This window comes from Marinobacter flavimaris (assembly GCF_002933295.1).
GTDB lineage: Bacteria > Pseudomonadota > Gammaproteobacteria > Pseudomonadales > Oleiphilaceae > Marinobacter > Marinobacter flavimaris.
In genome coordinates this window covers 170,568-223,823 of record NZ_PSSW01000009.1, presented here as the reverse complement: position 1 = coordinate 223,823, position 53,256 = coordinate 170,568, and the positions used below count along the sequence as shown (strand labels likewise).

Below are 53,256 nucleotides of genomic sequence, written 5' to 3'. Positions count from 1 at the left end.
ACTCAGAAGTGAAACAGACCAGCGCCGATGGTAGTGTGGCGTTGCCCATGTGAGAGTAGGTCATCGTCAGGCTCCTAATACCAAAAACCCCAGCATCCTCGATGCTGGGGTTTTTTATTGCCTTCAGAAAAGACCTGGATCAGGGCAGCCAGATCTCAAACACACCACCACCGAGGCTTCCACCGTTGTGGAGTTTTATCGACCCACTTCGCTTTCCCTCACTGTGCAGTCTGGCAACGGATGAGGCGAAGAACAGCCCGAGGCTGGTACTGCCACTCTTGAAATCAAGGGATTTGAAGTTGAGTGTTCCCGTGTGCTGCATGCTGTCGGGATAGCCCTTGCCATCGTCTTCAACACCGATCACCAGATAACCGTCTCTCTCACCAGCGGTAAGCCGGATTCTGCTGCGGGTATAGCGGATGGCATTGTTGATGGTGTTATTGAGTACACCGGTCAACAGATCCTCGTCGAAAAAGCCGTTTATGTCCTCAGCGTCCACGGAAACATCAATGCCGAGCCCTTGCAGAAGAGGGTTGTGTCTGGCCAGGTGTTCCGAGAGGAAATCCGGCACAAAGTGCTCCTCAATGTGTGCCGAGAGGTTGTTCTCGCCAAGCCGGTAGATACCAAGGAGTTGCACCAGATCGTTGTGCATCCGTTCGGCTTCGTACTGCAAGGTATTGAAGCGGGAAGATTCCCCGAGGCTTTCCTCGTGCTCGCTGCGAAGCTCGTCGAGGGAATTAAGGAGCATGCCAAGCGAGTTCTTCATATCGTGAACGGCTGAGGCAAGCACCATGGAAAAATCGATATTCTGGTCTTTCATACCATCAGCCCCTTCAGTTTTCGTTGTAAGGCGATATAGCGCCGATGTTGGCGGTGTTGCTCCGGCAGTCCTGCAAGGCGATCCAGGCAAGTCTGGCAGCGTTTGAGGAGCTCAGCGTTACCGGGACTGTTGTCATTCTCCTTCATCAGCACCTGAACCAGGTTAAGGTTCAGGGCGGCGTGGTCCGGGACGATTTCCAGAGCCTTTGAAAAGATCTCCACGGCTTCTTGCAGGTTCCCGGCCTCGAACGCTTTTATGCCGTCTCGGTTGAGAGTTCGGGCTTTGATTTTCTGCCGGAACCCTACGGGCTCATCAAGGAGGCTTTCAATCTTCTGAAGTATGTCAGGCTCGTTGCTGAACCGCTCTGACATCTCTCGTAACAGCGCTTTGGCGTCGCTTTCATGTCCGAGTCGAAACAGGGTCTTGGCGTAATCAAGACCCGTTGGGGCATCCAGGGCTGCGGCATTGTCGAGTTCCGGTCTGATTCTCTCGAGGATTTTGGTCGCCTCTTTGTCCTGACCCTGTCCCGCATAAACCCGGCACTGGACGATCTGGCTCCGCAGACTGATACCTTCCTCAGCCTCGAATCGTTTTTCCATCTTCTTGAGAACGGTCAGTGCTTCCCTGGCTTTTTCTTTGCCTTCTTCTTCAAGATTGCCCTCGCTGAGGTCGGAAAGTGCCTGGCCCAAGGCGAGGTAATGCTCTGAATTGTCGTGAATCGAGTGGGTGCCAAGCTCTACTGTGCGCTGCCAGGCCTCGGATGATGTTTCGAGATCCTGGTTGGAGCCGGCCAGCTGTGCAAGATGCTTTTGCCGAAGTAGGGCATTGGGGGAATGCTCTATGGCTTTCTCCAGTACCTGCTGTGCCTGTGTCGGCCGGCCCTGCCGTTCGAACCCCTCTGCCAGAAGGTCATAGGCCTCCATGTAGTCCGGATGATTTGCAATAAGCTCTCGCAGGCCGTCTACCGCCTGGTCGAAGCTTCGATTGGCGAGCAGGACTTTGCAGCGTCCGAGCCTTGCCCAGGACAATTCCCGTTGCGCAAGAACGTCATCGAAGGTTTTGAGCGCGTGGGCCAGGTCCCCGAGCTGGAAATACAGGTCGCCCAGGGTTTTCATCAACCAGGTCTTGTAACGTGGCTGCCGGGGCAGCATTTGGAGACAGAGCGAAATGGCTTCCGGGTAGTTTTCCCGGTCGATTTCCCGATTGATGGGCATGAGCGTGTTGCGCTGGCTGATCAGGGCGCTAAGACGTTTTTCGAGTACAGCCCGGTTGATGGGCTTGGTCAGATAGGCATCGGGCTGGTACTCCCTCGCCCCCATGACCATTTCCTTGGAGGTCTCCGCTGTCACCATGAGGAACAGGGATGAGCGCTTCAGTAATTTTTTGTACCGGAGGTCCTCGAGAATATGCTGGCCATTCTTGCCTTCTCCCAGGTTAAAGTCGCACAAAACGACATCCACGTGATTATAGGTACAGTGCTGGATGGCCTGACTGGCATTGGAGACCAGCTCGATAGAGTCAGCGCCACAACTGCGCAACATCTGGCGAATGGACAACCTGAAATTTTCGAAGTCATCGATCACGAGATAGTTGAGCCTGCCGAAAGGATTGACGTCCGCTTTAGTGTCGGTCATGAGCGCTTCTGTTTCAGTAGCTTGTTAACCAGTGCCCTCAGTGCAGCCGGTTTCACCGGTTTGTAGAGAATCTGGTAGCCCCGGTTGATGGCATCCTCCCGAACTTCAGGTGCCATATAGCCGGTGATAAGTATGCCCGGGATGTTGGCATTAAGAGCACCGCGAATGCTGTCCATGGCATCGAGGCCGTTCTTGTTATCATCCAGCTGATAATCGGCAAGTATAATATCGGGCCGATTCCCTTCCAGTTTTTCCATGGCGTCTTCCAGGCTTTCGGCGGCCGTTACGTCACATTTCCAGTTCCCGAGCAACGCGACCATGCCCTGCAGGATAGCCGGATCGTTATCGATACACAGGAAATGCAGGCCTCCGAGGTTGGATACCCTGCGTGAGCCCGATGCGGGCTTGGCAGCGGTGGTCTCGTTCTGTTCCGGAGCCGCTGTTGGCACGGTGATACCGAAGACACTGCCTCGGCCCTGGACGGAATGGACGCTGACCGGGTGGTTAAGCATGCCGCTGATACGGTCAACGATGGCGAGACCGAGCCCCAGGCCCTTTTTATCCCGGCCATGCTGAAACCGACGAAATTCCTCGAAAATGTGTGCCAGCTGGTCCTCGGGTATACCGGGACCGGTATCCCAGACTTCGATACGAATATAGCCTTTCAGACGCCGACACCCGAGCAGAATCTTGCCTTCTGGCGTGTAGCGTATGGCGTTGGACAGGAAATTCTGGACCACACGACGCAGCAATTTGGAATCGGATCGGATCCAGGCCGTGCTGGGCACAACGTGCAGCTCCAGGTTCTGGTCCTTGGCGATTGCTGAAAAGTCGGTTGCTAGGTGGCGCATGATCTCGTTCACGGGGAAGACCCCGATATCGGGCTCCAACGCACCCGCGTCCAGCTTTGAAATATCCAGCAGGGTGCTGATGATCTCCTCGGCAGCCCCGAGAGAGCTGTCGATGTGATCCACCAGGTCTTTCATCTCGCCGTCGTCGGCTTTGCCGGCGAGGGCAGAGGTGAATAGCCGCGCCGCGTTCAGCGGCTGCAGAAGGTCGTGGCTGGCCGAGGCTAGGAAGCGTGTCTTGCTCTGGTTCGCCTGTTCGGCCACCGATTTGGCCTTCAGCATCTGCTCATTGATGACCTGAAGCTCCTGGGTGCGCTCCTTGACCCGCTGCTCGAGATAAATGTTGGTCTCCTTGAGGGCCTGCTCGGTTCTGCGCATGGCCGTGATGTCCTGGAACGTGGTGACATAGCCACCACCGGGTATCGGGCTGCCATCGATGCGTAACACCGTACCATCCGGCCTCTGGCGCTCGTAGGACATCGGCCGTCCCTCCCGCATGCTGGTGCAGCGATCGACGACGATCTCATCAATCCGGCGGGCAGATAGATTGGCATTGGTAAGGTTATAGCGCATCAGATCTTCAACAGGCCGACCGACTCTGACGAAGCCCTTCGGGTAGGTGAACAGTTCCAGATACCGGTGGTTCCAGACCACCAGTTGCTGCTGGTGGTTAACCACAGACACGCCCAGACTGATATTTTCGATCGCTGACTGGAGCAACTCCCGGCTGAAGGTCATGGCTTGGGACGCTTCGTCGACGATGCTGACCACATCCTCGATCTGCATGTCCCGGCCGGTGAGGGTCGATTCCAGGACCACCCTGGCGGTGGAGGCGCCGATCACCGATGCCAGTTGGCGCTCGATGTATTTCATCAGGTGCGCCGATGCCGGGCGGTGCGGGTGCAAACGGATGGCGTTGCGGCGTTCGTAATTCCGGAAAATGGTTTCCGAGCGTTCTTCACCCATGAACCGGTCGGTAAGCGCCTGGAGGTCGGATGTCAGTATTTCGCCCTGCCAGCTCTGGTGCTGCGCGGTTTCCGCTTTCGGCTGCGGATCGTGGAAGAAGGAGGCAATCTGGATCTTCTCGCGGACACGTTGGCGGGTCAGCATCGAAAGTACGATGTACACCAAAGTGTTGATGCCGAGGCTCCAGATAATGCCGTGACTGGTCTGGTCCAGCTCGGACCCGAACAGGGCAGTGGGGCGCGTCCAGTTCAGTCCCCAGATTCCCTGCTCAATCAATGTGTCGTTGACCCAACCGGTGGTGGCCAGTGCCGGCAGTAGCAGGGTGTAACACCACATCAGGAAACCAAGGCCAAGGCCCCAGACGGCGCCCATGTAATTGCCCCGGCGCCAGATAATGCCGCCTACCAGCGCCGGCCCGAACTGCGCCGCTGCTGCAAATGACAGCAGGCCGAAGGCCGTCAGGCTGTAGTCTTCGCCGGCCATCCGATAAAAACCATAGGCGGTGAGCAGCACCACAAAGATAGCGACCCGGCGGATACTCAGGAGCAGGTAGCTGAGGTCCGTGCGCCGGTTCATGCCCGGTCGGAAAAATTTCAGCAGGGCCGGCATGATGATCTCGTTGCTGACCATGGTGGCAATCGCCACGGAGCACACGATTACCATGGCTGCAGCCGCTGACCCGCCACCGAGGAACGCCAGGATGGCCAGCCATTCCTCGCCTGCCATGATCGGCAGCTGCAGTATCAGGATGTCAGGATTTCCAGCAGAGGCCTCGGGCGACAGCAGGCCCGCAGCGGCAATAGGAAGCACAAAGGCGCTGGCTACGATCAGGTAGATCGGCATCGCCCAGCGGGCAATCTCGAAGTCCCGATGATCGGTATTTTCAACCACCATGACATGAAATTGCCGGGGCAGGCAGATGATCGCGAGCATGGCAATGAGTGTCTGGGTAATGAATGCCGGCGCTTCGATACCATCGGTGGTCAGGGTGCCGATCAGGTCGGCGTCCCGGGCCCGTTCAAACAGATCGCCAAACCCGCCATAGAGCCCGTAGCCAACGAACAGCCCCACAGCGACGAAAGCCACGAGCTTGATCAGTGATTCGAAGGCCACGGCCTGGATCATGCCCCGATGATGCTCGGTGGATTCCAAGTGCCGGGTACCGAACAGAACGGTGAAAACCGCCAGGGCAAGGGTGATGTACCACGCGGAATCACTCCAGGCCGCCGTGCTCAGCTCTTCATAGCCTGTTCCGGTAGCCGAGAGCACGTTGAAGCCCATCGCAATGGCTTTCAGTTGCAACGCAATGTAGGGAACACTGCCGATCAGGGCAAAGGTCGCGATCATTGCGGCCAGAAGCTGGGATTTGCCATACCGGGAGGCGATGAAGTCGGCAATGGAGGTACTGTTATTGCGCTTGCTGATATAGATGATCCGGCGCAGCAAGGGCGCACCGAACACGAAGACCAGCAAGGGCCCGAGGTAGATGGGGAGAAACCCCAGACCCTCCTGGGTGGCGCGTCCAACGGCGCCGTAAAAAGTCCAGGAGGTGAAGTAGACTGCCAGGGAGAGTGCGTATATGTGTGTGCGTGCCAGGCGCCTGCGATATAACCCGGGGTGTTTGTCGCCGGCCCAGGCGATCACGAACAGGATCGAGATGTAGGTGATGGAAATGAGGACCAGCAGCCAGGCACTAATCATGGTTACGCGTTCCCGACAGTATCAGCAGGTTGGTGCATCACGCTAACGAGGTATCACTCGGCGCAGACGGTTTCATACAGGGGGTCTCCGGGCTCGAGCAGTTTGAGGTTATCCACTCGCGGGCTTCCGTCAGATCCCAGAGGTACCAGTTCCCGGGTCGCACAGTTAATGATGTGAACGCGATGAGAAACCGCGTCTGTCATCTTCTGCTCGAAGCGATAGAGGGTAAACCGGACGATGTCTTCGCTCCTGGTGTCACGGCTGATGCTTTTGGTGTCGACCGTGGAGAATGCGGTGACGTAGGGGAGCACGAAGGTCCATGGGCGCCACAGGATGCCGTCGGATTCAGTGCTCACAACCACCGCTTCGTCCGGCAGGCGAGCTTCTTTCTGATCGAACCAGGTGTATTCCATGTAAATGAGATAGCCGAGCATGCCCGCGCCGGCGAACACCGGGATGATCCACTTCGGGGCTTTATTTTGGGTGGCTGCGCGAATACCCAGTGCAATACCGGCAGCGCCAAGGCCGCAAACTACAGTAGCGACAAATGTCCAGAACATATAATGACTTCCTCAAAAAAGAACGGGCTCCCTCATTGAGGAAGCCCGTTCAGTATCAACCTGTCAGTTCATCGAACAAATCAGGCTGAGATGTTGCTTAGTGGTCTGTAGCTTGACCGGCACCACGCGGGTAACGGACGCTTTCAACCAGTTCCTGAATCTCAACGGGCGGTTCTTCAGTTGCGTTGGATACAATGAAGGCTACCGCAAAGTTGACGATTGCACCAACCGCGCCGATAGACAGCGGGGAGATGCCCAGCACCCAGTTTTCCGGAGTGTCTGCCAGGTTATTGGTACCCGGAATGAACAACCAGCCCTTGTACACAAAGATGTACGCAAGGGTGAAGGCCAGACCGGTCAGCATGCCGGCGATTGCGCCTTTGTTGTTCACACGCTTGGAGAAGATACCCATCATCAGTGCCGGGAACAGGGATGCAGCGGCGATACCGAATGCCAATGCAACAACCTGTGCCGCGAAGCCGGGAGGATTCGCACCAAGCCATGTGGCGACAACGATTGCCACAGCCATCGATATCCGTGCTGCGAGCAGCTCGCCTTTCTCCGAGATCGCCGGATTAATGGAACCCTTGATCAGGTCGTGACTGACCGCCGAGGAGATCGCCAGCAATAGACCGGCCGCTGTGGACAGTGCTGCTGCGAGACCACCCGCTGCGATCAGACCGATGACCCAGCCTGGCAGGTTGGCGATTTCCGGGTTGGCCAGTACCAGGATATCCCGGTTTACGACCAGCTCGTTGCCGTTCCAGCCGCGGGCTTCAGCCGTAGGCGCGAAGGCTTCGCTGTCGTTGTAAAGCTGGATACGGCCGTCTTCGTTCTTGTCGGTGAACTGGATAAGACCAGTTACTTCCCACTCCTTGATCCAGTTTGGACGCTCATCGTACTGGATGGGCTCCGCTGAGGTGCCGTCCGGGTAGATGGTGGTCATCAGGTTCAAGCGAGCCATGGAAGCAACCGCCGGCGCAGTCAGGTACAGCAGGGCGATGAATACCAGCGCCCAGCCTGCGGACCAGCGTGCGTCAGCCACCTTGGGTACGGTGAAGAAGCGGATGATAACGTGTGGAAGGCCTGCGGTACCGATCATCAGAGACAGGGTAAACAGAACCATGTTCAGTTTGTTGTCGATATCGGCGGTGTACTCATTGAAGCCGAGGTCGGTGATAACCTGGTTCAGCTTGCTGAGGATCGGCATGCCGGAATCCACGTGAGTCGAGAACAGACCCAGACCTGGAATCGGGTTACCGGTCAGCTGCAGGGAGATGAACACCGCAGGAATGGTGTAGGCAATGATCAGCACGCAGTACTGTGCAACCTGGGTGTAGGTGATACCCTTCATGCCACCCATAACTGCGTAGATGAAGACCACGACAGCCGCGATCATGAGGCCAACGGTGGAATCAACTTCCAGGAAGCGGGAGAAGGCAACACCGGCACCAGCCATCTGGCCGATTACGTAGGTAACAGACGCTACGATCAGGCAGATAACCGCTACGAGGCGGGCATTCTTGCTGTAGAAACGGTCGCCGATAAACTCGGGAACCGTAAACTTGCCAAACTTCCGCAGGTACGGAGCCAGCAGCATGGCCAGCAGAACGTAACCGCCAGTCCAACCCATAAGGAAGGTGGAGTTGGCGTAGCCACCGGCAGCAATCAGACCTGCCATGGAGATAAACGATGCCGCGGACATCCAGTCGGCGCCGATTGCTGCGCCGTTGGTGATCGGATGAACACCGCCGCCGGCAACGTAGAAGTCACTCGTGCTTCCGGCCTTGGCCCAGATAGCAATTGCGATGTAGAGGAGGAATGAGCCCCCTACGAAAATGATGTTAATGGCAAATTGGCTCATTCGTTCTTACTCCTCGTGCACGCCGAATTTTTCATCGATCTTGTTCATGCGCCACGCGTAGTGGAAGATCAGAGCGATGAACGTGAGGATGGAACCTTGCTGGGCAAACCAGAAGCCCAGATCAGTACCACCAATCGGAATACCGGCAAGCATCGGACGGAGCAGAATTGCAAAGCCGTAAGACACCAGGGCCCAGACTATCAGGCTCCCGAATATCAGGCGCAGATTCGCCTTCCAGTACGCTTCAGCATCGTAGCTATGACCTGCTGACATAGGATCACTCCTGTTTTGTTGTTGTGGAGGTTGGGTGGGTTTTTGGTGAGGCACTTCTGTTAGAGAATTTATTATTCATATAAGTACTTCTCCGACTAGTTGTCCCTACTGACTTTACTGGTCAAGCGATTTATAGATATTGGCAAAAGGTCTAATTCTCAGTAATTTGGCGTGACGTCGGTCTATAAATGCGATGTTCCGCCAGGCATCGATTCAGAAACGATGCATGTTTTGCAGGCGCCGATGATAATGGAGCTTGTCGTAAAGCCCTTTGAGTGTTTTTACCCCTTCCGACCGCGCCTTATTAAGTGCGACCAGGGTAAGCTCGGCTGTAGCGAGAGCATCGGAAGCGGCGTGGTGACGTTCGCTGACTTCAAGGCCGAAATAATCGGCCCAGTTGTCGAGTCCTTTGCCACCGGTCTTGGTGTTTGGAAAAAATGCAGGCATCAGGTCGGCCACGTCCATCCAGGTATGAGGCTGGGTATAGCCAAGCTGCGCCTTCAGGGTCTTTTCCAGAAATTTCTGATCGAACGCCGAGTGGTAGGCCAGGATCGGGTCGCCGTTCATCCACTCAAGAAGATAGAGAAGGGCATCCTCGATTTCGTGCCCCTGGGTCAGCGCCTCGGGCCCGATCCCGTGAATGAGCACGGTTTCGCGGATGTCGAGCTCCGGACGCCTGAGGATCAGGTCGAACTGGTCGCCCAGATGGATAATGCCGCCGCGGATGGCGACGGCCCCGATAGCGATCACCTCGTCCTTGGAGGGGTTCAGTCCCGTGGTTTCAAGATCCAGCACGATCAGACGGCAGTCCGTAAGCAACTGTTCTCCCGGCGTTTTCGGGTTGGGCAGATTGCCAGGATCGTGGCTGCCGATTTTTCCGCCCCGGCGATGCTCAATCCATTGTTTGATCTGTTCCAGCATGTCTCGCGCCTGAAGGTCAGAGTTGGTAGGTAACTTCGAGTTTCTGTTGCAACCGCTGCGCCTGCCTGAAAGATTCCCGCAGGATTCGACGGTCGAGTGGGTTCAGATCGTCGGGATCGATGTAGTTGGTGAGCTCCTCTCCCTTTGCCAGCATTTCCTGGTGGGCCCGCATGCGGATCGCCTGGATCAGGCTATAACCTTCCTTCCAGGCGTTGGCATCTTTCGGATCGAAGACGCCCTTTTTCGCCAGCTCATCCATGCGCTCCAGCGTGTTCGCTGTCTCAACGCCATTCGCCAGGGCGAAAACCCGCACTGCCTCAACAAACGGCGCCAGGCCCTGACGCTTGAGGTCCAGTGAGTGCTTGTTGCCCTCGGATATATAGCGGAAATTGCGGAACATGGTGAGCGGCGGCTTCCGCTGAAACGCGTTCCCGGCAAGCATTTTCTGGAACAGGGCGTTTTTCCGGATCCGCGTGAGGATCTTGTCCAGAAGATCGTTCAGCGGCTCGGTTGGACCGTAGATAGCCCTCATATCAAGAAAAATTGAGGAATACACCAGGTTCTGGGGCGTGGAGGCATCAATGAACCGGATAAACCAGTCGTCCCACTCCTTGTCACTCAAGCAGAGTTTCGGGTTGCTGGCCATGATGTTGCCCTTGCACAGGGTGAAGCCGCATTCGGCCAGTTCGTCGTTTACCTTTCGCGCAAAGGGCAACAGCTTTTCCCGGACCTGTTCGGCGGTCATCCCTTCCGGCGTCTGGAACAGTATGCCGTTGTCCTGGTCGGTCAGCAGGGTCTGCTCCTGGCGGCCCTCGCTGCCAAACGTCAGCCAGGTGAAGGGAATGCCCGGGTCGTTCTTCTTGATGTTCAGTTCCAGGACCCGTCGGACGGTTACATCATTGAGCGTGGTGATGATCTTGACCACCTGGCCGGAGTCGGCGCCGTGGGCGAGCATTGCATCCACCAGGCGTGATACGTCTGTTCGCAGGCTGACCAGGGTGCGCAGGTGGGTGGCCGTGCCAATGGTGCGGGCAAGGTTTACCAGGTCCACGCGCTGCAGGGAGAACAGGTCTCGTTCCGAAACCACGCCAATCAGTTTACGGTCATCGTCGATGACGCAAAGATGCGCAAAATGATGCTCCGCCATCAGCATGGCAGCTTCGAACGCATCCGCATGTGAGGGAAGGCAGCAGGGATTCTTGGTCATTACCTGCTGTATGGGTGTATCCAGGGGGCCGGTGCCCTCGGCGATCATGGTGCGAAGGTCCCGCAGTGTGAAAATGCCGGTCGGGATACGGTTTTCATCGGTAACGATAATGCTGCCGACGTTGTTTTCGTGCATTCGGGCCACGGCTTTACGCACCGGCAGATCGGGCGAGCAGACAATCGGATTGCGCAGGGCATAGCGTTCAAGTGGCGTATCGAGGGACGTGCTGGACCCGATTGAGGCCATGGCACTTGACTGTATGCGCCGGTTCACCTGATCGAGCAGGCTGCTGACGCCCCGCAGGCAAAAATCCCGGAAAGGTTCGCTTTCAGCAAAGAGTGTAACGAACGCTGTCTGCCCGATGCTGAGGCAGAAGGTGTCGCCGTCTGCCCGATGCAGGGTTCTGGTTGGCCGTTCGCCGATCATGGCGGCGAGGGGAAAGCACTCGCCCTGGCTGATTTCGAAGGTCGTTTCCGTGCGGTCTTCTTTGTCGTTGTGGCGCTCGCCACGAATCCGCCCCTGTTTGACCACGTAAAATCGTTTAACGACATCCTGATCCGGAGACAGCACGATATCGCCATCGGCGTAGAACTGGATGGAGGCGTTCTCCGCGAAATGCGCAAGATGGGAGTCATCCATGCTGGAGAAAGGCGCGTGTTCCCGCAAAAACGTCATGATGGCGCGGATGTTCTGCGGGCGGTCATTTTCCTGGTGCGCTGAGGCCATGTCCGTCGTCACTCGCTGGTTATTATTGTCCGTCTGAAGTGTAGTGTAGCCAAAGCATCTGTTGCCCTACGATTTTGGTCGCAATAAGTCTGACATAGATCAGTTTTCTTTAAGGCCGGTTACCCGGGTGGTAAAGTCGGTCTCTGAAACAGGTCATTAATTGTAACGCCATGACTACCAAAGAAGAGCGCCTCAGCTTCCTTGAGGAAATGAAAGACGTCCGGCGTATCCGCAAGCCCAACCGGGCCGAGGTGACAACGCCCCGGGAACTGACGCCAGGTCATCTGGAACGTCAGCGGGCGGCTGTTGAAAAGCCCGCGCGGGACACCAATCCCCTGACTTCCGACATGGTAGAGCCGCTTACGGCCCACGATATCCTGAGCTGGCAGCGGCCAGGCATCCAGCACGGCGTATTTCGAAAGCTCCGGCTGGGCCAGTATCCGATCGAAGCGCGCCTTGATCTGCACCGTATGACCGTTGAGCAGTCCCGTCGCGAAGTCTTCAGGTTCATCGGTGATTGCGTGCGCTATGGCCTGCGGTCGGTCATCATTCTTCATGGCAAGGGCGAGCGTAATCCTGATGGTATCGCCCAGTTGAAAAGCTACCTCGCCAAATGGTTGCCGGAGCTGGACGATGTCCTGGCCTTTCATTCGGCCCAGAAACACCATGGTGGTACGGGGGCTGTTTATGTCATGGTGCGAAAGAGTGACCGGGATAAGCAGCATAATCGTGAACTCCACGGCAGCCGTTAGGGCTGCCAATCCCAGGTATTCCTTAATAAGAGCCGCGGTGGCGGCTGAACGGAGGTTATCGTCGTGAAAAAAGCTGTATTGGTTGTATTCGCCGTACTGGCACTGGCGGGCTGTAAGGATCGAGTTATCTGGAACGACAACGGCAAGGTTGAAGAGGCCACAACGGATCGGGAGGTCTGGGACTCAAACGGCAAGATGGAGTCCGGCGAACGCAAGATCTGGGTTAACAAGGATGGCGAAGAAGTCGTCAGATAGGACTCTGGTATCTGCCATAGGGGTAGCGACAATAATAAATCCGGAAACAACACCGGATGCAGGTAAAGGAGAGGGTTGGGATGGCCGTGAGCCTGACAGTCAATGGCGACGAGCGGTCGCTGAACATTGAAGGGGATACGCCTCTTCTATGGGTATTGCGTGATGAGCTGGGGCTCAAGGGAACCAAATTCGGTTGCGGCGCGGGCCTCTGTGGTGCCTGCACAGTTCACCTGAACGGGCAGCCTGTGCGCTCCTGCTCGACACCGGTCGAAATGGCCGCGGGTGGTGATGTGGTTACGATTGAAGGCCTGGGGGAGGGAAGTCGTCTTCATGCACTGCAGGATGCCTGGATAGAACACGGCGTTCCTCAATGCGGCTACTGCCAGTCGGGCCAGATCATGAGTGCGGCCCACCTTCTGGCCAGCAATCCGGCGCCTTCACGTGAGGAAATTGTCGCGGCCATGACAGGCAATCTTTGCCGATGCGGCACCTACTCGCGGATCATTGCAGCCGTGGAATCCGTCGTCGCTGATACGTCAGACGGCGCTCAGGGAGGGGCCGCATAACATGGCGATGAACCGACGAAATTTCCTCAAGGTCAGTGCCGGTGCCTCCGGCAGCCTCATGGTTTCAGTAACGTTGCCGGGCTGCGCGGGAATCCAGACGGGTTATGAGCCGGACACGGGCGAATGGCGTCCCGATGCCTGGCTGGAACTGACTGCCGATGATGAAGTCTTCTTCACCCTGGCCCGGGTCGAAATGGGGCAAGGAACTTACACCGGGTTGACCACTTTGATTGCCGAAGAGCTGGAAATCCAGCCGGAGCGGATCACCCCACGCTTTGCACCTGTGGCGCCGGAGTATCGAAATCCTCTGTACAAGCTGCAACTGACAGGCGGAAGCACCAGTGTTGCGACCAGTTGGGAGCCGCTTCGAACGGCCGGAGCAGAAGCCCGGCAAATGCTGGTTATGGCGGCAGCACGTGTATGGAACGTCGAAGCAACCGAATGTCGCGCCAGTGAAGGCAGGGTGGTGCACCCGAACGGTATCGACTCCATGGCCTATGGCCAGTTGGTTGAGTTGGCCGCCAAAGAAGTGCTGCGTGGTGACATAGCGCTCAAGCCGCAGAGCGAATGGAAATACATTGGCAAGCAGCGAGGCAAACTCGATGCCCGGGCGAAGTCCACGGGAACCGCAGTTTACGGGATTGATGTCGATCTTCCGGACATGGTGTACGGCGTTGTTTCACGGCCTCCCCGACGCGGCGGCCGCGTTCGGGACATCAACGCTGATCAGGTCCGTGCAATGACGGGTGTGCTTGATGTATTTGAGATCGAGCGTGGCGTGGCCGTTGTTGCCGACAAATACTGGCGTGCCCGGAAGGCTCAGGACGCGCTCAAGATAGACTGGGATTTTTCGGATGCCGTGTCTCTGTCTACGGGCGACGTATTCGACTCCTACCGCGCCGCCGCCGATGACGATCCCGGAGAGTCCGAGCGTAGTGAGGGCAGTTTTGCCAGTGCCATGGAGGAGGGCGACCGGGTAGTGGAAGCGGAATATGCCCAGCCCTACCTGGCCCACGCGACATTGGAGCCCATGAATGCCACGGCCTGGTACCGAGAGGACGGCATGGAAGTGTGGGCCCCTACACAGGCGCCGGACCTTGGCCGGATTGCAGCAGCCCGGGTGACCAATCTTGGCCCCGACGATATCACTATCAATACGACCTTTCTCGGCGGCGGTTTTGGCCGTCGACTGACCCAGGACTATATCGAAGAGGCTGCGGCAGTGGCCTACCGGGTCGGACGGCCGGTTAAGGTCATCTGGTCCCGTGAAGAGGACACCCGCCACGATCTTTATCGCCCTGCCATGCTGCACCGTATGAAAGCCAGCCTGTCTGGTGCTGAGCTGACGGGCTGGCATCACCAGATTGTTGGTCCTCAGATCCTGGACTGGTATGTCCGCAATGCGGCCCCTGCCCAGTATCCCTGGGCGCCAAAATTCATGTACGACACACTGGGCTCAGTCGGGCTAATGGCCGAAGGCATTGCCACGCCGAAAGATCACTCCGCGATTGAGGGGGCTATCGAATACCCCTACCGGGTCCCCAATATTGATATCCGTCATACCCACACCGATCCCGGCATTCCGATTACCTGGTGGCGTTCGGTAGGTTTTTCCCACAACGGGTTTGCCGTCGAAACCTTCATGGACGAACTTGCCCATGAGGCAGGTGAGGATCCTTACCAGTTCCGTCGTCGCCTGATTGCCCACGAGCCGAGGCACCTTGAAGTGCTTGACCGGGTTGTCAAGTTGGCCGACTGGCAGTCGCCGGTGCCAGAGGGTCGGGCCTGGGGGCTCGCCCTGTTCCGGAGTTTCGGAACGTACGTTGCCCAGGTGGTGGAAGCCGGAATCGAGAATGGTGCGATCCGGGTATACAAGGTCACCTGTTCGGTGGACTGCGGACAGGTCGTAAACCCCCGTATCGTGGAGGACCAGATCGAGGGCGGTATCCTGTTTGGGCTGACTGCGGCACTTTATGGAGAAATCACGCTGGAGAATGGCGAGGTCCAGCAGAGCAATTTCCACGACTACCCCCTAATGAGGCAGTACGAGCGTCCTGAGGTACTGGTGGATATTGTTGCAAGCAGCGAGTCGCCGACGGGAGTCGGCGAGCCGGGCGTGCCGCCGGTGATCCCGGCCCTGGGTAATGCCCTGTTTGCGCTCAATGGAAAGCGGCAGCGTAGCCTGCCATTGAAAGCCAATGCCTGATTCAAGCGTCGCCTATGCGGTCGCTACTGGCCGCCAGACCGTATTAGACAGAATGTCTCACTGGCTGGCGGAAGGTCAGAGAGCCTGGCTTTGCACCATAGTGGACACCTGGGGCTCCTCGCCGCGTCCGGTTGGCTCCTGGCTGGCGATTGCAGAATCCGGTCACTGGAGTGGATCGGTGTCCGGTGGCTGTCTGGAAGAGGATCTGCTCCGGCGCACAGCGGAAGACGGGCCGGACCATCCTGTTTTCGTTGATTATGGAATCACCGATGATGACCGGGATCATTTCCAGCTGCCTTGCGGTGGCCGGATACGGCTTCTGATTGAACCCTTCCGGGGCCAGATGGGTCTCGATCACGTTCAGGCATTGGCGGCTGCCTTGCGCGATCGCGAACCGGTGGTTCGTCGCGTGCCGATAAACGGGGCTCCGACGCTGGAGCATTCTGTCTCCGGGGCCGGTAACGCGGTCCACTTCGACGGTGAACAGCTTCTTCATGCTTTGCAGCCCGAGTGCCGGCTATTGCTGATCGGTGCCGGCGAAGTCGCTCGTTACGTTTTTGAATTCGCGACCGCGGCGGATTTTGCTGTCACCCTCTGTGAGCCGAGGGAGGCCTTCGCCGCCGGCTGGAGTTTTGAAGGGATTCCCCTGGACCGGCGCCTGCCCGATGATCTGATTTCGACAGAGTTTGGCGACGCCTGGTCCGGTATCCTGGCCCTCGCCCATGATCCGCGCGTCGATGATATGGGGCTGTTGGCCGCTCTTCACTCCAGAGCCTTTTATGTTGGCGCCATGGGATCCCGAAGGACCTCGGAAGCCAGGCGGGAGAGGCTCGCCTCTCTGGGGCTGGAAGAAGACGCACTGGAGCGCCTGCGAGCCCCCATTGGCGTCGATATTCCGAGCAAGACACCGGCAGAAATTGCTGTCTCCATTGTCGCCGATCTGATTGCCGCACGGCATCATTTGCGAGGAGCTGGTTCGTCCCTATAATGGCGCCCATGGGAGTGTCCCAAGCGCTCTGAAACCCGGGAGAGAACTCGTGTTTGATGTAACCCGATACGCTGTAGCCGCGGATGCGATTGTGGAAGCCGGTCGATTCCTGTACCAGCAGGGTTGGTCGCCCGCAACGAGCAGTAACTATTCTGCCCGCATTGATGCCGAACACATCGCCATTACTGTTTCAGGCCGTCACAAGGGACAGCTGGGGGCGGGTGATGTCATGGTGGTCGATCTGGCCGGCCGGCCGGTACAGAGCGACTGTCGCTCCTCTGCAGAAACAAGGCTGCATACGGTGCTGTATGAGGTCTTTCCCGAGGTGGGCGCGGTTCTGCACACTCACTCGGTGAAGGCAACGGTGCTCAGTCGTCTGCTTGAGCCCGGCCAGCCACTGGCGCTGGAAGGCTATGAGCTGCAGAAGGCGTTTACCGGCGTTGAGACCCACGAATCAGTCCTGACGGTTCCGGTGTTCGACAACACCCAGGACATCGACGCGTTGGCGGAGCACACTCGCGAATGGTTCCGGGAGCATCCGGAACAGCCAGGCTACCTGATTCGTGGCCATGGCCTGTACACCTGGGGCAAAACCATGGCCGATTGCCTGCGCCATGTCGAGGCCTTTGAATTCCTGTTTGAATGTGAGCTTGAAACCATGAGGGTTCGCCCATGACTACCCTGAGTATTTTCGACCAGAGCCAGCCCGAAAAGGCACGCAAAGTGACTGGGAATCCTGAAGAAATACGGGAGCGTCTGGCCCGCCACGGTGTGCGCTATGAGCAGTGGCCAACGAAAGATCTGCCGGCTGACGCCTCCCAGGAAGACATCCTTGAGGCCTACAGCGAGGAAGTCTCGAAACTGAAGCACGAATGTGGTTTTCAGACCGCGGATGTGATCAGCCTGAACCCGGACAATCCGCAGAAAGACGCGTTCCGGCAAAAGTTCCTGGATGAGCACACCCACAGTGAAGACGAAGTTCGTTTCTTTGTCCGTGGCCAGGGTCTGTTTTACCTGCACTTCGGCAACGAGGTTTTCGCCGTGCTGTGCCAGAAAAACGATCTGATCAGTGTGCCCGATGGCACTCGTCACTGGTTTGATATGGGCCCGGAACCTGCGTTTACCTGCATTCGCCTGTTCACCAACCCCGAGGGCTGGGTGGCGGACTTTACCGGTGAAGACATCGCCGGTCGCCTGCCTCGCTATGAGGCGCTGGCAGGAGCGGCCGAATGATCCGGGTTGTGCTCACGGATATCGAAGGCACCACCAGCTCTATTTCGTTTGTGCACGATGTCCTGTTTCCCTATGCCAGCGAGCACCTGCCGCGTTTTGTCCGTGACCAGCATCAGGACAGCCCGGTTGTGTCTGAGCAACTGGACGCAGTGGCCGAGGTTTCAGGCGTTGCGCGTGAGGATGTCGAAGGGCTGATCCAAGTGCTTGAAACCTGGATCAGGGAAGACCGCAAGGAAACCTCTCTTAAGACGCTGCAGGGCATGGTCTGGGAGCAGGGATATCAGCAGGGAGAGCTGAAAGGGCACATCTATGCTGACGCAGCCGACTACCTTCAACGCTGGCATGATCGGGGGCTGCGTTTGTTCGTATATTCATCAGGTTCGGTGAAAGCCCAGAAGCTGATTTTCGGTTTTACCACGGAAGGCGATTTTACGCCGTTTTTCTCGGGCTATTTCGATACCCGTATCGGTGGCAAGAAAGAGACCGTTTCATACCGGAATATTCTGTCTGAGTTGGGCGTCGAGGCCTGCACGGTGCTGTTCCTGTCTGATGTGGAAGCTGAACTGGAGGCAGCCGAGGAAGCCGGCATGCAAACTGCCTGGCTTGTTCGCGAGGGAGATCTGCCGGAAACCGAACGTTTCGTTGCCCGTGATTTTGCGGAGGTCGATACCCTGCTGCAAAAGCGCTAGGCCCAGGGCTTTTTAACGCCATCGCAGGAGGAATGAATGCCCGGAACCGGAATTTGCAGAATCTTTGCGCCGGTTCTCGCCGTGCTTCTTGCCGGTTGCGACCCGTTCTCGGATGCGCGTCCCATGATGGACGAGTATGTGGAGCGGGTGGCCCGCGTGTTGGAAACCGATCCCGAGTTTTCTGACATTCCCTCCGCCAGCCAGCTTCCCCGCCGCCGTGACCGTGTGCTGACCATGCCCGAACTGGACATGGGAATGCTCGATTTTCTATCGCTCTACGGCTGTGAACTCCAGTACGTTGTTGGTGAGAAAAACTCGGTGATGGGGCGGGTTATGCAACCCCTGAACCGCCTTCGTTATGAAATCCGGTTTATCGAAGCGGCCAGGGACTGTCTGCCGGATATAGAAGATGAAGAATTTGCCGAAGAGCTTGCCGGTGGTATCGACAGCAAGCTTGAATCCCTGCCCATTGCTATCTGGAATGCCACCTGGGGCGTCGAAGAAATCGAAAAGCTGTTTACCCTGGCCAAGGGCTACTATCCCGTCGCGCCAGAGGGCAATCCAGTGTCTGATCTCGCCCTTGATATCGACAGCCTGAACGCAGCAGTGGCCCGTTTGTACTCTGAAGATCTGGCCGTTTCCCTCGACTTTGCCGGCGACGTTCATCAGCGCTGGCAGGCAGAATACCGCGCCGGTCAGTTGATCAACAGCGCGCTTCTTCTGACTGCAAGGCTGAAGGACGGGACGGCATTGCTCAAGCAGAGAATTGAAGGCAAGCCTCTGTGTATTAACGGCCAGCCGAACAACCAGTCGGATATTGTTCAGAGTATGTTTTTCAGTGTTTATATCGAAAAGATCCAACCCTATATGAGCACTGTGACCCAGGGACGGGTGGCGCTCATCGAGCCGTTCGAGCAGTTGGCGGAAATGCAGCGGGCGGTCATGCCAGAAAGTTTCGCCGGTTGGTATGAGCGGCATCTCTCACAGAGCGCCGAGGCCAGCCTGTGGCGGGAACTGGACGTGGCCATGATGGCCCACACCAAAGCCTGGCAGGAATTACTGGGCCAGTGCGGATTGCGCCCGGGAGCCTGATCCTCATTCAGCGCTGACTTTCCGGCGTCACCCTCAGAATTTCTTCCACCGTTGTCTGGCCGGCGGCCACTTTCTGTGCACCACTCAAGCGCAGGGATTTCATGCCTTCCTTGTAGGCATCCAGCCTGAGCTGCTCCAGCTCGCAATGATCGGTGATCTGTCGTAGCAATGCGCCAGACAGCGTCATAATTTCATAAACCCCTGCGCGGCCAAGATACCCTGTGTTCCGGCATTCCAGGCAACCCACGGGCTGATAGAACTGCTTCGGAACCGGCGCTTTCCAGGGCCGGGTGAGAGTTTGCCAGGCCTGTTCATCAGCGGGGCCAGGGGATTTGCAGTGAGGGCACAGAGTTCGGGCAAGCCGTTGTGCCATCACGCCCAGTACCGTGGCCCGAATCAGGTAAGGCGGAATGCCCAGTTCCATCATCCGGGTAATCGCGCTCGGGGCGTCATTGGTATGCAGGGTCGATAGCACCAGGTGGCCTGTCAGGGCAGCCTGCACGGCCATTTCCGCCGTTTCCAGGTCGCGGATCTCGCCGATCATGATGATATCCGGGTCCTGACGCAGCAGCGCCCTTACGCCGGCTGCAAAGGTCAGGTCGATATTGGTCTGAACCTGCATCTGGTTGAACGCCGGCTCCACCATTTCGATGGGATCCTCAATGGTGCAGACGTTTAGCTCGGGCGATGCAATCTGTTTCAGGGTCGAATACAGGGTCGTGGTCTTGCCGGAACCAGTGGGCCCGGTGACAAGGACGATGCCGTGTGGGCGGGATGTGATTTCCTGCCAGCGCTGGCGGTCTTCCTTGCCGAATCCCAGTTGCTCGTAGGACTTCAAAAGCACGTCTGGATCAAAGATCCGCATGACCATCTTTTCGCCAAAGGCAGTCGGCATCGTGGCCAGACGCAGTTCCACCTCCCGGTTGTCGGGTTTGCGGGTCTTGATGCGACCGTCCTGGGGGCGGCGTTTTTCCGCCACATTCAGGCGACCCAGGATCTTGAGGCGACTGGTCACCGCCACGCCCACATGCTCGGGGAACTCATAAACGTTGTGCAGCACGCCGTCGATCCGGAACCGGACCTGGGTGACCGTGCGGCGGGGCTCGATGTGAATATCCGAGGCACGCTGGTCGAAGGCGTACTGAAGCAACCAATCGACAATCTTGACGACGTGCTGGTCATTGGCGTCCGGGTGTTCGCTGGCGCCAAGATCGAGCAGCTGCTCGAAATTCTGGTTGCCGGCAACGCCCGGGCCCTGGCTGCCGCTGGCCTTGCTGACGGAATTGGCGAGCTGGTAGAACTCCACGGTGTACCGGCGGATATCCTCGGGATTGGCGACAACGCGCCGGATATCCTTGCGGACGGCCTGTTGAAGGTTCTGCACCCAATCGCTCTTGAACGGTTCTGTGCTGGCGATCAGCACCTCATCGGCGCCTATCTCAACTGCCAGGATGCCATGGCGCTGGGCGAAGGCGTAAGACATCACCCTAGCAATGGCGGGTGTGTCGATCTTGAGGGGATCAATATGGTAGTAAGGTTGCCCCGCCCAGTCGGCCAGCCAGTGAGTCAGCCGATCCAGATCCAGGGTGCGACCGCTCTTCTCGCTGGTCAGCGCGGCAATCGCCACCAGTTCCAGCGGGTGGCGCCTGCCTTTCTGTCCGTCGCCGCTTGCCGCGCCCAGGTTGGCCGACAACACCCGCTCTGCGTCTTCCTGGCTGATTTCCCCGCTGGTAACAAGCGCGGTGCAAACATCTCTCAGGGTCAGGGTACTTCTGGGCGGCGCGGGTGGCCGCTGCACCGTTCCGGAGTTGCTTGTGTCAGCCATAGAGGGTCAGTTCCAGGTCTTCAGGGTGTGTTTCCGTCTGCCACCGGCCGGTTCACCTTCAGGTGAATCATGGCAACAGTGAACAACAGGAAGGTCAGTACCGTCAAAATGACCGGCCCCGGGGCGCCTTCGCTCAGCCATGCCGAAACAACGGCCTGAGTGAAGTAGAAGATCACCACGAAGGACATCCAGATATAGCCCCGATTGTGACCGCGAAAGACCGTGACCGCAAAGGGCAGAAGCGGGACCAGTTTCACCGCCAGCATCAGGGGTATTGAAACACCCTCGACGGGAGCCGGGTAGAACGTGGTAATCAGCAGAGTGGCAAGCACGCCGATGTAAAGGGCGATCGTCGCCCGCACAGTGATGCGGGCCTTCGGGTTGTTCAGCATAGTGTGTTCCGGAATCGATAAGTGTAGAGCAAAGTACGTCCTGCGCCCGGTCGCGTATCAGTCAGCGAGTTTCAGGGCCAGTCGCGCCAGACGTTCGCCGAAGGCCTGGCACAGGGCTTTCTCATGCGTGCTCAGGGGTTGCTGTTCGCCGGTTCCGGCCCAGTGGGTAGGGCCGTAGGGTGTGCCACCGGTGTCCGTTTCGCCGAGACTCTTCTCCGAGTAAGGTAGGCCGCAGACCACCATGCCATGATGCAACAGCGGCATCATCATGGTCATGAGAGTCGTTTCCTGCCCGCCATGGAGGCTGCCGGTAGAGGTAAACGCGCCCGCCGGTTTGCCTTCCAGGGTTCCGCTCAGCCAGAGGTCGCCGGTCGTGTCGAGGAAATGCTTCAGGGGCGCTGCCATGTTGCCGAAGCGGGTGGGGCTGCCGATGGCAAGGCCGGCGCAATTTGCGAGATCGGATTTGCTGGCGTAGGGCGCTCCAGAGTCCGGAACTGCGGGCAGGGATGCTTCCGTGTCCGGTGAAACCGGTGGTACCGCCCGCAACCTCGCTTCCATGCCTGTTACCCGCGCCACACCACGACCAATCTGGCTGGCCAGCTCCGCAGTCTGGCCTGTGCGGCTGTAAAATAGCACGAGAACATAGGGCAATTGATCGGACATCGTCAGAGATCCTTCTGATCTGGCTGGAGGAGATTGTTCGGCGTTACAGAATCGAGAGAACGTTTTCCGGTGGCCGGCCAAGTGCTGCTTTGCCGTTGGCGATCACAATCGGTCGTTCAATCAGTTTCGGTGTTGCTACCATCGCGGCGATGAGTTGTTCGTCGCTCAGGTCGGGGCTGTTCAGGCCCTGTTCTTTATACTCTTTTTCTTTCGTGCGCATCAGTTCGCGGGGGCGAAGATCCAGTGCGTTCAGGATATCCTTGAGCTCCTGCTCTGTCGGTGGTGTTTCCAGGTAGCGTATAATCTCTGGCTCAATTCCCCGTTCGGTAAGCAGTTCAAGGGTTTGGCGGGATTTCGAGCAGCGAGGGTTGTGGAAAATCCGGGTGGGTTCTGTCATCTTCGTGCCTGATTGTCTGAATGGAGTCCACGATTTCTGTGGCCGGTAGTCTAACAGGAGGTTTACCAGTGCAGTACCCTGATTCTGTCCGTAGGCGTTCCGGCCTGCGTGTTCTGGCCGTGGCGCTGCTCATTCTGGCGATGTCCGGCTGCCAGAAAATCGAGCTTGAGCGGGCAGAAGGCACAAAACTGAACTGGGACACCTTGCGCGGCCAGTGGGTGTTGGTTAACTACTGGGCGGAGTGGTGCAAACCGTGCCTCGAAGAAATTCCCGAGCTCAATGAGCTGGACAAGGCGCCGGACATTACCGTACTCGCCGTCAATTTTGATGGGGTGCGGGGCGACGCATTGGTCGAACTGGGCGAGCGTATGGGCATTGAATTTACCATGCTGGCGGACGATCCAGGGCCGGGGTTCGGCTGGAAGTTACCGGTCGCGCTGCCTGCCACTTTTCTGGTTAATCCGGGCGGCGATCTGGTCGAGACCCGTTTTGGACCCCAGACCGAAGAAGAACTCCGGGCCGTGATCGGCGGTTGAGCCGGCCGCCCCAACTGAATTACACAGCAGGAATAACCTGACGTTATGTCGCAGACTTTTGTACACCTCCGCGTCCATTCCGAATACTCCATGGTGGATGGCCTGGTCAGGGTTAAACCGCTGATCAAACGCGTTGCCGAGCTGGGCATGCCGGCTGTTGGCCTGACCGAGCAATCCAACATGTGCTCGCTGGTTCGCTTCTACAAGGCGGCCATGGGAGCGGGCGTCAAACCCATCATTGGCGCTGATCTGTGGCTGGAAAATCCGGACGAGCCCGAGAACCCGTTCCGCATCACGCTGTTGGCGCGAGATAACGACGGTTATCTCAATCTCACCGAAATCATTTCCCTGGGGTATACCGAGGGGCAGCGGTTTGGCAAGCCGATCATCCAGCGCAAGTGGCTTGAGGCTCGGCCGAACGGTTTGATTGCGCTCTCTGGTTCGAGAATGGGCGATGTGGGCAAGGCCTTGATGGCGGGCAAACCGGAACTGGCCCGCGAGCGCGCCCGTTACTGGATGGATCTGTACCCGGATAGCTACTACCTCGAGTTACAGCGCACCGGTCGTCCCGGAGACGAAGACTGCCTGCACCTGAGTGTTGAGCTGGCCGGTGCTCTTGGCCTTCCGGTGGTTGCCACTAACGATGTGCACTTCCTGGAGGCGGAAGACTTTGAGGCTCACGAGGCCAGGGTCTGTATCGGTGAGAGTCGTACCCTGGATGATCCGCGCCGTGATCGCCGGTTCAGCGACCAGCAGTACCTGCGCAGCGCCGATGAGATGATCGAGCTGTTCAGCGACATCCCGGAAGCAATCGAGAACACCGTGGAGATTGCCCGGCGTTGCTCGGTGAAGGTTCGGATGGGTGAGTATTTCCTGCCCAATTACCCGATTCCCGATGGCATGACCATGGACGACTATTTCCGGAAGGTCTCCGAGGAAGGGCTGGAAGAGCGGCTGGCCAAGACCCTCAGCAAGGACGATCCGGAATACGATGCCAAACGCGAGGCCTACTACAAGCGCCTGAACTTCGAGCTGGATATCATCATCCAGATGGGGTTCCCGGGCTACTTCCTGATCGTGATGGACTTCATCAAGTGGGCCAAGAACAACGGTGTGCCCGTGGGGCCGGGCCGGGGTTCCGGTGCCGGCTCGCTGGTGGCCTACGCCCAGCTGATCACTGACCTGGATCCACTAGAATATGACTTGCTGTTCGAGCGTTTCCTGAACCCGGAACGGGTCTCCATGCCCGACTTTGACGTCGACTTCTGCATGGAAGGCCGGGACAGGGTAATCGAGTACACCGCCCAGAAATACGGGCGTGAGGCGGTGTCGCAGATCATTACCTTCGGCACCATGGCCGCGAAGGCGGTTGTGCGGGATGTTGCTCGGGTGCAGGGCAAATCCTATGGCCTGGCCGACAAGCTGTCTAAAATGATTCCGTTCGAGCCGGGCATGACCCTGGAGAAGGCTCTGGAGCAGGAGCCACAGCTGGTCGAGTTTCTCGAGAACGACGAGGAAGCCCAGGAAATCTGGGAAATGGCCCTGAAGCTTGAGGGCGTGTGCAGGAACGCCGGTAAACACGCCGGCGGCGTGGTGATCGCGCCTACCAAGATCACCGATTTTTCGCCCCTGTACTGCGACGACGAGGGCGGAAGCCTGGTGACCCAGTTCGACAAGGGCGACGTGGAAGACGCCGGGCTGGTGAAGTTCGACTTCCTGGGCCTGCGGACGCTCACGATCATTAAGTGGGCGCTGAACATGATCAATCCGCGCCGGGAAAAGAAGGGCATGCAGCCGCTCGACATCAACGAGATTCCGCTGGATGACGTGCCCTCGTTCGACATGCTCAAAAAAGCGGAAACCACGGCGGTGTTTCAGCTGGAATCCCGGGGCATGAAAGACCTGATTCGCCGTCTCCAACCGGACTCCCTCGAGGACATGATCGCCCTCGTGGCCCTGTTCCGGCCGGGGCCGCTGCAATCGGGCATGGTGGACGACTTTATCGACCGTAAGCACGGCCGCCAACCCATGTCCTTCCCGCATCCGGATTACCAGTATGAAGGCCTGAAGCCGGTTCTGGAGCCCACCTACGGGGTTATCCTGTACCAGGAGCAGGTCATGCAGATCGCCCAGGTGATGGCCGGTTATACCCTTGGTAATGCGGACATGCTGCGGCGCGCCATGGGTAAGAAAAAGCCCGAGGAAATGGCCAAGCAGAAGCAGTTTTTCCTGGATGGCTGTGAGCAGAACGGGATCAACACGACCCTGGCCGAAAACATCTTTGACCTGGTAGAGAAGTTTGCCGGCTACGGCTTCAACAAATCCCACTCCGCCGCCTATGCACTGGTGTCCTACCAGACACTCTGGCTGAAAGCCCATTACCCGGCAGAATTCATGGCCGCGGTACTGACTGCCGATATGCAGAACACCGACAAGGTGGTCACGCTGGTGGAAGAGTGCCGGAATATGAAGCTGGATCTTCTGGTGCCCGACGTCAGCCGCTCGGAATACACTTTTACCGTCAACGACGAGGGCCAGATTGTGTATGGCCTCGGTGCGATTAAAGGCCTGGGCGAGGGCCCGATCCAGAGCATCGTGGAAGGTCGTGGTGATGGCGAGCCCTATCAGGATATTTTCGATTTTTGCCGACGCATTGACCTGAAAAAGGTCAACAAGCGCGCCATGGAAGCGCTGATCCGGTGCGGCGCCATGGACAAGCTTGGCGCCAGCCGGGCTCAGTTGATGGCCAGCATCGATAAGGCCGTGCAGCAGGCCGGCCAGCAATCCCGTAACGAGTCCGTCGGCATGATGGATATGTTCGGCGAAATGCTCGAGGCCGGTGACGGTGGCGATCCCTACGAGGACGTGGCCGGCATGCGCGAGTGGCCCGAAAAACAGCGGCTGAAAGGGGAGAAAGATACCCTGGGGCTTTACCTCACCGGCCACCCGTTTGATGAATACGAGAAAGAGGTTCGGCGGTTTGTCCGGTCCTCCATCGCCGATCTGAAGCCGAACAAATCGCCCCAGCGGGTCGCGGGGCTGGTGGTTGCCCAGCGCACCATGAAAACCCGAACCGGCTCCACCATGTGTTTCATTACGCTGGATGACAGGAGCGCCCGGATAGAGGCGACCCTGTTCTCGGAAGCCTTCTTTGAAAATCGGGAGCTGTTGCAATCTGACCAGGTAATTGTGGTGGAAGGACAGGTCAGCCACGACGACTATTCCGGCCAGATGAAGATGCGGGTGAGCTCGGTGATGGATGTCGCGAGTGCTCGCCAGCAGTTCAGTCGTGGGTTGAAGCTCAACCTGCACGCCGATCAGCTGCAGAACGGACTGCTGGAGAAACTGGACACCACCCTGAGGCCGTTCCGCTGTGATGGCAGTCCGGTCTGGATTGAGTACAGCAGCCCCGAGGCGTCCACCCGGATCGAGCTGGGTGAATCCTGGCGGGTGCAGCCGGATGACAACCTGCTACTGGAGCTCCGTTACCTCGTAGGCGACCAGTCGGTAGAACTGGTCTATGATTGAGTAAGCTGAAAATTAAAAGTTTGTCAGATAGCGGACTCATACCAATGTCCGCTTTAGCCACTGACCGGGCGCTGCTATCTTTGTGTAAATTCTGGTTTGGCGGAGCATTTTCCCGCCTGGCAAAAAATGATGGAACATCATGAACCCTAACTATCTGGATTTCGAACAGCCAATCGCCGACCTGGAAGCCAAGATTGAAGAGCTTCGGATGGTTGGCAATGACACCGACATCAATATCACCGACGAGATCACCCGGCTGAAGAAAAAAAGCGTCAGCCTCACAGAGAGCATTTTCTCCGATCTCAAGCCCTGGGACGTTGCCCGACTGGCTCGCCATCCCCGCAGGCCCTACACCCTGGACTACATCGAATCCATGTTTGAGGATTTCGATGAACTGCACGGTGATCGCCGTTATGCAGACGACCTGGCGATCGTAGGGGGTACTGCCCGGCTGGACGACAAGCCGGTAATGGTGATTGGTCATCAGAAGGGCCGGGAAGTGCGGGACAAGGTAAAGCGCAACTTTGGTATGCCGCGCCCTGAGGGCTATCGCAAGGCCCTGCGCCTGATGGAAATGGCCGAGCGGTTCAAGATGCCCATTCTCACGTTCATCGACACGCCGGGTGCCTATCCCGGCATTGGTGCGGAAGAGCGTGGGCAGAGTGAGGCCATTGCCTTCAACCTGGCCGTGATGTCCCGCCTCAAGACACCCATTATCTCCACGGTGATCGGTGAGGGCGGTTCCGGTGGCGCGTTGGCCATCGGTGTCTGTGACCAGCTGAACATGCTGCAGTATTCCACCTACGCGGTGATTTCCCCAGAGGGCTGTGCGTCGATCCTCTGGAAAAGTGCCGAATACGCTGCCCAGGCGGCGGAGGCCATGGGTGTTACGGCTGACCGGCTCAAAGATCTGGGGCTGGCGGATAACGTGGTAACCGAGCCCCTCGGCGGTGCTCACCGCAACCCTGAAAAAATGTCGGAATCCCTCAAAGAGGTTCTGGCGAAAGGCGTCGCTGAGCTCAGCCGCCTGCCACTGGATGAGCTGGTATCCCGCCGCTACGAGCGGCTGACCCGCTATGACACCGGGCGCTGAGCCCGGTTCCGGATTCCACTGGCCGGAGGCCCTGTGTGCCCCGGTCAGAGAACTCCCCGATCACACCCGTCTTTGGGTCGCCCTGAGCGGTGGCCTCGATTCCACCCTGTTATTGCACCTGGCAGCCCACTGCCATGGCTGTTCCGGCGCTGTCCGGGCGATCCATATCAATCATCAGCTTCAACCCAATGCATCGGATACCGAGTCGTTTTGTCGCGGTGAATGTGAGCGACTTGGCGTGCCGCTTGTGGTTGAGCGGGTAACCGTCGATGGTGGTCGTAGCTCGGGTGCGGGTATAGAGGAAGCTGCCCGCAAGGCTCGCTATGCCGCCCTCGAGGCGCTGGTCGGGAAGGGGGACCTGGTCTTGATGGCTCACCATGGGGATGACCAGGCGGAAACCGTTTTGTTCCGGATGCTCAGGGGCAGCGGTGTGGCCGGGCTGGCGGGCATGCCGGCCAGTCGTGAGCTGGGCGCCGCGACCCTCGTCCGGCCCCTGCTCGGGTTTGAGAGGGCCGAACTCGAGCGTTGGGCCCGGGTCGCTGGCCTGTCATGGGTTGATGACCCCAGCAATACCGACCAGCGATTTGACCGGAATTTCCTCCGTCACACTGTGTTGCCGCTCTTGCGGGATCGCTGGCCGGGGTTGAATCGCAGGCTGCGGCACACGGCGGAATCCTGTGGCGAGAGCGAAGCGCTGAACCGCAAGCTGGCCGCTTTGCAGTGGCAGGCAATCGGCGGCGACCGGGACCGTCTCCCCGTTGATGGCCTGAAAACACTGCCTCTGGCGGAGCAGAAGAATCTGCTACGTTGGTGGGCACGGGAACGCGGGTTTCATGCGCCCACCCCTGGTGACTGGCAGCAGGTCATTCGGGACCTGCTGTTTGCCGCAGAGGATCGGGAGCCGGAGTTCCGGTCCGACGGTTTCAGTCTGCGGCGTTTCCAGGGTGATCTTTGCCTGGTTCCCGACCGCGGCCCTTTACCGGACGCTCCGGTCGATCTCGAGCCGGGGGATGGTGTCGCGTGGGGAGAGTGGTCCCTCAGGTTGGAATCTGTCGTTACCCCGGAACAGTCGTTGCCGCCAATACGGATATTTACGAGGCAGGGTGGCGAGCGGGTCCGTTTCCGTCCCGATGGGCCGTCCCGTTCGCTCAAGAAATGGCTGCAGGAAGTCGGCGTTCCACCCTGGGAAAGGGCCCGTCTGCCGCTGGTTTTCGCGGGTTCCGGGGACGCAGCAGAGCTCATTGCCATTGGCGATTTATGGTGTTCTGAACAATACTCGGGAGGCGCCCATGCCGCCGGTTGGCGGCTGGTCGTAGAGCGGGAATGTGATTGAGTCAATGGGGCCTTTCTGGTAGTCTGGCGTCCCATCTTGAGATGACAATCTCCCTCCTTCACCGAACCAGACAATCACGGAATCTGCATGACGCGTTATATTTTCGTCACCGGCGGTGTCGTGTCCTCCTTGGGGAAAGGTATCGCATCAGCCTCTCTGGCTGCGATCCTCGAGGCACGCGGCCTGAAGGTCACTATTCTCAAGCTGGACCCGTACATCAACGTGGACCCCGGCACCATGAGCCCGTTCCAGCACGGTGAGGTTTTTGTCACCGAGGATGGCGCGGAAACAGACCTCGATCTGGGCCACTACGAGCGCTTCATCCGCTCCCCGATGAGCAAGCGCAACAACTTCACCACCGGTCGGGTGTACGAGGAAGTAATCCGCAAGGAGCGCCGTGGCGACTACCTGGGCGGAACTGTGCAGGTAATCCCCCATATCACTGACGAGATCAAGCGCCGGGTCGTTGAAGGTGCTGCTGGCGCCGACGTAGCGCTGATCGAGATTGGTGGCACGGTAGGCGATATTGAATCCCTGCCGTTCCTCGAAGCCTGCCGCCAACTGAAGGTTGAAGTCGGTCCCCAGCGTGCACTTTTCATGCACCTGACCCTGGTTCCGTACATTGCCACTGCGGGTGAGATCAAGACCAAGCCCACCCAGCACTCGGTCAAGGAAATGCGCTCTATCGGTCTGCAGCCGGATATCCTGCTGTGCCGCTCCGAGCACGAGGTGGACGCCAGTTCACGACGCAAGATTGCCCTGTTCACCAACGTCGAAGAGCGGGCCGTTATTCCTCTCCAGGATGCAAAATCCATTTACGCCATTCCTCGCATGCTCTATGAGCATGGCCTGGATCAGCTCGTTATCGAACGATTCGGCCTGGATGCACGTCCTGCGGACCTCAGTGAGTGGGACAACGTTGTTGAATCACTGATGAATCCCGAGCAGGAAGTGACCATTGCCATGGTTGGCAAGTACATGGAGCTTCTCGACGCGTACAAGTCGCTGATCGAATCCCTGCTGCACGCCGGCATCAAGACCCGCACCAAGGTCAATATCAACTACATCGATTCCGAAGACATCGAGCGTGATGGCACCGGTGCGCTGGCCAATGCCGACGCGATTCTGGTGCCGGGCGGTTTCGGTGAGCGCGGCGTGGAAGGCAAGATCCGCACGGTTCAGTATGCCCGTGAGAACAAGGTGCCTTACCTTGGCATCTGCCTGGGTATGCAGGTTGCTGTAATTGAATACGCGCGGAACGTGGCCGGTCTGACCGACGCTCACAGCACAGAATTCCGCGAGCACACGCCGGAGCCGGTGGTGGGCCTGATCACCGAATGGCTGGATTCCACCGGAGAGCGCGAAGAGCGTACGGAAGAATCTGATCTTGGCGGGACCATGCGTCTCGGCGCCCAGGATTGCGTGCTTACCGAAGGTTCCACCATTGCCAACTGCTATGGCAAGAAAACCATTCGCGAGCGTCATCGCCATCGTTACGAGGTCAACAACCACTTCCTGCCAAAGTTGGAAGAGGCCGGTCTTCAGATCTCAGGTCGTTCGACCGATGGTCGTCTGGTCGAAGTGGTTGAAGCGCCGGATCATCCCTGGTTTGTCGCCTGTCAGTTCCATCCGGAATTTACCTCCACACCCAGGGACGGCCACCCGCTGTTCAAGGGCTTTGTTGAGGCAGCACTGGCCTGTAAGAAAGGATCCTGAGCATGGCGCAGAGCACTGTAAACGTTTCGGGAATCGACGTCGCCAACGACAAACCGTTTGTGCTCTTTGGTGGCATGAACGTCCTTGAGTCGCCGGAGCTGGCCATGGAGGTTGCCGAGGCCTACGTTGAGGCCACCGGCAAGCTCGGCATTCCCTACGTTTTCAAGGCGTCGTTTGATAAGGCCAACCGTTCGTCGGTGAATTCGTTTCGTGGTCCAGGCCTTGAGAAAGGGCTGCAGATTCTGGCGGACATCAAGAGCAAGTTTGGTGTTCCCATTATTTCGGACGTCCACGAGCCGGCCCAGGCCGCTCCCGCAGCGCAGGTATGCGACATCATCCAGCTGCCGGCTTTCCTGAGCCGCCAGACCGACCTGGTGGTCGCCATGGCGAAAACCGGTGCGGTGATCAACATCAAGAAGGCCCAGTTCCTGGCTCCCCAGGAAATGAAGCACATCATCACCAAGTGCGAGGAAGCCGGTAATGACAAGGTGATCCTGTGTGAGCGGGGCAGCAGCTTCGGCTACAACAACCTGGTTGTCGACATGCTGGGCTTTGGCATCATGAAAGCCATGAACGTACCGGTGATGTTCGATGTGACCCACTCCCTGCAAATGCCCGGCGGACGCGCGGATTCGGCCGGTGGCCGACGTGCCCAGGTGACTGACCTGGCGCTGGCGGGTATGTCCCAGGGGTTGGCCGGTTTGTTCCTGGAGGCCCATCCGGACCCGGACAAAGCCAAGTGCGATGGCCCGTGTGCTTTGCGGCTGAGCCAGCTTGAGCCCTTCCTGCAGCGGGTGAAAGCTGTGGATGATCTGGTAAAAAGCTTTAAACCTATCGACACCGCCTGATTGGCGGTGTTGGCGTTTTACGCGGACTATGGGAGCGAGCGGGAACGGCCCTGCGAAGATTTAGAGGGCCGTTCCCTCTCGCTCTGACTCCCGAATTTGAACATGAACTTGGAGACAGAGAAGAATGACCAAGATTGCCAACATCAAGGGCCGTGAGGTTCTGGATTCCCGCGGTAACCCGACAGTAGAAGCCGACGTTATCCTCGAAGACGGGGCCGTCGGCAGCGCCTGCGCGCCTTCTGGTGCCTCCACGGGTTCCCGGGAAGCCCTGGAACTGCGTGATGGTGACGCTTCCCGTTACCTTGGCAAGGGTGTTCTGAAGGCTGTGGAAGCCGTGAACAGCAAGATCCGTGATGCACTGGTAGGCAAAGATGCGGCTGATCAGCGTGCTCTGGATCAGATCATGCTGGACCTCGACGGTACCGAGAACAAGGCCAACCTGGGCGCCAACGCCATCCTGGCAGTTTCCCTGGCGGCGGCGAAGGCTGCAGCTATCTCCCTGGGCAAGCCACTGTATGCACACATTGCAGACATCAACGGTACCTCCGGCCAGTTCTCCATGCCGGTGCCGATGATGAACATTCTGAACGGTGGTGAGCACGCGGATAACAACGTTGATATCCAGGAGTTCATGGTTCAGCCGGTTTCCGCCAAGAGCTTCTCTGAAGCCCTGCGTGTTGGCGCGGAGATTTTTCACAGCCTGAAAAAAGTGCTGAAGGCCCAGGGCCTGAACACAGCGGTTGGTGATGAGGGTGGTTTTGCTCCCAACCTGCCCTCCAACGAAGCGGCGCTGGCGGTTATCCAGGAAGCGGTCGAGAAGGCCGGTTACAAGCTTGGTACCGATGTGACCCTCGCCCTGGACTGTGCATCTTCCGAATTCTACAAGGATGGCCAGTACCAGCTGTCCGGCGAAGGCAAGAACTTCGATTCCGAGGGCTTTGCCGATTACCTGGCCGGCCTGTGTGAGCGATATCCGATTGTCTCCATTGAAGACGGCATGGACGAGAGCGACTGGGATGGCTGGAAGGTGCTGACTGACAAACTGGGCGCCAAGGTTCAACTGGTTGGTGACGACCTGTTTGTGACCAACACCAAAATCCTGAAGCAGGGTATCGAGAAGGGCGTGGGTAACTCCATCCTGATCAAGTTCAACCAGATCGGCAGCCTGAGCGAAACCCTCGATGCCATCAAGATGGCCCAGGATGCCGGTTTCACTGCCGTGATTTCACATCGTTCCGGTGAAACCGAGGACACCACCATTGCCGATCTGGCGGTGGCGACCTGCGCCGGCCAGATCAAGACCGGTTCCCTGTGCCGCTCGGATCGTGTTGCCAAGTACAACCAGCTGCTGCGCATCGAAGAAGCGCTGGACGGTAAGGCGCCTTACCGCGGCCTGAGCGAGATCAAAGGGCAGGGCTGATCGACTGATCCCACCGGTTCTGGCAGAGTGTCTGGCCGGTAATTGGCGAAAAACTGTTAAGGCCATCGTGTTCTGGGCGAAATTCCGGACATGATGGCCTTTTTGTACAGGCAGTTAGAAGAATTTGTTGCTAATCTACTCTAAGGTCTATACTCAACGTCCGGCGTTGGTATTTTGATTGATTGAATTTTGAACGGAATCGGCAATGAAGTTGCTCTGGACCATAATGGTGGTTGTGATTCTCCTGCTGCAGGTGCGCCTGTGGGTTGGGGAGGGCAGCTTTGCGCAGGTATGGGCTCTGGAGCAGTCCATTGCCGAGCAACGTGAAGAAAATGCCGAGCTGGCTACCCGCAATGAACGTCTCTATGCGGAAGTCAGGAATCTGCGTAACGAGCAGGGCGCCGTTGAAGAACGGGCCAGAATGAACCTCGGCCTGATAAGAGACGACGAGACCTTTTTCCTGGTTGTTGAAAACTGATTGTCTATGCCTTCCCCGAGACTCTGGCTGATTGTTCCTGCCGCCGGCATCGGCCAGCGTATGCAGGCTGAGCAACCGAAACAGTACCTTCGGATTGGCGAGCGTTTCATTCTCGACATCACCCTTTCCCGACTCATGGATTCCGCGCCTTTTTCCGGCTGCATGGTGCCATTGCACCCGGCCGACCATTGGTGGCCGGATACCGAAGCCAGCGGCGATAGCCGAATCCAGACCTGTACCGGCGGTTCCGAAAGAGCTGGTTCGGTGTTGTCGGCGCTGCACGCCATGGCGGAACAGGTGAAAGATGACGACTGGGTTCTGGTGCACGATGCGGCGAGACCCTGCCTTCATACTCGGGATCTTTCCAATCTGATTGACCGGCTCTACAGCCATCCTGTTGGGGGGCTGCTTGCCTCGCCGGTTGCCGACACTTTAAAGAAAGCCGGTACTGCTGAGCTTACGGAAGTGATTGAGACCGTTGATCGCACGGGGTTGTGGCGGGCTCTGACGCCCCAGATGTTTCGCTACCGTGTTCTTGTTGATTCTCTGGAGGCAGCCCTTGCCCGAGAGCTTCCGGTGACCGATGAGTCCTCCGCGGTGGAGTTTTCCGGTAACATGCCGGTGCTGGTTGAAGGGCGGCCGGACAATATCAAGATCACCGTGCCCGCCGATCTGGCACTGGCAGGCTTCATTCTGAGCCAATTCTGAACTTTCGGAGTGTTCCGGAGCACATTATGCGTATTGGTCAGGGCTTCGATGTCCACGCCTTCTGCGAAGGCGACTCTGTGATTATTGGCGGCGTAAGCATTCCGCATTCCCACGGGCTCAAGGCCCATTCTGATGGTGATGTCCTGCTGCATGCGTTGGCAGATGCATTGCTGGGCGCTGCCGCGCTTGGCGACATCGGGCATTTCTTCCCGGACACCAGTGACGAGTGGGCAGGGGCCGACAGCAGGGACCTTTTGCGTCGGGTTGTGATCCGGGTCCGGGACGAGGGCTTCTCCGTCGTTAACGTGGATACCACAATCATTGCCCAGGCCCCCAAGATGGCACCCCATATCGATGCCATCCGTTTGAACATTGCCGAAGATCTGGGCGTGCCGGCCAGTCGTGTCAGCGTGAAAGCCACCACCACGGAAAAGCTGGGTTTTACGGGGCGCGGGGAAGGCATTGCCTGCCAGGCGATCTGTCTGCTTGAACCGGTGGAATCTTGAGCAACTGGCGCCTTGACTGGCCAACCTCCGGCGGCGGTCGTATTGCCTCTGGCCGCCTGAAAACCGCCCCGGGCGATTTCATTGTCGACGAATTGCTGGAGCGGCCGGAGAGCAGCCCGGCCGTCGAGGGAGATGTAATCGCAGGCAGTGGCGAGCATCTTTGTTTGAAACTGGAGAAAGTGGGTGATAACACAGAGTATGTCGCCCGCGAATTGGCCAGGATCGCCGGGTGTCGTCACTTTGATGTCGGTTTCTGTGGGCTCAAGGATAGGCATGCTGTGACCCGCCAGTGGTTCAGTCTGTACCGTCCCGGAAACGAGGATCAGGACACCGCTTTGATCCGGGAGATTGGCGCACGCTGGCCGGTTCTGGCGGCTTCGCGGCAGGCGCGGAAATTGCGGCGTGGGGAGCACAGGGGTAATGGTTTCACGATTACCCTGAGGGCCGTCTCCGGTGAGCACCGGGTTATTGACCGAGCACTGGAGCGTCTGGGCGATATTGGGGCTCCAAACTACTTTGGCCCCCAACGGTTTGGCAATGATGGCGCTAACCTTGACCGTGCGGTGCATCTCGATCCCGCTACCCTGAACCGACGTGGCCGGTCCGGTGGAAAAGGCCGGGGTGGCAAAAAGCGAGCTGGCAGCGACGGCTCGAAAAACGTATTGTATTTTTCGGCAGCGCGCTCCTGGCTGTTCAATGAGGTGCTGGCAGCTTGGGTAGATGATGGCAGCTGGGCCGAGGCAGGAGCGACAGGTCCACTGTGGGGTGATGGCGGCACCACCGCTTGTGGTCCCCTGGAAACCTTCGAGCGAGGCATTGTCGCCCAAACCCCGGAGTTGGCCGCCCTGTTTTCGGTCACCCGGATGAAACCGGAGCGAAGGCCATTGGCGGTAAAACCGGAGAGCCTCTCCTGGCAGTGGGTCGCCGAGGACTGTCTGGAGCTGGCCTTTTTTCTTTCGCCCGGCCAGTACGCGACAACGATTTTGAGTGATATTTTCGAGCTTGAGGACATGAGCCTCGGCCGACACAACGAACAACAAGGCTAGCGGAGAACACTGTGCGTATTCTGTTGTCGAATGATGACGGCGTTCATTCACCGGGGCTTATAGCCCTGTTTGATGGCTTAAAAGGACTGGGTGAGCTTGAGGTCGTGGCGCCTGACCGGGATCACAGCGGCGCCAGTAACGCCCTGACGCTCAATCGCCCCCTGACGGTTGAGGAACATCCCAACGGTTTTCGTTCGGTCGATGGAACACCGACCGACTGCGTCCATCTGGCGGTGAACGGATTGTTCCGTGAGCCGTTCGACAGGGTGGTGTCGGGTATCAACACCCACGCCAACCTAGGCGACGACATTATCTACTCCGGTACCGTTGCTGCGGCAACCGAGGGTCGCCACCTCGGACTTCCCGCCATTGCCGTCTCCCTTGTCAACGATGGCCACTTTCACTACGAGACCGCCGCCCGGGTTGTCCGGGTGCTGCTCGAGAACGAGCGTCCCCTGGTGCTGGGGCCTCGCTCCATTCTCAACGTGAATGTCCCGGATGTTCCCTGGGAGGAACTGGCTGGCATTCGGGTGACGCGCCTCGGCCACCGGGAACGGGCAGAGGGTGCCGTCCCGATGACCTGTCCTCGCGGCAAAGAGCGTTACTGGATCGGGGCGGCAGGTGTCGGCGGTGACGCCGGTCCCGGCACTGATTTCAATGCCGTACGTGAAGGTTATGTCTCGGTTACCCCGGTTCACATCGACATGACCCGGCATGAGGCGCTCTCACGGCTCCGGGATTGGGTCGATACCCTGGAGGTTTCGCTGGAGGGGCGGGGATGACAGCGCAGCTCGAAGGCATCGGGATGACCTCCCGACGCACCCGGATGCGACTGGTTCAGCGCCTCAGGGAAGCCGGCATCGAGTCGGACCGGGTACTTGAGATTATGGGAGAGGTGCCACGGCACATTTTCCTGGATGAGGCGCTTTCCCATAGAGCCTACGAAGATACATCGCTGCCGATTGGCTACGGCCAAACCTTGTCACAGCCCTACATAGTGGCCCGCATGACTGAATTAATGCTTGCCCACGGGCCCTCACGGGTCCTGGAGCTTGGCACCGGGTCCGGTTACCAGACCTCGGTGCTCTCCCGCCTGTTCGCCGAAATCTACAGCGTCGAGCGTATCAAGGCGCTTCAGGACAGGGCCCGGGACCGGTTGCGACAACTGAACGCCAGAAACGTGTTCCTGAAACATGCTGATGGTGGCATGGGCTGGCCTGAACGTGGCCCTTTCGACGGCATTATCGTGACCGCAGCACCCATTGAAGTTCCAGCCGAATTACTCGCCCAATTGGCAGACGGTGGCGTGTTGATTGCCCCTGTCGGTGAGGAGAACCAGGTGCTGGTGCAGGTAACCCGGCGGGGAGATCGCTTTGATCACAAGGAGCTGGAACCGGTCCGGTTTGTGCCGCTTCTGGGCGGGGTTGTCCGATAATCATGGTCGACTCTTCAGAAAGTAAAACAAACCTGGAAAACGATATTGCACGCAGCCACCACCCTGCAGCCGTGTTTCTTCGGGGAATCGCCATGGGTGCCGCTGATATTGTTCCAGGGGTTTCCGGTGGCACCATTGCCTTCATCACCGGTATCTATTTCCGCCTCCTGGAAGCTATCAACGCGGTTCCCGGAGCAGTTTTCCATGACTTGATTCGCGGCCGGTTCACTCGTTTCTGGCACGCCTGTGACGGAACTTTTCTGGTCGCCTTGCTGGCGGGCGTCCTGACCAGTATTGCTACCCTGGCATCTGGGATCAGCTATATGCTGGTGGCCTACCCGATCCTGATCTGGAGCTTTTTCTTTGGATTGATCGTCGCTTCGGTGTGGCATGTCGGGCGTCAGGTGCGACACTATAAGCCCGCGCTGCTGGTTCCGCTGTTGTTCGGCATTGTTATCGCGTGGTGGATAACCACCCTGTCTGCCAGCGAAGTCGCGCCTTCCACTCTGGCGTTCTTTGGTGCCGGAGCGCTGGCCATCTGCGCCATGATTCTTCCTGGCATCTCGGGCAGCTTTATCCTGGTGATTATTGGTATGTATGCGCCCGTGCTCGCCGCGATCAAATCGTTGGACGCGGGCATTCTGCTTCTGTTTATGGCAGGTTGCGTGGTGGGTCTTTTATCCATCGCCCGCCTGATCACCTGGGCGTTCCACCATTTTCATGATCTCGTGCTCGCCTTGCTCACCGGCTTCATGATCGGAGCGCTCAACAAGGTTTGGCCCTGGAAGGAGACTCTCAGTTGGCGTACCAACAGCTCCGGTGAACAAGTTCCCCTGAATGAGACGAGTGTCTGGCCCTCTACCTTTGCAGAGCAGGCCGGCCAGGATCCCCAGGTGCTATTGGCCGTGCTCATGGCGGCGGCCGGTTTCGCCCTCGTTCTGCTGGTGGAGTGGCTCGGTTCCCGGCATGGAAAGGTCGCACCATCGAGGTAATTTGAGGCGACTGTGTGCGAAGAGTGTTACCTAACGCACAAAACGGGTGTTTCTGGAGGTAACAAGGGAGGTCGGTCAGTAACTTGGCTTCCCGAGAAAAATGTGCAATATATTAGCAAGTTACTATAAAAACTTTAGAAACTGCTTCGACAACCGACAGCGGTTATACGGATTTTTCATAACTGGGTCAGTTTTATTCCTGTGAGATTCATGCGTGGGCTCATCAATGCCGTTTCACCGGCGTCCCCGCGGTTCCCGTCCGGTGCCTCAGAGCCTGATCGCCCCGCGAAAAAGGTGCTGGCCAGCCGCCTTGCACTCCTGCCCCTCATGGCCCTGCTGCTACTTTCCGGCTGTAACACGCCGGCACTCTACCAGGACGACATTTACAATCCCCCGGTCTATTGGGGCCGTCACGTCGTCAAACCCGGTGAAACCCTTTACAGCATAGCCTGGCGGTATGGTCGGGACTACCGCGAGCTTGGCGACGCCAATGGCATTGGTCCGCCCTGGAATCTCAAAGCGGGTCAGGTGATTCGTCTGGATCTTCGCGGAAGTGTAACCTCGGGCAGTCAGACTACAGCTGCCAAAAAGCCGTCTGGATCGCAACCGCCGAGAACGGCGAGTCGTGCTTCGCCTCCAAAACAGACAGCCGCCACGGCACCCAAACCTGCGGTGACGAGAGCAGCGAACAAGGGCGCGCCGCTCGCTTCCCAGACCCAGACCGTGGCCCGGATTGAATGGCGCTGGCCTCACGTTGGCACTGTAATTGCTGGATATTCAACATCCGGAAAAGTCAATAAAGGTATTGATATTGCCGGGCAAGCCGGGGATGCTGTAAGAGCTGCGGCCACCGGGAATGTGGTCTATGCCGGCAACGGGTTGCTTGGATACGGCAACCTGATTATCGTGAATCACAACGAGCACTATTTAAGTGCTTACGCTCATAACCGGAAGATTCTGGTGCAGGAAGGGGAGGATGTGAAAGCCGGGCAGGTGATCGCAGAGCTCGGTAGCAGTGGCGCTGAACGACCCATGTTGCATTTTGAGATTCGTAAAAATGGCAATCCGGTTGACCCAGTCCATTATCTGCCGCCGCGCTAATGAATGACGCAGTCAGCAGGCTGCCCTGATCGCACACCCTGGCACTGACAAAACACCGCGTTCGCAAGAAAAACAAGAACGGTAAAGGCCATGACAGGCCGACCAACAAAATGTCCTGAAGAAAAAAGCGTGAAGACAAAGACGTCCGCAATAACAAGAAGTATCGGGCGAACATCCAGGATTATTGAGAGGCGGGGCAAGACAAATGTCAGCAGAGCAAGAAGACATCATCATTGATCGTGTATCGGACATGGACGATGCCGAGGATCAATTGTTAGCAGAAGAGAAAGTTGAAAAAGAGCCAACCGAAGAAGCGGCCGAAGTAGAAGAGGACATCCCCACCCAGGGACGTTATTTCACCAGTCAAAAGCAGCTGGATGCCACTCAGCTGTATCTCAACGAAATTGGTTTTTCCCCCCTGCTTACGCCGGAAGAAGAGGTCTATTTTGCCCGTCTGGCACGCAGGGGAGAGGAGTCCGGCCGTAAACGGATGATCGAGAGCAACCTTCGCCTTGTGGTGAAGATCGCACGACGTTACGTGAACCGCGGGCTGACCCTGCTGGACCTGATCGAAGAGGGCAACCTTGGCCTGATCAGGGCGGTGGAAAAGTTTGATCCGGAGCGGGGTTTCCGATTCTCCACCTACGCCACCTGGTGGATTCGCCAGACCATTGAGCGGGCCATCATGAACCAGACCCGCACCATCCGTCTGCCGATTCATGTGGTCAAGGAACTCAATCTGTATCTCCGTGCAGCGCGGGAACTGACCCAGAAACTGGATCATGAGCCCTCGGCGGAGGAAATCGCCAGAATGGTCGATAAGCCCGTGGCCGACGTTAAGCGGATGTTGGGTCTCAATGAGCGCGTCGCTTCCATGGACACTCCCATTGGTGCCGGTGGCGAAAAGTCGCTTCTGGATACCGTAGCGGATGAAGGGGCTTCGGATCCGGCGGATCTCCTGCAGGACAACAATATGTGTTCCTGCCTGGAGAAGTGGATTGACCAGCTTAGCGACAAGCAGCAGGAAGTTCTGTCACGCCGTTTTGGTCTGCGGGGCTACCCGGTGAGCACGCTGGAGGAAGTCGGCCAGGAGATAGGTCTGACCCGCGAGCGAGTAAGACAGATCCAGGTCGAGGCGCTTCGTCGTCTTCGTGAGATCCTGGAGAAGGAAGGCCTGTCAGGAAACCTGCTGTTCAAGTAACGTCTTTCTTTTCTTTCGATCCAAAGCCGGCCAGGGAATCCCTGGCCGGCTTTTTTGTGTTTCAGGATCGCCCCAAATGAGAACCAGGGCGCGTCCCGCCCGCCAGCGCCGTTGATAGAATGCCGTGACCGGGCGGGGATAAGGGTGTCGAAACCCGGTGCACGAATGAAACACGTCAATAATAACGATCGAAAAGGAAAGGACTATGAAGAAGGCTCTTACAACCGGTTTTGCGGCTCTGACGCTGACGGCCCTGCTGTCTGCTCCAGCCGCAGCACTCACCGTGGAAGGTGTTGATGTTCCGGATACCTATTCCGCCATGGATACCGAACTGACGCTTAATGGCGCAGGTACCCGTTCCAAATGGTTCATGGACCTGTATGTCGGCGGTCTGTACGTTCCCGAGACCATCGACGATGGTGAGGCCGTGATTAACGCAGATGAGCCCCAGGCCATCACGCTGCACATTATCTCCGGCATGATTACCAGCGAACGCATGACAGAAGCCACCCTGGAAGGTTTCGAGGCCTCCACCGACGGCGATATGGCATCTATCCAGGAGGATGTGGACCAGTTTATGGCGGTCTTCCAGGAAGAAATCACCGAGGGTGACGTTTTCGATCTGGTGTACCTGCCGGGCGAAGGCGTGCGGGTCCTCAAGAACGGCGAGCAAAAGGACACGGTTGGCGATCTGGCCTTTAAAAAGGCCCTGTTCGGAATCTGGCTGTCCGATAAGCCGGCTCAGAAGGATCTGAAGGAGAAAATGCTGGGTCAGCGCTAACCGCGGCTTGGCGTCTGAAACAAAAAGCCGGCAAGATGCCGGCTTTTTTACGCCCCGGATTCAGAGATAATCCCGTTTCTGCTTGAACTCGCACAGGTCCTCAATGATACAGGCGCCGCATTTCGGTTTGCGGGCGGTACAGGTATAGCGCCCGTGCAGAATGAGCCAGTGGTGCGCGTCCAGCAGGAACTCTTTTGGCACCAGGCGCATCAACCGGTTCTCCACCTCCAGAACGTTCTTGCCGGGCGCAATGCCGGTGCGGTTCGACACGCGATAGATGTGAGTGTCCACCGCCATGGCCATGTGGCCGAAAGCGGTGTTCAAGACCACGTTTGCGGTTTTGCGACCGACTCCGGGCAACGCCTCCAGATCCTCCCGCCGCTCCGGCACCTGGCCGCCGTGTTTCTCAATCAGGATTCGACAGGTCTTGATCACGTTCTCGGCCTTGCTGTTAAACAGGCCAATGGTCTTGATGTATTCCTTCAGGCCATCGACTCCCAGGGCCAGGATGGCCTCAGGTGTGTTGGCGACCGGGAAAAGCTTGTCGGTAGCCTTGTTGACACCCACATCCGTGGCCTGGGCCGAAAGAATAACGGCAATCAGCAACTCGAACGGGCTGGAATAGTTCAGCTCGGTGGTCGGGTTGGGGTTGGCCTCCCTGAGGCGGGTGAAGATCTCAATGCGTTTCTGTTTGTTCATCAGCTCTCAGTCTTGTGCAAGTGCGGACTCAGGATACGTTCCCGGTAACCCGGACCCGCTTGCTGCCTGCTGCTACAGGCGCTGGTTCATGTGCCTTGCGGCGCTCTTCCAGATGGTTGTCGATACCATTTTTGAGCGCGATCAGCAGTCCTAGCCCGATAAAGGCGCCGGGCGGAAGAATCATGAACAGCATATCCGGGTAGTTGTCGAAGGGGCGGATCACCCAGTCGGCAGCTACGGGGCCCAGCAGCAGGTGCATGTCCACAAACAGGGTGCCCTGTCCGATGAGTTCCCGAAGGCCGCCCAGGACAACCAGCACCGCCAGAAAGCCAAGGCCCATCATGGCGCCATCCAGCAGTGCCGGAAGTGGTGGATTTCTGGAAGCAAAAGCGTCAGCCCGGCCGAGGATGGCGCAGTTGGTGACGATCAGTGGAATGAAGATGCCAAGAATCAGATAAAGCTCATAGGTAAAGGCCTGCATGAGCAGTTCGGCGCAGGTTACGAATGAAGCGATGATCATGACGAATGCGGGCAGGCGCACAGACTCGCTTACGAAATTGCGAATCAGTGACACGGCAAGATTGGACCCCATGAGCACCATGAGTGTAGCCAGCCCCAGCCCGATGGCATTAACAACGGTACTGGTCACGGCCAGAAGCGGGCATAGCCCAAGCACCTGGACGAGGGCCGGGTTGTTGTCCCAGAGCCCGTCGCGGATGATTTCGCTCGATGATTTGGTTGCCATGGTCAGGAATGCTCCGTATTGGACGATTCGCCGGCAATCGCTTCAGGGTTCAGGATCTTGTCTCTCGGTGACGGCTCTTCGTTGAGCCGCTCCCGGATAATCTGACGGTTTTCCCGAAAATAGATCAGTGCTTTCTGAACCGCTTTCACTACAGCCCTTGGCGTGATCGTTGCGCCTGTGAACTGATCGAATTCTCCACCATTCTTTTTAACGTTCCATTCCCGATGCGGCGGTTTGCCCAGCGAGCGGCCATCGAAACTCTTGATCCAGTCGGATTTGCGGGTTTCAATCTGGTCTCCCAGCCCCGGCGTTTCCTTGTGACTGGTTACCCTCACTCCGAGAATGGTCCCCGTCATGTCCACTCCCACGAGGAGATGAATCTTGCCGGAATACCCGTCGGGTGCTACCACGGGCATTATCATGCCAATGGGCTGCTCGTTCTGTCGAGCTACCCAGACGTTCAGAGGGCCGGGCTGTGCCAGGCGCTCACTGGCAGGCAACTGTACCGTATCCCTGAGCAGGTCGTTGTTGTGCCGGCTTTCGGGAATGATTTCATACAGGGCCTGGGCCTCTGCGCGGGCGGCCTGTTCACGAATTCGCTCTTCCGTGGCCACCTGGGTTACGGCAATGGTGCCGCCGGTGATCACGGCGAACAGGCCGAGCCCGATGGCGCTGCGGCGGATGGACTGTGCAACTGCAGCCATGATTACCCCTGGCCCCCCGGTACACCCCGACGGGCCTTGTGGTGGCCGTAAGTGCGTGGAGGTGTGTAATGATCAATGAAAGGAACGGCAAAATTCATCAGCAGAACGCTGAACGCCACGGCGTCGGGATAATTGCCCCAGGTGCGGATCAGGTAGATCAGGATGCCAATTCCCGCCCCATAGATGAGTTTCCCCTGGTGGCTCGTAGCTGCTGACACCGGGTCGGTAGCGATAAAAAAGGCACCGAGCATGGTCCCGCCTGCAAGCAGATGCAGGGATAGTGGTGCATAGAGGTCGGCATTGTTGCCAAAGGCCAGGCTCATTACGATCATCCCACCAAGAAATCCTGCCGGAATGTGCCAGGTAATGATCCGCAGGGCGATGAGCAGAAGGCCTCCTGCCAGAAATGCCGCATTGACCCATTCCCAGCCTCTGGCGATACCCTCACCAAACGTTGGGTGGTTCAGCACCTCGGTTGCTGTGTGGGTGGTGATCTTGTGTTTGTACTCGTCAAGAGGCGTTGCCATCGTCCAGCCATCGACCGCTGTTTGGTGGCCGGAGGCTATGGTTGCCAGGGTCTCGCCAAAGCCCGGAGCACCGTCCCAGAGCATGGCGGGCTCTGCCCAGTTCGTCGTCATCGCCACCGGAAAAGACACCAGAACCAGGGCGTAACCAACCATGGCAGGGTTGAAAGGATTTGAGCCCAGCCCGCCATAGAGTTGTTTGGCCACAACGATAGCCGAGATCACTGCGACCGCAGATACCCACCAGGGCGCAAACTGGGGCAGCGACAGACCTAACAGAAGGCCGGTGACGGCGGCGGTATTGTCTTTGATGAAGAAGGCGACCGGCTTTTTTCTGAGCTTGAGCAGGGCAGCTTCAGAGGCGATCGCCAGGGCAATACAGAAGACCACGTTGATCAGGTTGCCCCAGCCGAAGAATAGCGTCTGGGCCAACAGGCCAGGCAATGCCGCAATAAGAACCCACAACATCACGCGGGATGTTGGCCGGGCCTTGTGGGCGTGTGGCGATGACTGCTGAACAAATGCCATGGATGTGTTGCCTGAACTCGTTTAGTGGGTTGTCTGGGATTCAGTCGGACCGGCGGCCAGCTTTTCTCTGGCCTCAGACAGCGCCTCTTCCGCTCTTTGCACCCGATCGTGATTCTTGGCCACGGCCCTCTCCAGCTTCTCGACGTTGTCTGCCTGCTGGGCTTTGGCGTCATCAAGCATGCCTTGCATGGTTTCCAGCTTGGACCTGGCCTGCTCCAGCTGCTTCTCAAGGGCCTCGATGTCGGGCTTTTCCTCGGTCGGCGGTGCACTGGGGGCAGGCGACTGGGACGCTTGTGCCTTTGCTTTCTTACGGGCCAGGGCCTGCTCCACAAGCGCCGACTTGGCGGCACGTTCGTCAACAGCCTGACCTTCGGCGGCCGCTTTCTCCGCCTCTGCCTGTTTTTTCGCGGCTGCTTCGGCTGCGGCCTGCGCCCGCTCCTTGCGCCTCAGTTCTTTCTCCTGTTGCTCGCGCTCGAGGCGTGCCTGGCGTGCCTCGAAGCGTTCCCGGGCCCGGTCGGCTTTCAACTGTTCTGCCTGTTGGGCACGGATTTCACCCTTGGCGAACCGATAGTACTGAACCAGCGGAATCGAACTCGGGCAAACATAGGAACAGGCGCCACATTCTATGCAGTCAAACAGGTTCAGGTGCTCCGCCTTTTCAAATTCGGTGGCCTTGGCGTGCCAGAAAAGTTGCTGCGGCAACAGCTCCATGGGGCAGGCTTCGGCGCACTGGCCACACCGGATGCAGGGTTGTTCCGGTGGTGGTGCCGGCAGTTCAGCTGCCGTTGCCGCAATCACGCAGTTGGTGGTCTTGATGACCGGTACCGCTTCGGTCGTGAGTGTGTAACCCATCATGGGGCCGCCAAGCACCAGGCGGCTGACCGCATCCTGGTTAACACCAGCCTGCCCGAGCAGATGCTCAATCGGTGTGCCAATAAGCGTTTCGAAGTTGCCCGGTTCCCGAACGGCTTCCCCCGTGATGGTAACGATTCGGGAAATCAGCGGCGTACCCTCCAGGACCGCATTTGCTACGGCAACGGCGGTTCCGATGTTCTGGCACATCACGCCGATATCGGCGGGAATTCCGCCGCTGGGCACTTCCATGCCGGTCAGGATCTGGATCAGCTGTTTCTCGCCACCTGAGGGATACTTGGTCGGAACAACCGCAATTTCGGTCTGGGTGCCTTCGGTGGCTTTTCGCAGCGCGGCAATGGCTTCCGGTTTGTTGTCTTCAATACCGATCACGCAACGCTCGGGGCGCAGAATCCACGCCATGATTTTTAGCCCGGCAACTACCTCGTCGGCCTTTTCCCGCATGGTCATGTCATCAGCGGTGATATAGGGCTCGCATTCTGCGCCGTTCAGAATGAGCGTGCTGACCTTGCGATCCCTTGGTGGCCGGAGTTTGATATTGGTGGGAAAGCCGGCTCCACCCATACCGGAAATGCCGGCATCACGGATGATTTGCAGAACCTCGTCGCGCTCAAGAGAACGATAATCCGCCACTGGACTGCGCTGGCACCATTGGTCCTCGCCATCCGGTTTCAGGGTGATGCACCGGTCCGCCATACCTGAAGGATGGGGAACAGGGAAGTCGGCGATGCTCTCGATCACTCCGGATGTCGGCGCATGAACGGGAACGCCCATGCCGGTTTTAACGTCGGCAATTTTCTGGCCCTTCAAGACCCGCTCGCCGACCTCAACAATGGCCTCAGCCGGATCACCGATGTGCTGCTGAAGTGGCAGAACCAACTGGGCAGGCATGCCGGCATCGCGAATCGGACGCGCGGTTGAGATGTCTTTGTGTTCCGGAGGATGGATGCCGCCGGAGAAATCCCAGAGTTGAGTCATCAGGCACTGGCTCCCTGGCGATCGGTGGCAATGAGTCCGGATTTGGGCGGTGTCCAGGTCCAGGTACGAATATCGGGTTCCACCGTCACCATGTCGATGCAGTCCACCGGGCAGGGATCAACACACAGATCGCAGCCGGTGCATTCGCTCTCAATGACCGTGTGCATGTGCTTGGCGGCGCCAAGAATGGCGTCCACAGGGCAGGCCTGGATGCACTTGGTGCAACCAATGCATTCGTCCTCACGAATCACCGCAACCCGTTTGACCTGTTCAACGCCGTGTTCGGCATCCAGGGGTTCCGGTTCCACATCCAGCAGGTCTGCCAGTGCCTTGATGGTAGACTCGCCGCCCGGCGGGCATTTGTTGATCGGTCCCCCCTCGGCAATGGATTCGGCGTAGGGCCGGCAACCGGGATAGCCGCACTGGCCACACTGGGTCTGGGGAAGAAGGGCGTCAATCTGATCCACCAGCGGGTTGCCCTCCACCCTGAACCGTTCGGCCGCAAATCCGAGCAGGCCGCCGAAAACAACGGCCAGGGCCAGAAGCACCACAACGGCAACAAGAACGCTTGTCCACATAACCTGTTACTCCTAATCCCGCCGGCCGATCAAACGCTGACCAGGCCGCCAAAGCCCAGGAAAGCCAGAGCCATCAACCCGGCTGTCACCAGCCCGATGGCAGCACCGCGAAAGGCCACCGGCACATCGGACACGGCGATGCGCTCACGCATGGCGGCGAACAGCACCAGAACCATCGAGAAGCCCGCTGCTGCACCAAATCCATACAACACGGACTCAACGAAGTTGTTGTTCTTGTTAATGTTAAGCAGGGCGACGCCCAGCACCGCGCAATTCGTGGTGATCAACGGAAGGAAGATGCCCAATACCCGGTAAAGCAACGGGCTGGTTTTGCGCACCACCATCTCGGTGAACTGAACCACCACGGCAATCACCAGGATAAAGGTGATGGTTCTGAGGAACGCGAGGTCCAGCGGCTCGAGCAGGTAGGTATAGGCAAGGTAACTGCACACCGAAGCCAGGGTCAGCACGAACGTGGTGGCCAGGGACATCCCCATGGCCGTTTCCAGTTTTCCGGATACGCCCATAAAGGGACACAGGCCCAGGAACTGAACCAGTACAAAATTGTTCACCAGAATGGTGCTGACCAGAATCAGCAGATATTCGGTCATTTACCTTGCTCCATTGGCACCTGTCAGCGCTCAGCCCGGTCGCCCTTACATAATCCGCATGCCGGGCGTGGCGCCCGAATCCGGGGACAGGATAAAGATGTCCTTGCCTCCCGGGCCGGCCGCCAGAACCATACCCTCGGACATTCCGAACTTCATCTTCCGCGGCTTGAGGTTGGCGACCATGACGGTCAGGCGTCCCTCGAGATCTTCCGGCTTGTAGGCTGACTTGATACCAGCAAACACGTTGCGCTCGCCATGCCCTATGTCAAGGGTGAGGCGAAGAAGCTTGTCGGCACCTTCCACATGCTCTGCTTTGACAATTTTAACGACCCGAAGATCCACTTTCGCGAAATCGCCAAATTCTATTTCATCGGCGATGGGTTCAAGATTGGCAGCGGGTGCTGGTTTTCCGGTCGCTGCGGGCAACTCCTCCTTGGAGGAATCCAGCATTTTCTCGATCTGGGCCATATCCACGCGGTTCATCAAAGGCTTGAACTTGTTGATGCCGTGGTTCTCCAGGCGTTCGCTCCGATTGTTCCAGTCCAGCGATGCATTCAGGAAAGCCTCGGAGGCCTTGGCGGTCTCCGGCAGCACCGGTGCCAGATAGGTCATCAGAAGATGGAACATGTTGATGGCGTTGGTGCAGATGGCCTGAAGATTCTCGTCCTGGCCTTCCTGCTTGGCGATCACCCACGGCTGCTCATCATTGACGTACTGGTTGGCAATGTCTGCCAGCTCCATGATCCGTCGCATCGCGCGGCCGAATTCGCGGGACTCGTAGTATTCCTCGATTTCCTTGCCGGCCTCGATGAATTCTTTCAGTTTGGCGTGCTCGGTGACCTGGCCAAGCTGGCCGTCGAAGCGCTTGGTAATGAAACCGGCACTGCGGCTGGCAATGTTTACCACCTTGCCCACCAGATCCGAGTTCACCCGGGCAGCAAAGTCTTCCAGGTTCAGGTCCATGTCATCCACGCTGCCGGTCAGCTTGGCGGCGAAGTAGTAGCGCAGGTATTCGGGATTCAGGTGATCCAGGTAAGTGCGCGCCATGATGAACGTGCCGCGGGACTTGGACATTTTCTTCCCGTTAACGGTGACAAAGCCGTGGGCCCAGACTGCGGTCGGTGTGCGGAAGCCCGCATCGTGCAGCATGGACGGCCAGAACAGCGCGTGGAAGTTGATAATGTCCTTGCCGATGAAGTGGTAGACCTCGGCGGTGGAATCGGCCTTCCAGAAGTGCTCGAAATCGATGCCTTCCCGGTTGCAAAGGTTCTTGAAGCTGGCAAGGTAGCCGATCGGCGCATCCAGCCACACGTAGAAGTACTTGCCGGGCGCGTCCGGAATCTCGAAACCGAAGTAGGGCGCATCACGGCTGATGTCCCACTCCTGAAGGCCTGCGTCCAGCCATTCAGCCAGCTTGTTGGCCACCTGGGGTTGCAGCGTGCCGCTGCGGGTCCACTTGGCGAGGAAGTCCTGGAAATCCGGCAGCTTGAAGAAATAGTGCTCGGACTCTTTCTCGATCGGTGTGGCGCCGGAAACCGCCGAGCGCGGATTGATCAGCTCGGCCGGCGTGTAGGTTGCGCCACAGGCCTCGCAGTTATCCCCGTACTGGTCCTCGGTCTTGCACTTGGGGCAGGTGCCCTTGATGAACCGGTCCGCCAGGAACATGTTCTTTTCAGGGTCGTAGGACTGGGTAATCTTGCGCGTGGCAATGTGCCCGTTTTCCTGGAGCTGACGGTAAATATATTCCGAGAAATAACGGTTCTCTTCGGAATGGGTGGTGTAATAGTTGTCGAACCGGATGTGGAACCCGGCGAAGTCCTCCTGATGCTCCTCGCGGATCCGGTCGATCAGCTGCTCGGAGGTAATGCCTTCCCGCTCGGCACGAAGCATGATGGCAGTGCCATGGGCATCATCGGCGCAAACGTAGTAACAATTCTGGCCACGCATCTTCTGATAACGCACCCAGATGTCGGTCTGAATGTATTCCAGCAGGTGCCCCAGATGAATAGGGCCGTTGGCGTACGGCAGGGCGCTGGTAACCAGAATATCGCGCTGTTGTTTGCTCGCTTGCGTCATGGTGATGTCCGAACCTTATGTTGACACGGGTTGGAAAGACAAAACGGGGAACTGGTGGCTGTCTTGATTGATTGCCCCAGGTAAAGACCCCATATGGTCAGAAACGGGCACAGATGATACCTTCCGAGCAGATAATTTTCACCCGAATCACCTGTTTCCGTGCTTAAAATCGAGCATGAGCTTATTCCGGAGAACCCGATGACACAGATTTCTGAGCAGGCCCTGCAATCAGCGGTTCGCGAGTACCGTGATCCTTACCTCAACAAGGACCTCTACCAACTGGGTGCCGTAAAATCCCTGAACGCCGACGAGCGCGGAAACGTCACCCTCATGGTCGAGCTGCCATACCCCTCGAAAGGCATTGCAGGTGCCCTCAAGCAGCTTGTCGGTAATGCTCTGGAAGACGTCGCCGGTGTCGAAAATGTGGACGTCCACGTGGGCCAGAAAATCCACTCCTACAAAGTCCAGAAAGACCTGCCCGCAGTACCCGGCGTGAAAAACATCATCGCTGTCGCGTCGGGCAAGGGTGGCGTCGGTAAATCCACCACTGCCGTCAACCTGGCCCTCGCACTCCAGGCCGAAGGCGCACGGGTCGGCATCCTGGACGCCGACATCTACGGCCCCAGCATCGGCATGATGCTCGGCGTGCCCGAAGGCAAACGCCCGGACACCCGCGAAAACAAATACTTCGTCCCCATGGACGCCCACGGCCTCCAGGCCAACTCCATGGCTTTTGTCGTTACCGAGAAAACCCCCATGGTCTGGCGCGGCCCCATGGTCAGCGGCGCCGTGATGCAACTGCTCCAGCAGACCCTCTGGAACGAACTCGACTACCTCATCGTCGACATGCCCCCCGGCACCGGAGACATCCAGCTCACCCTGGCCCAGAAAGTCCCGGTAACCGGCGCCGTCATCGTCACCACACCCCAGGACATTGCCTTGCTGGACGGCAAGAAAGGCATCGAAATGTTCCGCAAAGTCGATATCCCGGTGCTTGGCGTGGTCGAAAACATGAGCGTCCATATCTGCAGCAACTGCGGCCACGAAGAGCCCCTCTTCGGCCACGGCGGCGGTGAGCGCATTGCCCAGGAATACGACACCACACTCCTCGGCCAGCTGCCCCTGCACATGACCATCCGCGAACAGACCGACGGCGGCACCCCCTCGGTAATCGCCGAACCGGACTCCGAAGTGGCCCGCCGTTACCGCGATATCGCGAGAAGGGTAGGGGCTGAACTGTCCACTCGGGAGCGGAACCTTTCCGGTTCGATCTCAAGCGTTTCAGTGACGGAGCACTGACAACGTCTCAAGGTTTGCGGCGTTTCACTCCGATGTTAGTTCGCGGTCTTAGGGGCAGCCTTCCAAAAATGTCGAAGGCCATGGATGGCCTTCGCCAAGCGCACATGGATGTGCTCGTAGCGGTTTTTGGAAGGCTGCTCCTATGAGCGCAGCCCGCCAATTCTGAGGTCCGAGCACCCAGCCGCAGCCTCCAGAAGTAAAGACTCGACAGCCTTCGACAGACCCCAAGGGAAAAGGTAAACTACGCCCCAATTTTCCCAGTGGATACGAGACTTCGCCAATGAGCATCAAATCCGACAAGTGGATTCGCCGGATGTCCGAACAACACGGCATGATCGAACCGTTCGAAAGCGGACAGGTTCGTGAAACCGAAAAAGGCCGCGTGATCTCCTACGGCACCTCCAGCTACGGCTACGACGTACGCTGCAGCAACGAATTCAAAATCTTCACCAACGTCCACTCCGCCACCGTGGACCCGAAGAACTTCGACGAAAACAGCTTCGTCAACTACACCGGCGACGTCTGCATCATCCCGCCGAACTCCTTTGCACTGGCCCGCACCGTTGAATACTTCCGCATTCCACGAAGCGTCCTGACCATCTGCCTGGGCAAGTCCACCTATGCGCGTTGCGGCATCATCGTCAACGTCACCCCGCTGGAACCAGAATGGGAAGGCCAGGTTACGCTGGAATTCTCTAACACCACCAACCTGCCGGCGAAGATCTACGCCAACGAAGGCGTCGCCCAGATGCTCTTCTTTGAATCCGACGAGATCTGTGAAACCAGCTACAAAGACCGGGGTGGCAAATATCTTGGCCAGACCGGCGTGACCCTGCCCAGGACATGAACGCCAACCAGTTCCTGAAAGCCGTTTCACAACTGCAGGGATGGCGCGAATGCGCCTTCCTGCTCGCTCTGGCTGAGCGCTCATTCCCGAACTACGCCCTGTTTGCCGATGCCATGGGCCTGAAGACCGGTGCCAAAATGCGCCAGCTTCTCGATCTTGGCTGGGACTTGCTCCAAAAAGACGTCTCCGAATCGGCGATCCCGCAGTTGCTCGCCAAACTGGAAACCCTGTCGCCGGACGTGGACGCCTACGACGCCTACGGTGTTTACCCGGCCTTCGACTTCTGTCAGCTACTGGAGCAGGCGCTGCTGAACCGCCTGAACCCCTCCAAACACCGCGCTACCGATGCGTCACAGATGGCGACCGGAACCGTGATGAACTTTATTGAGCTGTCCGAAGGGGAAGACCTCGAGGAAGACGAGCTCGTCCGTCTGCTTGATCATCACCCGTTGATGAAAGAAGACAAAACCTTCCAGCGGGACCTGATCCTGGAGCTGAAGCGCCAACGCACGCCAACCGATCAGTTCGTGGCCCGTCTCCGGGAGGATGCAGCCAACGAGGGCGTCAGTAACCTTGGCATTTCGCTCACCGAATAAACGTTGGGGAGCGAGCAAGCTACACTTTCGGTATTACCCGTTGTATTCAGAATAGGTCAGATGGATTTTATCCCATGAAACTCTCTGCTTTTGGTCGCAAGTTCACCGCCGATGCCGGTATCACGTCCCTCATGGATGACCTGGGTAACGCCATGGCATCCGGCGACGACATGATCATGATGGGCGGGGGAAATCCCGGGCATATTCCCGAGATCCAGCAGAGAGTACAGGAAATTCTCGCGGATATGAGTCGTAACGAGGGCGATGTTCGCCGTCTGGTCGGCATCTACGATCCGCCTCAGGGAGAAAAGCAGTTTATTGCCTCGCTCGCCGAGCTGCTCAACCGCGAATATGGCTGGGGCCTGAAACCCGAGAATATCGCCCTGACTAACGGCAGCCAGGCGGCCTTCTTCATGTTGTTCAACATGTTTGGCGGAGACTACGGGGACGGCAACCGCAAGCATATTCTTTTGCCGCTTGCGCCCGAGTACATCGGCTACGCTGACGCTGGCATTGAACCGGGCCTGTTCCATGCGGTGCAGCCGGACATCTCGTTCACCGACGCCCACGAGTTCAAATACCGGGTGGATTTTGATGCCGTAGAGGTTACCGGTGAGACCGGCGCTATCTGTGTGTCACGTCCCACCAATCCGACCGGTAACGTCGTTACTGACGAAGAGCTTGCCCGGCTTGAAGAGCTCGCCCGCCAACACGACATACCACTGATCGTCGATGGCGCTTATGGCACACCATTTCCGAGCTTGCTGTTCGTTGATGCAACACCCACCTGGAACGACCAGATCATCCTCTGCCTGAGCCTCTCGAAGCTTGGTTTGCCGGCAGCGCGGACCGGAATCGTGATTGCCGCCGAGCCGGTGATCAAGGCGTTGTCAGGCAT

General features: G+C 58.1%; 50 protein-coding genes (1 of these 50 cut by a window edge). 30 read left to right on the top strand and 20 right to left on the bottom strand.

The genetic code is table 11. The features are described 5' to 3' along the window. Positions 1–139: 139 nt before the first annotated feature. The 8 genes from MDHKLMBL_RS16360 to MDHKLMBL_RS16325 form a co-directional block, all read right to left on the bottom strand. Positions 140–820: a sensor histidine kinase gene (locus tag MDHKLMBL_RS16360; RefSeq protein ID WP_008172928.1), complete on the bottom strand. Its 681-nt coding sequence runs from the start codon at positions 818–820 to the stop codon at positions 140–142. Further along, positions 817–2,454, bottom strand: a complete 1,638-nt coding sequence (locus MDHKLMBL_RS16355) for a tetratricopeptide repeat-containing response regulator (RefSeq protein WP_104271485.1) — start codon at positions 2,452–2,454, stop codon at positions 817–819. The genes MDHKLMBL_RS16360 and MDHKLMBL_RS16355 overlap by 4 nt, the downstream gene beginning before the upstream one ends. Then, complete coding sequence (locus tag MDHKLMBL_RS16350) at positions 2,451–5,969, bottom strand: hybrid sensor histidine kinase/response regulator (protein ID WP_008172926.1); 3,519 nt, start codon at positions 5,967–5,969, stop codon at positions 2,451–2,453. Before MDHKLMBL_RS16350 ends, MDHKLMBL_RS16355 begins: the two co-directional genes overlap by 4 nt. A 53-nt stretch (positions 5,970–6,022) precedes the next feature. Beyond that, positions 6,023–6,529: a hypothetical protein gene (locus MDHKLMBL_RS16345; RefSeq protein ID WP_104271483.1), complete on the bottom strand. Its 507-nt coding sequence runs from the start codon at positions 6,527–6,529 to the stop codon at positions 6,023–6,025. 97 nt (positions 6,530–6,626) lie between these two features. Next, entirely contained in the window at positions 6,627–8,393 is a 1,767-nt protein-coding gene (locus MDHKLMBL_RS16340; RefSeq protein WP_104271481.1) for a sodium:solute symporter family protein, read from the bottom strand. Positions 8,394–8,399: 6 nt separating this feature from the next. Then, entirely contained in the window at positions 8,400–8,666 is a 267-nt protein-coding gene (locus MDHKLMBL_RS16335; protein ID WP_008172923.1) for a DUF4212 domain-containing protein, read from the bottom strand. 213 nt (positions 8,667–8,879) lie between these two features. Beyond that, entirely contained in the window at positions 8,880–9,587 is a 708-nt protein-coding gene (locus MDHKLMBL_RS16330; protein ID WP_008172922.1) for a 3'-5' exonuclease, read from the bottom strand. Positions 9,588–9,603: 16 nt separating this feature from the next. Further along, the gene (locus tag MDHKLMBL_RS16325; protein ID WP_014576697.1) at positions 9,604–11,520 is read right to left on the bottom strand and encodes a putative nucleotidyltransferase substrate binding domain-containing protein; all 1,917 of its coding nucleotides are present in this window, start codon (positions 11,518–11,520) and stop codon (positions 9,604–9,606) included. A 170-nt stretch (positions 11,521–11,690) separates the two neighbouring features. On the opposite strand from MDHKLMBL_RS16325, the gene smrA reads away from it, so the two are divergent. From smrA to MDHKLMBL_RS16280, 9 genes are all read left to right on the top strand, one after another. After that, a complete protein-coding gene (smrA, locus tag MDHKLMBL_RS16320; RefSeq protein ID WP_008172920.1) occupies positions 11,691–12,272 on the top strand; it encodes a DNA endonuclease SmrA in 582 nt (193 codons plus the stop codon). A 63-nt stretch (positions 12,273–12,335) separates the two neighbouring features. Next, positions 12,336–12,527 carry a membrane lipoprotein lipid attachment site-containing protein gene (locus MDHKLMBL_RS16315; RefSeq protein WP_008172919.1) on the top strand — a complete coding sequence of 64 codons (192 nt, stop codon included), beginning with the start codon at positions 12,336–12,338 and terminating at the stop codon, positions 12,525–12,527. Between the two features lie 80 nt (positions 12,528–12,607). Beyond that, the gene (locus MDHKLMBL_RS16310; protein WP_053114899.1) at positions 12,608–13,093 is read left to right on the top strand and encodes a (2Fe-2S)-binding protein; all 486 of its coding nucleotides are present in this window, start codon (positions 12,608–12,610) and stop codon (positions 13,091–13,093) included. A gap of 1 nt (position 13,094) precedes the next feature. Beyond that, positions 13,095–15,299: a xanthine dehydrogenase family protein molybdopterin-binding subunit gene (locus tag MDHKLMBL_RS16305; protein ID WP_104271479.1), complete on the top strand. Its 2,205-nt coding sequence runs from the start codon at positions 13,095–13,097 to the stop codon at positions 15,297–15,299. Next, on the top strand, positions 15,292–16,287 hold the full coding sequence (locus tag MDHKLMBL_RS16300; RefSeq protein WP_241956261.1) for an XdhC family protein: 996 nt from the start codon (positions 15,292–15,294) through the stop codon (positions 16,285–16,287). The genes MDHKLMBL_RS16305 and MDHKLMBL_RS16300 overlap by 8 nt, the downstream gene beginning before the upstream one ends. 49 nt (positions 16,288–16,336) lie before the next feature. Then, on the top strand, positions 16,337–16,963 hold the full coding sequence (locus MDHKLMBL_RS16295) for a methylthioribulose 1-phosphate dehydratase (RefSeq protein ID WP_104271477.1): 627 nt from the start codon (positions 16,337–16,339) through the stop codon (positions 16,961–16,963). Beyond that, positions 16,960–17,520, top strand: coding sequence for a 1,2-dihydroxy-3-keto-5-methylthiopentene dioxygenase (locus tag MDHKLMBL_RS16290; RefSeq protein ID WP_104271475.1), 561 nt, complete (start codon positions 16,960–16,962; stop codon positions 17,518–17,520). The genes MDHKLMBL_RS16295 and MDHKLMBL_RS16290 overlap by 4 nt, the downstream gene beginning before the upstream one ends. Continuing rightward, entirely contained in the window at positions 17,517–18,209 is a 693-nt protein-coding gene (mtnC, locus tag MDHKLMBL_RS16285) for an acireductone synthase (RefSeq protein WP_104271473.1), read from the top strand. The genes MDHKLMBL_RS16290 and mtnC overlap by 4 nt, the downstream gene beginning before the upstream one ends. A gap of 36 nt (positions 18,210–18,245) precedes the next feature. Continuing rightward, positions 18,246–19,301, top strand: coding sequence for a DUF3080 domain-containing protein (locus tag MDHKLMBL_RS16280; protein WP_104271471.1), 1,056 nt, complete (start codon positions 18,246–18,248; stop codon positions 19,299–19,301). A gap of 7 nt (positions 19,302–19,308) precedes the next feature. Here MDHKLMBL_RS16280 and tfpB read toward each other — a convergent pair whose 3' ends face one another. The 4 genes from tfpB to arsC are packed head-to-tail and all read right to left on the bottom strand — an operon-like array spanning position 19,309 to position 22,578. Beyond that, a complete protein-coding gene (tfpB, locus tag MDHKLMBL_RS16275; protein ID WP_104271469.1) occupies positions 19,309–21,126 on the bottom strand; it encodes a type IV pilus assembly ATPase TfpB in 1,818 nt (605 codons plus the stop codon). Positions 21,127–21,146: 20 nt separating this feature from the next. Next, complete coding sequence (locus MDHKLMBL_RS16270) at positions 21,147–21,518, bottom strand: DUF2069 domain-containing protein (RefSeq protein ID WP_008172908.1); 372 nt, start codon at positions 21,516–21,518, stop codon at positions 21,147–21,149. A gap of 57 nt (positions 21,519–21,575) precedes the next feature. Beyond that, entirely contained in the window at positions 21,576–22,181 is a 606-nt protein-coding gene (wrbA, locus tag MDHKLMBL_RS16265; protein WP_008172906.1) for an NAD(P)H:quinone oxidoreductase, read from the bottom strand. Between the two features lie 43 nt (positions 22,182–22,224). Next, entirely contained in the window at positions 22,225–22,578 is a 354-nt protein-coding gene (gene arsC / locus MDHKLMBL_RS16260) for an arsenate reductase (glutaredoxin) (protein WP_014576707.1), read from the bottom strand. 68 nt (positions 22,579–22,646) lie between these two features. On the opposite strand from arsC, the gene MDHKLMBL_RS16255 reads away from it, so the two are divergent. From MDHKLMBL_RS16255 to MDHKLMBL_RS16175, 17 genes are all read left to right on the top strand, one after another. Further along, positions 22,647–23,114 (top strand): TlpA family protein disulfide reductase, encoded by a 468-nt coding sequence (locus MDHKLMBL_RS16255; protein ID WP_104271467.1) that lies wholly within the window; start codon positions 22,647–22,649, stop codon positions 23,112–23,114. A 45-nt stretch (positions 23,115–23,159) separates the two neighbouring features. Further along, on the top strand, positions 23,160–26,642 hold the full coding sequence (gene dnaE / locus MDHKLMBL_RS16250) for a DNA polymerase III subunit alpha (protein ID WP_062784907.1): 3,483 nt from the start codon (positions 23,160–23,162) through the stop codon (positions 26,640–26,642). Positions 26,643–26,781: 139 nt separating this feature from the next. Next, positions 26,782–27,735: an acetyl-CoA carboxylase carboxyl transferase subunit alpha gene (gene accA, locus MDHKLMBL_RS16245; RefSeq protein WP_008172897.1), complete on the top strand. Its 954-nt coding sequence runs from the start codon at positions 26,782–26,784 to the stop codon at positions 27,733–27,735. Then, positions 27,719–29,068, top strand: a complete 1,350-nt coding sequence (gene tilS / locus MDHKLMBL_RS16240) for a tRNA lysidine(34) synthetase TilS (RefSeq protein ID WP_104271465.1) — start codon at positions 27,719–27,721, stop codon at positions 29,066–29,068. The genes accA and tilS overlap by 17 nt, the downstream gene beginning before the upstream one ends. An 87-nt stretch (positions 29,069–29,155) precedes the next feature. Further along, on the top strand, positions 29,156–30,784 hold the full coding sequence (pyrG, locus tag MDHKLMBL_RS16235) for a CTP synthase (protein ID WP_104271463.1): 1,629 nt from the start codon (positions 29,156–29,158) through the stop codon (positions 30,782–30,784). A gap of 2 nt (positions 30,785–30,786) precedes the next feature. Further along, positions 30,787–31,632 (top strand): 3-deoxy-8-phosphooctulonate synthase, encoded by an 846-nt coding sequence (gene kdsA / locus MDHKLMBL_RS16230; protein ID WP_014576711.1) that lies wholly within the window; start codon positions 30,787–30,789, stop codon positions 31,630–31,632. A 124-nt stretch (positions 31,633–31,756) separates the two neighbouring features. Then, a complete protein-coding gene (eno, locus tag MDHKLMBL_RS16225; protein ID WP_104271461.1) occupies positions 31,757–33,052 on the top strand; it encodes a phosphopyruvate hydratase in 1,296 nt (431 codons plus the stop codon). Positions 33,053–33,257: 205 nt separating this feature from the next. Next, positions 33,258–33,530, top strand: coding sequence for a septum formation initiator family protein (locus tag MDHKLMBL_RS16220; protein ID WP_062784903.1), 273 nt, complete (start codon positions 33,258–33,260; stop codon positions 33,528–33,530). 6 nt (positions 33,531–33,536) lie between these two features. Next, a complete protein-coding gene (gene ispD, locus MDHKLMBL_RS16215) occupies positions 33,537–34,238 on the top strand; it encodes a 2-C-methyl-D-erythritol 4-phosphate cytidylyltransferase (protein WP_104271459.1) in 702 nt (233 codons plus the stop codon). A 26-nt stretch (positions 34,239–34,264) separates the two neighbouring features. Continuing rightward, the gene (gene ispF / locus MDHKLMBL_RS16210) at positions 34,265–34,744 is read left to right on the top strand and encodes a 2-C-methyl-D-erythritol 2,4-cyclodiphosphate synthase (RefSeq protein ID WP_104271457.1); all 480 of its coding nucleotides are present in this window, start codon (positions 34,265–34,267) and stop codon (positions 34,742–34,744) included. Beyond that, positions 34,741–35,790: a tRNA pseudouridine(13) synthase TruD gene (gene truD, locus MDHKLMBL_RS16205; RefSeq protein ID WP_104271455.1), complete on the top strand. Its 1,050-nt coding sequence runs from the start codon at positions 34,741–34,743 to the stop codon at positions 35,788–35,790. Before ispF ends, truD begins: the two co-directional genes overlap by 4 nt. 11 nt (positions 35,791–35,801) lie before the next feature. Continuing rightward, complete coding sequence (gene surE / locus MDHKLMBL_RS16200; RefSeq protein ID WP_008172880.1) at positions 35,802–36,572, top strand: 5'/3'-nucleotidase SurE; 771 nt, start codon at positions 35,802–35,804, stop codon at positions 36,570–36,572. Further along, on the top strand, positions 36,569–37,225 hold the full coding sequence (locus MDHKLMBL_RS16195; RefSeq protein WP_014576717.1) for a protein-L-isoaspartate(D-aspartate) O-methyltransferase: 657 nt from the start codon (positions 36,569–36,571) through the stop codon (positions 37,223–37,225). Before surE ends, MDHKLMBL_RS16195 begins: the two co-directional genes overlap by 4 nt. A gap of 2 nt (positions 37,226–37,227) precedes the next feature. After that, positions 37,228–38,217 (top strand): polyprenyl-phosphate transporter, encoded by a 990-nt coding sequence (locus tag MDHKLMBL_RS16190; protein ID WP_104271453.1) that lies wholly within the window; start codon positions 37,228–37,230, stop codon positions 38,215–38,217. A gap of 210 nt (positions 38,218–38,427) precedes the next feature. Beyond that, positions 38,428–39,318 carry a peptidoglycan DD-metalloendopeptidase family protein gene (locus tag MDHKLMBL_RS16185; RefSeq protein WP_008172873.1) on the top strand — a complete coding sequence of 297 codons (891 nt, stop codon included), beginning with the start codon at positions 38,428–38,430 and terminating at the stop codon, positions 39,316–39,318. A 205-nt stretch (positions 39,319–39,523) separates the two neighbouring features. Then, entirely contained in the window at positions 39,524–40,519 is a 996-nt protein-coding gene (gene rpoS, locus MDHKLMBL_RS16180; RefSeq protein WP_104271451.1) for an RNA polymerase sigma factor RpoS, read from the top strand. 205 nt (positions 40,520–40,724) lie between these two features. Continuing rightward, complete coding sequence (locus MDHKLMBL_RS16175) at positions 40,725–41,300, top strand: chalcone isomerase family protein (RefSeq protein ID WP_104271449.1); 576 nt, start codon at positions 40,725–40,727, stop codon at positions 41,298–41,300. 60 nt (positions 41,301–41,360) lie between these two features. Here the strand turns inward: MDHKLMBL_RS16175 and nth are convergent, their stop codons facing one another. Genes nth through metG form a run of 8 tightly spaced genes read right to left on the bottom strand, consistent with a single transcriptional unit; the run spans position 41,361 to position 49,616 of the window. Continuing rightward, positions 41,361–41,999, bottom strand: coding sequence for an endonuclease III (nth, locus tag MDHKLMBL_RS16170; protein ID WP_008172868.1), 639 nt, complete (start codon positions 41,997–41,999; stop codon positions 41,361–41,363). Positions 42,000–42,027: 28 nt separating this feature from the next. Then, the gene (locus MDHKLMBL_RS16165; protein WP_008172865.1) at positions 42,028–42,744 is read right to left on the bottom strand and encodes an electron transport complex subunit E; all 717 of its coding nucleotides are present in this window, start codon (positions 42,742–42,744) and stop codon (positions 42,028–42,030) included. A gap of 2 nt (positions 42,745–42,746) precedes the next feature. Beyond that, positions 42,747–43,448: an electron transport complex subunit RsxG gene (rsxG, locus tag MDHKLMBL_RS16160; RefSeq protein ID WP_014576722.1), complete on the bottom strand. Its 702-nt coding sequence runs from the start codon at positions 43,446–43,448 to the stop codon at positions 42,747–42,749. Between the two features lie 2 nt (positions 43,449–43,450). Then, positions 43,451–44,500 carry an electron transport complex subunit RsxD gene (rsxD, locus tag MDHKLMBL_RS16155; protein ID WP_104271447.1) on the bottom strand — a complete coding sequence of 350 codons (1,050 nt, stop codon included), beginning with the start codon at positions 44,498–44,500 and terminating at the stop codon, positions 43,451–43,453. A gap of 21 nt (positions 44,501–44,521) precedes the next feature. Next, complete coding sequence (rsxC, locus tag MDHKLMBL_RS16150; protein WP_104271445.1) at positions 44,522–46,351, bottom strand: electron transport complex subunit RsxC; 1,830 nt, start codon at positions 46,349–46,351, stop codon at positions 44,522–44,524. Then, the gene (gene rsxB, locus MDHKLMBL_RS16145; RefSeq protein ID WP_088557582.1) at positions 46,351–46,929 is read right to left on the bottom strand and encodes an electron transport complex subunit RsxB; all 579 of its coding nucleotides are present in this window, start codon (positions 46,927–46,929) and stop codon (positions 46,351–46,353) included. Before rsxB ends, rsxC begins: the two co-directional genes overlap by 1 nt. Positions 46,930–46,958: 29 nt before the next feature. Beyond that, positions 46,959–47,540 (bottom strand): electron transport complex subunit RsxA, encoded by a 582-nt coding sequence (gene rsxA, locus MDHKLMBL_RS16140; RefSeq protein WP_014576726.1) that lies wholly within the window; start codon positions 47,538–47,540, stop codon positions 46,959–46,961. A gap of 45 nt (positions 47,541–47,585) precedes the next feature. After that, positions 47,586–49,616, bottom strand: a complete 2,031-nt coding sequence (gene metG, locus MDHKLMBL_RS16135) for a methionine--tRNA ligase (protein WP_104271443.1) — start codon at positions 49,614–49,616, stop codon at positions 47,586–47,588. Between the two features lie 198 nt (positions 49,617–49,814). Here metG and apbC point away from each other — a divergent pair, with 198 nt between their 5' ends. The 4 genes from apbC to MDHKLMBL_RS16115 form a co-directional block, all read left to right on the top strand. Next, the gene (apbC, locus tag MDHKLMBL_RS16130; protein WP_053114915.1) at positions 49,815–50,915 is read left to right on the top strand and encodes an iron-sulfur cluster carrier protein ApbC; all 1,101 of its coding nucleotides are present in this window, start codon (positions 49,815–49,817) and stop codon (positions 50,913–50,915) included. A gap of 280 nt (positions 50,916–51,195) precedes the next feature. Further along, a complete protein-coding gene (dcd, locus tag MDHKLMBL_RS16125; protein WP_008172848.1) occupies positions 51,196–51,762 on the top strand; it encodes a dCTP deaminase in 567 nt (188 codons plus the stop codon). Next, positions 51,759–52,358, top strand: coding sequence for a YjaG family protein (locus tag MDHKLMBL_RS16120; RefSeq protein ID WP_008172846.1), 600 nt, complete (start codon positions 51,759–51,761; stop codon positions 52,356–52,358). The genes dcd and MDHKLMBL_RS16120 overlap by 4 nt, the downstream gene beginning before the upstream one ends. A 74-nt stretch (positions 52,359–52,432) precedes the next feature. Continuing rightward, a protein-coding gene (locus tag MDHKLMBL_RS16115) for a valine--pyruvate transaminase (protein WP_008172844.1) crosses the window boundary here: on the top strand, positions 52,433–53,256 show its 5' portion. Its footprint extends 454 nt past the window's final position; the window shows 824 of its 1,278 coding nt (coding positions 1–824); it begins with the start codon at positions 52,433–52,435; its stop codon lies off the right edge, out of view.

Coding starts and splice junctions, on each gene's coding strand:
- MDHKLMBL_RS16280 (WP_104271471.1), top strand. CDS start 18,246: ATGCCCGGAACCGGAATTTGCAGAATCTTTGCGCCGGTTCTCGCCGTG.
- kdsA (WP_014576711.1), top strand. CDS start 30,787: ATGGCGCAGAGCACTGTAAACGTTTCGGGAATCGACGTCGCCAACGAC.
- MDHKLMBL_RS16310 (WP_053114899.1), top strand. CDS start 12,608: ATGGCCGTGAGCCTGACAGTCAATGGCGACGAGCGGTCGCTGAACATT.
- MDHKLMBL_RS16220 (WP_062784903.1), top strand. CDS start 33,258: ATGAAGTTGCTCTGGACCATAATGGTGGTTGTGATTCTCCTGCTGCAG.
- eno (WP_104271461.1), top strand. CDS start 31,757: ATGACCAAGATTGCCAACATCAAGGGCCGTGAGGTTCTGGATTCCCGC.
- rpoS (WP_104271451.1), top strand. CDS start 39,524: ATGTCAGCAGAGCAAGAAGACATCATCATTGATCGTGTATCGGACATG.
- pyrG (WP_104271463.1), top strand. CDS start 29,156: ATGACGCGTTATATTTTCGTCACCGGCGGTGTCGTGTCCTCCTTGGGG.
- MDHKLMBL_RS16325 (WP_014576697.1), bottom strand. CDS start 11,520: ATGGCCTCAGCGCACCAGGAAAATGACCGCCCGCAGAACATCCGCGCC.
- MDHKLMBL_RS16335 (WP_008172923.1), bottom strand. CDS start 8,666: ATGTCAGCAGGTCATAGCTACGATGCTGAAGCGTACTGGAAGGCGAAT.
- MDHKLMBL_RS16185 (WP_008172873.1), top strand. CDS start 38,428: ATGCGTGGGCTCATCAATGCCGTTTCACCGGCGTCCCCGCGGTTCCCG.
- MDHKLMBL_RS16355 (WP_104271485.1), bottom strand. CDS start 2,454: ATGACCGACACTAAAGCGGACGTCAATCCTTTCGGCAGGCTCAACTAT.
- MDHKLMBL_RS16350 (WP_008172926.1), bottom strand. CDS start 5,969: ATGATTAGTGCCTGGCTGCTGGTCCTCATTTCCATCACCTACATCTCG.
- MDHKLMBL_RS16195 (WP_014576717.1), top strand. CDS start 36,569: ATGACAGCGCAGCTCGAAGGCATCGGGATGACCTCCCGACGCACCCGG.
- MDHKLMBL_RS16340 (WP_104271481.1), bottom strand. CDS start 8,393: ATGAGCCAATTTGCCATTAACATCATTTTCGTAGGGGGCTCATTCCTC.
- rsxD (WP_104271447.1), bottom strand. CDS start 44,500: ATGGCATTTGTTCAGCAGTCATCGCCACACGCCCACAAGGCCCGGCCA.
- rsxC (WP_104271445.1), bottom strand. CDS start 46,351: ATGACTCAACTCTGGGATTTCTCCGGCGGCATCCATCCTCCGGAACAC.
- rsxB (WP_088557582.1), bottom strand. CDS start 46,929: ATGTGGACAAGCGTTCTTGTTGCCGTTGTGGTGCTTCTGGCCCTGGCC.
- ispF (WP_104271457.1), top strand. CDS start 34,265: ATGCGTATTGGTCAGGGCTTCGATGTCCACGCCTTCTGCGAAGGCGAC.
- MDHKLMBL_RS16345 (WP_104271483.1), bottom strand. CDS start 6,529: ATGTTCTGGACATTTGTCGCTACTGTAGTTTGCGGCCTTGGCGCTGCC.
- apbC (WP_053114915.1), top strand. CDS start 49,815: ATGACACAGATTTCTGAGCAGGCCCTGCAATCAGCGGTTCGCGAGTAC.
- MDHKLMBL_RS16120 (WP_008172846.1), top strand. CDS start 51,759: ATGAACGCCAACCAGTTCCTGAAAGCCGTTTCACAACTGCAGGGATGG.
- mtnC (WP_104271473.1), top strand. CDS start 17,517: ATGATCCGGGTTGTGCTCACGGATATCGAAGGCACCACCAGCTCTATT.
- wrbA (WP_008172906.1), bottom strand. CDS start 22,181: ATGTCCGATCAATTGCCCTATGTTCTCGTGCTATTTTACAGCCGCACA.
- arsC (WP_014576707.1), bottom strand. CDS start 22,578: ATGACAGAACCCACCCGGATTTTCCACAACCCTCGCTGCTCGAAATCC.
- ispD (WP_104271459.1), top strand. CDS start 33,537: ATGCCTTCCCCGAGACTCTGGCTGATTGTTCCTGCCGCCGGCATCGGC.
- smrA (WP_008172920.1), top strand. CDS start 11,691: ATGACTACCAAAGAAGAGCGCCTCAGCTTCCTTGAGGAAATGAAAGAC.
- dnaE (WP_062784907.1), top strand. CDS start 23,160: ATGTCGCAGACTTTTGTACACCTCCGCGTCCATTCCGAATACTCCATG.
- MDHKLMBL_RS16305 (WP_104271479.1), top strand. CDS start 13,095: ATGGCGATGAACCGACGAAATTTCCTCAAGGTCAGTGCCGGTGCCTCC.
- accA (WP_008172897.1), top strand. CDS start 26,782: ATGAACCCTAACTATCTGGATTTCGAACAGCCAATCGCCGACCTGGAA.
- rsxA (WP_014576726.1), bottom strand. CDS start 47,540: ATGACCGAATATCTGCTGATTCTGGTCAGCACCATTCTGGTGAACAAT.
- MDHKLMBL_RS16300 (WP_241956261.1), top strand. CDS start 15,292: ATGCCTGATTCAAGCGTCGCCTATGCGGTCGCTACTGGCCGCCAGACC.
- MDHKLMBL_RS16290 (WP_104271475.1), top strand. CDS start 16,960: ATGACTACCCTGAGTATTTTCGACCAGAGCCAGCCCGAAAAGGCACGC.
- rsxG (WP_014576722.1), bottom strand. CDS start 43,448: ATGGCTGCAGTTGCACAGTCCATCCGCCGCAGCGCCATCGGGCTCGGC.
- nth (WP_008172868.1), bottom strand. CDS start 41,999: ATGAACAAACAGAAACGCATTGAGATCTTCACCCGCCTCAGGGAGGCC.
- MDHKLMBL_RS16270 (WP_008172908.1), bottom strand. CDS start 21,518: ATGCTGAACAACCCGAAGGCCCGCATCACTGTGCGGGCGACGATCGCC.
- MDHKLMBL_RS16190 (WP_104271453.1), top strand. CDS start 37,228: ATGGTCGACTCTTCAGAAAGTAAAACAAACCTGGAAAACGATATTGCA.
- tilS (WP_104271465.1), top strand. CDS start 27,719: ATGACACCGGGCGCTGAGCCCGGTTCCGGATTCCACTGGCCGGAGGCC.
- tfpB (WP_104271469.1), bottom strand. CDS start 21,126: ATGGCTGACACAAGCAACTCCGGAACGGTGCAGCGGCCACCCGCGCCG.
- metG (WP_104271443.1), bottom strand. CDS start 49,616: ATGACGCAAGCGAGCAAACAACAGCGCGATATTCTGGTTACCAGCGCC.
- MDHKLMBL_RS16165 (WP_008172865.1), bottom strand. CDS start 42,744: ATGGCAACCAAATCATCGAGCGAAATCATCCGCGACGGGCTCTGGGAC.
- MDHKLMBL_RS16330 (WP_008172922.1), bottom strand. CDS start 9,587: ATGCTGGAACAGATCAAACAATGGATTGAGCATCGCCGGGGCGGAAAA.
- dcd (WP_008172848.1), top strand. CDS start 51,196: ATGAGCATCAAATCCGACAAGTGGATTCGCCGGATGTCCGAACAACAC.
- MDHKLMBL_RS16360 (WP_008172928.1), bottom strand. CDS start 820: ATGAAAGACCAGAATATCGATTTTTCCATGGTGCTTGCCTCAGCCGTT.
- MDHKLMBL_RS16175 (WP_104271449.1), top strand. CDS start 40,725: ATGAAGAAGGCTCTTACAACCGGTTTTGCGGCTCTGACGCTGACGGCC.